At 69.0% G+C, this 55,344-nt stretch carries 58 protein-coding genes and 1 pseudogene (2 of these 59 cut by a window edge); 26 read left to right on the forward strand and 33 right to left on the reverse strand.

Translation table 11 applies throughout. From position 1 onward, the window contains the following. The 3 genes in view from sdhA to sdhC are tightly spaced (at most 11 nt apart) and all read right to left on the reverse strand, a layout consistent with a single transcriptional unit that may run on beyond the window. A protein-coding gene (gene sdhA, locus FXO18_RS08810) for a succinate dehydrogenase flavoprotein subunit (RefSeq protein WP_149360678.1) crosses the window boundary here: on the reverse strand, positions 1 to 620 show its start. 1,147 nt of this gene lie to the left of the window's left edge; the window shows 620 of its 1,767 coding nt (coding positions 1-620); its start codon is at positions 618 to 620; its stop codon lies beyond the left edge, outside the window. An 11-nt stretch (positions 621 to 631) separates the two neighbouring features. Next, complete coding sequence (locus FXO18_RS08815; protein ID WP_149360679.1) at positions 632 to 1,084, reverse strand: succinate dehydrogenase hydrophobic membrane anchor subunit; 453 nt, start codon at positions 1,082 to 1,084, stop codon at positions 632 to 634. Next, positions 1,084 to 1,488 (reverse strand): succinate dehydrogenase, cytochrome b556 subunit, encoded by a 405-nt coding sequence (gene sdhC, locus FXO18_RS08820; protein ID WP_149360680.1) that lies wholly within the window; start codon positions 1,486 to 1,488, stop codon positions 1,084 to 1,086. The genes FXO18_RS08815 and sdhC overlap by 1 nt, the downstream gene beginning before the upstream one ends. A 277-nt stretch (positions 1,489 to 1,765) precedes the next feature. Here sdhC and FXO18_RS08825 point away from each other — a divergent pair, with 277 nt between their 5' ends. The 5 genes and pseudogenes from FXO18_RS08825 to FXO18_RS08840 all read left to right on the forward strand — a co-directional run bounded on the left by FXO18_RS08825 (position 1,766) and on the right by FXO18_RS08840 (position 6,210). Further along, on the forward strand, positions 1,766 to 2,164 hold the full coding sequence (locus tag FXO18_RS08825; RefSeq protein WP_407936456.1) for a cytidine deaminase: 399 nt from the start codon (positions 1,766 to 1,768) through the stop codon (positions 2,162 to 2,164). A 76-nt stretch (positions 2,165 to 2,240) separates the two neighbouring features. After that, the gene (locus FXO18_RS08830) at positions 2,241 to 3,521 is read left to right on the forward strand and encodes a thymidine phosphorylase (RefSeq protein ID WP_149360681.1); all 1,281 of its coding nucleotides are present in this window, start codon (positions 2,241 to 2,243) and stop codon (positions 3,519 to 3,521) included. A 377-nt stretch (positions 3,522 to 3,898) separates the two neighbouring features. After that, positions 3,899 to 4,024, forward strand: a pseudogene (locus tag FXO18_RS16250) (type IV toxin-antitoxin system AbiEi family antitoxin domain-containing protein); the annotation flags it as partial. Positions 4,025 to 4,336: 312 nt separating this feature from the next. Continuing rightward, positions 4,337 to 4,942: a hypothetical protein gene (locus FXO18_RS16070; protein WP_235900540.1), complete on the forward strand. Its 606-nt coding sequence runs from the start codon at positions 4,337 to 4,339 to the stop codon at positions 4,940 to 4,942. Positions 4,943 to 5,115: 173 nt separating this feature from the next. After that, positions 5,116 to 6,210, forward strand: coding sequence for an adenosine deaminase (locus tag FXO18_RS08840; protein ID WP_149360683.1), 1,095 nt, complete (start codon positions 5,116 to 5,118; stop codon positions 6,208 to 6,210). A 159-nt stretch (positions 6,211 to 6,369) separates the two neighbouring features. Here the strand turns inward: FXO18_RS08840 and FXO18_RS08845 are convergent, their stop codons facing one another. The 5 genes from FXO18_RS08845 to FXO18_RS08860 are packed head-to-tail and all read right to left on the reverse strand — an operon-like array spanning position 6,370 to position 9,549. Next, positions 6,370 to 7,614 (reverse strand): primosomal protein, encoded by a 1,245-nt coding sequence (locus FXO18_RS08845; protein WP_149360684.1) that lies wholly within the window; start codon positions 7,612 to 7,614, stop codon positions 6,370 to 6,372. A 9-nt stretch (positions 7,615 to 7,623) separates the two neighbouring features. Beyond that, complete coding sequence (locus FXO18_RS15920; RefSeq protein ID WP_187774262.1) at positions 7,624 to 7,929, reverse strand: YbaB/EbfC family nucleoid-associated protein; 306 nt, start codon at positions 7,927 to 7,929, stop codon at positions 7,624 to 7,626. Then, the gene (locus FXO18_RS15925; protein WP_187774263.1) at positions 7,926 to 8,213 is read right to left on the reverse strand and encodes a hypothetical protein; all 288 of its coding nucleotides are present in this window, start codon (positions 8,211 to 8,213) and stop codon (positions 7,926 to 7,928) included. Before FXO18_RS15925 ends, FXO18_RS15920 begins: the two co-directional genes overlap by 4 nt. Beyond that, positions 8,210 to 9,232 carry a C40 family peptidase gene (locus FXO18_RS08855; protein WP_149360686.1) on the reverse strand — a complete coding sequence of 341 codons (1,023 nt, stop codon included), beginning with the start codon at positions 9,230 to 9,232 and terminating at the stop codon, positions 8,210 to 8,212. Before FXO18_RS08855 ends, FXO18_RS15925 begins: the two co-directional genes overlap by 4 nt. Beyond that, positions 9,232 to 9,549 (reverse strand): type VII secretion target, encoded by a 318-nt coding sequence (locus FXO18_RS08860; protein WP_149360687.1) that lies wholly within the window; start codon positions 9,547 to 9,549, stop codon positions 9,232 to 9,234. The genes FXO18_RS08855 and FXO18_RS08860 overlap by 1 nt, the downstream gene beginning before the upstream one ends. Positions 9,550 to 9,728: 179 nt before the next feature. Between FXO18_RS08860 and upp the strand changes: the two genes are divergently transcribed. Then, positions 9,729 to 10,358 carry a uracil phosphoribosyltransferase gene (gene upp / locus FXO18_RS08865; RefSeq protein WP_149360688.1) on the forward strand — a complete coding sequence of 210 codons (630 nt, stop codon included), beginning with the start codon at positions 9,729 to 9,731 and terminating at the stop codon, positions 10,356 to 10,358. A gap of 26 nt (positions 10,359 to 10,384) precedes the next feature. Here upp and FXO18_RS08870 read toward each other — a convergent pair whose 3' ends face one another. From FXO18_RS08870 to FXO18_RS08890, 5 genes are all read right to left on the reverse strand, one after another. Then, positions 10,385 to 11,971 carry a phospho-sugar mutase gene (locus FXO18_RS08870; protein ID WP_149360689.1) on the reverse strand — a complete coding sequence of 529 codons (1,587 nt, stop codon included), beginning with the start codon at positions 11,969 to 11,971 and terminating at the stop codon, positions 10,385 to 10,387. A 44-nt stretch (positions 11,972 to 12,015) separates the two neighbouring features. Further along, positions 12,016 to 12,819, reverse strand: coding sequence for a purine-nucleoside phosphorylase (locus tag FXO18_RS08875; RefSeq protein WP_235900541.1), 804 nt, complete (start codon positions 12,817 to 12,819; stop codon positions 12,016 to 12,018). A 39-nt stretch (positions 12,820 to 12,858) separates the two neighbouring features. Further along, on the reverse strand, positions 12,859 to 13,740 hold the full coding sequence (locus tag FXO18_RS08880; protein ID WP_149360690.1) for a universal stress protein: 882 nt from the start codon (positions 13,738 to 13,740) through the stop codon (positions 12,859 to 12,861). 127 nt (positions 13,741 to 13,867) lie between these two features. Continuing rightward, positions 13,868 to 15,577 carry a sensor histidine kinase gene (locus tag FXO18_RS08885; RefSeq protein WP_149360691.1) on the reverse strand — a complete coding sequence of 570 codons (1,710 nt, stop codon included), beginning with the start codon at positions 15,575 to 15,577 and terminating at the stop codon, positions 13,868 to 13,870. A gap of 31 nt (positions 15,578 to 15,608) precedes the next feature. Beyond that, positions 15,609 to 16,250: a response regulator transcription factor gene (locus FXO18_RS08890; RefSeq protein ID WP_149360692.1), complete on the reverse strand. Its 642-nt coding sequence runs from the start codon at positions 16,248 to 16,250 to the stop codon at positions 15,609 to 15,611. 137 nt (positions 16,251 to 16,387) lie between these two features. Here FXO18_RS08890 and FXO18_RS08895 point away from each other — a divergent pair, with 137 nt between their 5' ends. Next, positions 16,388 to 17,272 carry a universal stress protein gene (locus tag FXO18_RS08895; protein ID WP_187774264.1) on the forward strand — a complete coding sequence of 295 codons (885 nt, stop codon included), beginning with the start codon at positions 16,388 to 16,390 and terminating at the stop codon, positions 17,270 to 17,272. A gap of 5 nt (positions 17,273 to 17,277) precedes the next feature. Continuing rightward, positions 17,278 to 18,012, forward strand: coding sequence for an SDR family oxidoreductase (locus FXO18_RS08900; protein WP_149360694.1), 735 nt, complete (start codon positions 17,278 to 17,280; stop codon positions 18,010 to 18,012). Positions 18,013 to 18,024: 12 nt separating this feature from the next. On the opposite strand, the gene FXO18_RS08905 is transcribed toward FXO18_RS08900, so the two are convergent. Further along, positions 18,025 to 19,002 (reverse strand): Acg family FMN-binding oxidoreductase, encoded by a 978-nt coding sequence (locus tag FXO18_RS08905; RefSeq protein WP_187774265.1) that lies wholly within the window; start codon positions 19,000 to 19,002, stop codon positions 18,025 to 18,027. Between the two features lie 201 nt (positions 19,003 to 19,203). On the opposite strand from FXO18_RS08905, the gene FXO18_RS08910 reads away from it, so the two are divergent. The 5 genes from FXO18_RS08910 (at position 19,204) to FXO18_RS08930 (ending at position 24,892) form a co-directional block, all read left to right on the forward strand. Further along, complete coding sequence (locus FXO18_RS08910) at positions 19,204 to 19,905, forward strand: enoyl-CoA hydratase/isomerase family protein (RefSeq protein ID WP_149360696.1); 702 nt, start codon at positions 19,204 to 19,206, stop codon at positions 19,903 to 19,905. A gap of 51 nt (positions 19,906 to 19,956) precedes the next feature. Next, positions 19,957 to 21,129 (forward strand): amidohydrolase, encoded by a 1,173-nt coding sequence (locus FXO18_RS08915; protein ID WP_149360697.1) that lies wholly within the window; start codon positions 19,957 to 19,959, stop codon positions 21,127 to 21,129. Positions 21,130 to 21,174: 45 nt separating this feature from the next. Further along, positions 21,175 to 22,224, forward strand: coding sequence for an iron ABC transporter substrate-binding protein (locus FXO18_RS08920; protein ID WP_149360698.1), 1,050 nt, complete (start codon positions 21,175 to 21,177; stop codon positions 22,222 to 22,224). 98 nt (positions 22,225 to 22,322) lie between these two features. Further along, positions 22,323 to 23,840: an ABC transporter permease gene (locus FXO18_RS08925; RefSeq protein WP_235900542.1), complete on the forward strand. Its 1,518-nt coding sequence runs from the start codon at positions 22,323 to 22,325 to the stop codon at positions 23,838 to 23,840. Beyond that, complete coding sequence (locus tag FXO18_RS08930) at positions 23,837 to 24,892, forward strand: ABC transporter ATP-binding protein (protein WP_149360700.1); 1,056 nt, start codon at positions 23,837 to 23,839, stop codon at positions 24,890 to 24,892. Before FXO18_RS08925 ends, FXO18_RS08930 begins: the two co-directional genes overlap by 4 nt. A 12-nt stretch (positions 24,893 to 24,904) precedes the next feature. Here the strand turns inward: FXO18_RS08930 and FXO18_RS08935 are convergent, their stop codons facing one another. After that, complete coding sequence (locus FXO18_RS08935) at positions 24,905 to 25,375, reverse strand: gamma-glutamylcyclotransferase (RefSeq protein ID WP_149360701.1); 471 nt, start codon at positions 25,373 to 25,375, stop codon at positions 24,905 to 24,907. A 150-nt stretch (positions 25,376 to 25,525) separates the two neighbouring features. Between FXO18_RS08935 and FXO18_RS08940 the strand changes: the two genes are divergently transcribed. Beyond that, positions 25,526 to 26,929, forward strand: a complete 1,404-nt coding sequence (locus FXO18_RS08940; RefSeq protein WP_149360702.1) for an NAD(P)H-quinone dehydrogenase — start codon at positions 25,526 to 25,528, stop codon at positions 26,927 to 26,929. Positions 26,930 to 27,080: 151 nt separating this feature from the next. On the opposite strand, the gene glpK is transcribed toward FXO18_RS08940, so the two are convergent. Continuing rightward, positions 27,081 to 28,619 carry a glycerol kinase GlpK gene (glpK, locus tag FXO18_RS08945; protein ID WP_235900543.1) on the reverse strand — a complete coding sequence of 513 codons (1,539 nt, stop codon included), beginning with the start codon at positions 28,617 to 28,619 and terminating at the stop codon, positions 27,081 to 27,083. Between the two features lie 247 nt (positions 28,620 to 28,866). On the opposite strand from glpK, the gene glpD reads away from it, so the two are divergent. The 3 genes from glpD (at position 28,867) to FXO18_RS08960 (ending at position 31,624) form a co-directional block, all read left to right on the forward strand. Next, positions 28,867 to 30,615 (forward strand): glycerol-3-phosphate dehydrogenase, encoded by a 1,749-nt coding sequence (gene glpD / locus FXO18_RS08950; protein ID WP_149360704.1) that lies wholly within the window; start codon positions 28,867 to 28,869, stop codon positions 30,613 to 30,615. A gap of 224 nt (positions 30,616 to 30,839) precedes the next feature. Continuing rightward, positions 30,840 to 31,121, forward strand: coding sequence for a type II toxin-antitoxin system TacA family antitoxin (locus tag FXO18_RS08955; protein WP_149360828.1), 282 nt, complete (start codon positions 30,840 to 30,842; stop codon positions 31,119 to 31,121). Further along, positions 31,118 to 31,624: a GNAT family N-acetyltransferase gene (locus tag FXO18_RS08960; RefSeq protein WP_235900544.1), complete on the forward strand. Its 507-nt coding sequence runs from the start codon at positions 31,118 to 31,120 to the stop codon at positions 31,622 to 31,624. The genes FXO18_RS08955 and FXO18_RS08960 overlap by 4 nt, the downstream gene beginning before the upstream one ends. Before the next feature lie 7 nt (positions 31,625 to 31,631). Here the strand turns inward: FXO18_RS08960 and FXO18_RS08965 are convergent, their stop codons facing one another. Together FXO18_RS08965 and FXO18_RS08970 are read right to left on the reverse strand one after the other, a co-directional pair. Next, entirely contained in the window at positions 31,632 to 32,459 is an 828-nt protein-coding gene (locus FXO18_RS08965) for a DUF6226 family protein (protein WP_187774266.1), read from the reverse strand. A gap of 451 nt (positions 32,460 to 32,910) precedes the next feature. After that, complete coding sequence (locus FXO18_RS08970; protein ID WP_328593401.1) at positions 32,911 to 33,447, reverse strand: glycine cleavage system protein R; 537 nt, start codon at positions 33,445 to 33,447, stop codon at positions 32,911 to 32,913. A 178-nt stretch (positions 33,448 to 33,625) separates the two neighbouring features. On the opposite strand from FXO18_RS08970, the gene FXO18_RS08975 reads away from it, so the two are divergent. Further along, entirely contained in the window at positions 33,626 to 34,132 is a 507-nt protein-coding gene (locus FXO18_RS08975; protein ID WP_149360705.1) for a protein-tyrosine phosphatase family protein, read from the forward strand. Between the two features lie 12 nt (positions 34,133 to 34,144). On the opposite strand, the gene FXO18_RS08980 is transcribed toward FXO18_RS08975, so the two are convergent. From FXO18_RS08980 to FXO18_RS09040, 13 genes are all read right to left on the reverse strand, one after another. After that, entirely contained in the window at positions 34,145 to 35,437 is a 1,293-nt protein-coding gene (locus FXO18_RS08980; protein ID WP_149360706.1) for an alpha/beta fold hydrolase, read from the reverse strand. A gap of 52 nt (positions 35,438 to 35,489) precedes the next feature. Next, positions 35,490 to 36,101, reverse strand: a complete 612-nt coding sequence (locus FXO18_RS08985; protein WP_149360707.1) for a hypothetical protein — start codon at positions 36,099 to 36,101, stop codon at positions 35,490 to 35,492. A 92-nt stretch (positions 36,102 to 36,193) separates the two neighbouring features. Further along, on the reverse strand, positions 36,194 to 36,541 hold the full coding sequence (locus FXO18_RS08990) for a VanZ family protein (RefSeq protein WP_235900545.1): 348 nt from the start codon (positions 36,539 to 36,541) through the stop codon (positions 36,194 to 36,196). Then, the gene (locus tag FXO18_RS08995; RefSeq protein WP_149360708.1) at positions 36,538 to 37,536 is read right to left on the reverse strand and encodes a malate dehydrogenase; all 999 of its coding nucleotides are present in this window, start codon (positions 37,534 to 37,536) and stop codon (positions 36,538 to 36,540) included. Before FXO18_RS08995 ends, FXO18_RS08990 begins: the two co-directional genes overlap by 4 nt. A 75-nt stretch (positions 37,537 to 37,611) precedes the next feature. Then, on the reverse strand, positions 37,612 to 37,977 hold the full coding sequence (locus FXO18_RS09000) for a GNAT family N-acetyltransferase (protein WP_149360709.1): 366 nt from the start codon (positions 37,975 to 37,977) through the stop codon (positions 37,612 to 37,614). A 5-nt stretch (positions 37,978 to 37,982) separates the two neighbouring features. Beyond that, positions 37,983 to 38,405, reverse strand: coding sequence for a DUF1707 SHOCT-like domain-containing protein (locus tag FXO18_RS09005; protein WP_149360710.1), 423 nt, complete (start codon positions 38,403 to 38,405; stop codon positions 37,983 to 37,985). A 55-nt stretch (positions 38,406 to 38,460) separates the two neighbouring features. Beyond that, on the reverse strand, positions 38,461 to 40,242 hold the full coding sequence (locus tag FXO18_RS09010; protein ID WP_149360711.1) for an acetyl/propionyl/methylcrotonyl-CoA carboxylase subunit alpha: 1,782 nt from the start codon (positions 40,240 to 40,242) through the stop codon (positions 38,461 to 38,463). A gap of 248 nt (positions 40,243 to 40,490) precedes the next feature. Continuing rightward, complete coding sequence (locus FXO18_RS09015; RefSeq protein ID WP_149360712.1) at positions 40,491 to 40,916, reverse strand: SufE family protein; 426 nt, start codon at positions 40,914 to 40,916, stop codon at positions 40,491 to 40,493. Beyond that, positions 40,913 to 41,809: a sulfurtransferase gene (locus tag FXO18_RS09020; RefSeq protein WP_149360713.1), complete on the reverse strand. Its 897-nt coding sequence runs from the start codon at positions 41,807 to 41,809 to the stop codon at positions 40,913 to 40,915. Before FXO18_RS09020 ends, FXO18_RS09015 begins: the two co-directional genes overlap by 4 nt. 134 nt (positions 41,810 to 41,943) lie before the next feature. Next, positions 41,944 to 42,849 carry an ABC transporter substrate-binding protein gene (locus FXO18_RS09025; protein ID WP_149360714.1) on the reverse strand — a complete coding sequence of 302 codons (906 nt, stop codon included), beginning with the start codon at positions 42,847 to 42,849 and terminating at the stop codon, positions 41,944 to 41,946. A 4-nt stretch (positions 42,850 to 42,853) separates the two neighbouring features. Continuing rightward, a complete protein-coding gene (locus tag FXO18_RS09030) occupies positions 42,854 to 43,513 on the reverse strand; it encodes a Maf family protein (RefSeq protein ID WP_235900571.1) in 660 nt (219 codons plus the stop codon). Further along, positions 43,510 to 43,788, reverse strand: coding sequence for an acyl-CoA carboxylase epsilon subunit (locus FXO18_RS09035; protein WP_149360716.1), 279 nt, complete (start codon positions 43,786 to 43,788; stop codon positions 43,510 to 43,512). Before FXO18_RS09035 ends, FXO18_RS09030 begins: the two co-directional genes overlap by 4 nt. Further along, complete coding sequence (locus FXO18_RS09040) at positions 43,785 to 45,446, reverse strand: acyl-CoA carboxylase subunit beta (protein WP_149360717.1); 1,662 nt, start codon at positions 45,444 to 45,446, stop codon at positions 43,785 to 43,787. Before FXO18_RS09040 ends, FXO18_RS09035 begins: the two co-directional genes overlap by 4 nt. Before the next feature lie 158 nt (positions 45,447 to 45,604). Between FXO18_RS09040 and FXO18_RS09045 the strand changes: the two genes are divergently transcribed. The 4 genes from FXO18_RS09045 to FXO18_RS09060 all read left to right on the forward strand — a co-directional run bounded on the left by FXO18_RS09045 (position 45,605) and on the right by FXO18_RS09060 (position 49,153). Beyond that, on the forward strand, positions 45,605 to 46,435 hold the full coding sequence (locus tag FXO18_RS09045; protein ID WP_149360718.1) for a biotin--[acetyl-CoA-carboxylase] ligase: 831 nt from the start codon (positions 45,605 to 45,607) through the stop codon (positions 46,433 to 46,435). A gap of 5 nt (positions 46,436 to 46,440) precedes the next feature. Next, a complete protein-coding gene (locus FXO18_RS09050; RefSeq protein WP_149360719.1) occupies positions 46,441 to 46,974 on the forward strand; it encodes a PH domain-containing protein in 534 nt (177 codons plus the stop codon). A 106-nt stretch (positions 46,975 to 47,080) separates the two neighbouring features. Continuing rightward, positions 47,081 to 47,767, forward strand: coding sequence for a response regulator transcription factor (locus tag FXO18_RS09055; protein WP_149360720.1), 687 nt, complete (start codon positions 47,081 to 47,083; stop codon positions 47,765 to 47,767). Positions 47,768 to 47,821: 54 nt separating this feature from the next. Next, entirely contained in the window at positions 47,822 to 49,153 is a 1,332-nt protein-coding gene (locus FXO18_RS09060) for a sensor histidine kinase (protein ID WP_149360721.1), read from the forward strand. 190 nt (positions 49,154 to 49,343) lie between these two features. Here the strand turns inward: FXO18_RS09060 and FXO18_RS09065 are convergent, their stop codons facing one another. Further along, the gene (locus FXO18_RS09065; RefSeq protein WP_149360722.1) at positions 49,344 to 49,907 is read right to left on the reverse strand and encodes a GtrA family protein; all 564 of its coding nucleotides are present in this window, start codon (positions 49,905 to 49,907) and stop codon (positions 49,344 to 49,346) included. 191 nt (positions 49,908 to 50,098) lie between these two features. Here FXO18_RS09065 and FXO18_RS09070 point away from each other — a divergent pair, with 191 nt between their 5' ends. The 4 genes from FXO18_RS09070 (at position 50,099) to FXO18_RS09085 (ending at position 54,433) form a co-directional block, all read left to right on the forward strand. Beyond that, the gene (locus FXO18_RS09070) at positions 50,099 to 51,289 is read left to right on the forward strand and encodes a 5-(carboxyamino)imidazole ribonucleotide synthase (RefSeq protein ID WP_407936457.1); all 1,191 of its coding nucleotides are present in this window, start codon (positions 50,099 to 50,101) and stop codon (positions 51,287 to 51,289) included. A gap of 75 nt (positions 51,290 to 51,364) precedes the next feature. After that, positions 51,365 to 51,865: a 5-(carboxyamino)imidazole ribonucleotide mutase gene (gene purE / locus FXO18_RS09075; protein ID WP_187774267.1), complete on the forward strand. Its 501-nt coding sequence runs from the start codon at positions 51,365 to 51,367 to the stop codon at positions 51,863 to 51,865. 169 nt (positions 51,866 to 52,034) lie between these two features. Continuing rightward, positions 52,035 to 53,195 carry an acyl-CoA dehydrogenase gene (locus FXO18_RS09080; protein WP_149360725.1) on the forward strand — a complete coding sequence of 387 codons (1,161 nt, stop codon included), beginning with the start codon at positions 52,035 to 52,037 and terminating at the stop codon, positions 53,193 to 53,195. 14 nt (positions 53,196 to 53,209) lie between these two features. Further along, complete coding sequence (locus FXO18_RS09085; protein WP_149360726.1) at positions 53,210 to 54,433, forward strand: sensor histidine kinase; 1,224 nt, start codon at positions 53,210 to 53,212, stop codon at positions 54,431 to 54,433. Here the strand turns inward: FXO18_RS09085 and FXO18_RS09090 are convergent. Then, positions 54,430 to 55,344, reverse strand: partial view of a YdcF family protein gene (locus tag FXO18_RS09090; protein ID WP_149360727.1) — the 3' portion only. The gene runs 87 nt beyond the window's last position; the window shows 915 of its 1,002 coding nt (coding positions 88-1,002); the start codon falls outside the window, past its right edge; its stop codon occupies positions 54,430 to 54,432. The genes FXO18_RS09085 and FXO18_RS09090 overlap by 4 nt on opposite strands.

Raw genomic sequence — 55,344 nt, forward strand, 5'->3', positions numbered from 1 at the left:
CGGCCCGAGCCGCCGGTGGCGAACACGATCGACTTCGCATGGAAGACGTGGATCTCGCCGGTGGCGAGCTCGTAGGCCACCACGCCGGTGGCAACGGTGCCCTCGTCGGTCTCGCTCAGGCACAGGTCGAGCACGTAGAACTCGTTGAAGAACTCCACGCCATGCTTGACGCAGTTCTGGTAGAGGGTCTGCAGGATCATGTGGCCGGTGCGGTCCGCGGCGTAGCAAGCCCGGCGCACCGGAGCCTTGCCGTGGTCGCGGGTGTGGCCACCGAAGCGCCGCTGGTCGATCTTGCCCTCGGGCGTGCGGTTGAACGGCAGGCCCATCTTCTCGAGATCGAGGACCGCGTCGATGGCCTCCTTGGCCATGATCTCCGCGGCGTCCTGGTCAACGAGGTAGTCGCCACCCTTGACGGTGTCGAAGGTGTGCCACTCCCAGTTATCCTCCTCGACGTTCGCCAGCGCGGCGCACATGCCGCCCTGGGCCGCGCCGGTATGCGAACGGGTGGGATAGAGCTTTGTCAGCACGGCGGTGCGGGCGCGCGGACCAGCCTCGATGGCGGCGCGCATTCCGGCGCCGCCAGCGCCGACGATGATCACGTCGTAACGGTGTTCTTGCATGTGTGCCTCGCTCAGCCTGTGATGTTCGGGTCGAACGTGAAGATTACGTACGTGCCCAGCACGGTGATGAGCACGATCGAGATGGCCAGCAGCGTCTGCAGCCAGAAGCGGGTCGAGTCCTTGCGCGCGTAGTCATTGATGACCGTGCGCAGGCCGTTGCCCCCGTGCAGCTGCGCGAGCCACAGCATGGACAAGTCCCAGAACTGCCAGAACGGGCTCGCCCAGCGGCCAGCGACGAACGCGAAGTTGATGCGGTGCACGCCGTCGTCGAGCAGCAGCATGATCGAGATATGGCCGATGACCAGGAAGATCAGTAGCAGCCCCGAGATGCGCATGAACAGCCATGCCCACATCTCGAAGTTGTTGGTGTTGCGCCGCCGCGGGGTGCGGGGCAGCGACAACGCGGCGGGGCGATCGAACGACGTGGCCACTGTCTTGGCGGCGGGGTTCTCCGGAGAAGTCATCACAAGCTCCCGAACAGCAAGTAGAAGATGCGGCCAGAGGCGGGGATCATGATCGCGACGGAGATGGCGAGCACGATCCAGAACATGATCCGCTGGTACTTCGGCCCCTTGGACCAGAAGTCGATGAGGATCACCCGGAGGCCATTGAACGCGTGATAGACGACGGCGCCGAGCAGACCGAGCTCGAGCGTGCCGACGATAGGGTTCTTGTACGTCTCGATGACCGCGTCATACATCTCGGGGCTGACCCGGACGAGCGCGGTGTCGAGGACATGCACGAACAAGAAGAAGAAGAGTGTGACGCCTGTGATCCGATGCAGGACCCAGGACCACATGCCGGGATCGCCCCGGTATATCGATCGTGTGCGCACCACCTGCCCAGTGGCGTCTTGTGTGCTGGTCATTGAGAGCTCTGCCTCCAGTGTCATCGGTGGGCGCCGCAGGTCCCGTCAGGCGCGTCCCTGTGTTGTGTGTGTCAGCAGGGCGCTTCGCGACAGAGGTCCGGCGTGAACCTAAGCTGACACAGAGAACTGTAGTCCCTCCAGATCCGTGAGTTGCAGCCGGATATAAGGTTTTGACCTGCGGGTATTATTTAGGGTTGCCTTGCCATATTTAGTTGCATGGCCGTGGTGCACCCCGTCCCACTAACAGAAAACCCGACACGAAACCACGGTGATACCTATGGTAGCCGACTGGAAAACCCTGCGTAGCGCAGCAATCGAAACCATGCGCAACGCCTACGCCCCCTACTCGCGATTTCCCGTCGGAGCTGCGGCTACCACAACCGACGGCCGGATCATCACAGGCTGCAATGTGGAAAACATCTCATTCGGGCTCACCCTCTGCGCCGAATGCAGCGTCGTTTCCCAGCTCCACACCACTGGCGGCGGGCGCCTTGCCGCGCTCGCCTGCGTGGACAGCCGCGGCGAGTACCTCATGCCGTGCGGCCGCTGCCGCCAGCTCCTCCACGAGCACGGCGGCCCCACCATGCTCATCGGCGCCCCGGGCGGTCCCATCCCGCTCGGTGAGCTCCTCCCGCACGCCTTCGGCCCCGACGACTACGCCGCCGGGCAGCAATAGCACGCTCGCGGCCCTCTGGCTGGCCGCAGCAGCCAGCCACGCCTCCGAACCTGTCGAGAGCAAGGAACAGCAATCCATGAGCATCCACCACGACGCCGTCACCATCATCCGGGCCAAGCGCGACGGACACGCACTCACCGCCGGACAGATCGACTGGATCATCGACGCCTACACCAGCGGCGACGTCCACGACGAGCAGATGTCCGCCCTAGCCATGGCCATCCTCCTGCGCGGCATGGACCGCACCGAGATCGCCCAATGGACCCACGCCATGATCGACTCCGGCGAGCGCATGGACTTCCGGCATCTCGGCGCGCCCACCGTGGACAAGCACTCCACCGGCGGCGTCGGAGACAAGATCACCCTGCCCCTCGCGCCGCTGGTCGCCGCGTGCGGCGCGGCCGTGCCCCAGCTCAGCGGAAGGGGGCTCGGCCACACCGGCGGCACCCTCGACAAGCTCGAATCCATCCCCGGCTGGCGCGCATCCCTGTCCAATGACGAGATGATGGCCCAGCTCCGTGGCACCGGAGCCGTCATCTGCGCCGCCGGAAGCGGTCTCGCCCCCGCCGACAAGAAGCTCTACGCGCTGCGCGACGTCACCGGCACCGTCGAGTCCATCGCGCTCATCGCGAGCTCCATCATGAGCAAGAAGATCGCCGAGGGAACCAGCGCCCTCGTCCTCGACGTCAAGGCCGGTGCTGGCGCCTTCATGAAGAACCGCGACGACGCCCACGAGCTCGCCCGCACCATGGTCGACCTCGGCAACGACTCCGGCGTGCGCACCACCGCGCTGCTCACCGACATGAGCACCCCACTCGGACTCACTGCCGGCAACGCCCTCGAAGTACGCGAATCCGTGGAGGTCCTGCAAGGCGGCGGGCCCGCCGACGTCATCGAGCTCACCCTCGCACTCGCCCGCGAGATGCTCGACGCCGCAGGCATCACCGGAACCGACCCCGCCGACGCCCTCGCCGACGGCCGCGCCATGGACACCTGGAAGAAGATGATCCGGGCCCAGGGCGGCGACCCTGATGCCGAGTTGCCCACCGCTCGCGCCACCGAGACCATTGCCGCTCCCCGCAGTGGTGTCCTCACCCACCTCGACGCGATGGGAGTGGGCGTCGCAGCCTGGCGGCTCGGCGCAGGACGCCAGAAGCTCGGCGACCCTGTGCAAGCAGCCGCCGGTGTCCAATGGCATGCCCAGGTCGGCGACACCATCACCGCCGGACAACCCCTCATCACGCTGCACACCGACACCCCCGAGCGCATCCCCGCCGCGCTCGCGGCGCTCGACGGCGCATGGAGCATCGGGGAATCCGCGCCCCGACGGGTGCTCGTGCACGAGCGCATCGCCTAGGCGGGTTGGTTGGCTGCTGGGTGGTGGGGCTGGCTGCTGGCTGCTGGCTGCTGGCGCGGGTCTGCTGGAAATCTGCTGGCTAATGTCACGCGACACGCCGCGACACGACCGCGGAAACGTGACATTAGCCAGCAAATCCTGTGCGGCGCCCGGCGGCCGGTGCGAGGCGCCCGGTGCGAGGCGCGCCGGATGTCCCGGAGGTCCCAGGCGCGCAGGATTTCCCGGGCACTCGCCGTAATGCTTGGCCGTCGGCGGACCAGCCAGGCCCTAGCACCTGGGCTGACCAATCCAGGCTGCTTGTGGACAAACAATGAACCATCCACAGATCACGGCTGGAAGCCCGGTGAGGTCGGCGAGAAGCGGCACGATTGGCCTCCGTGCCAGCCATTCCAGCAGATATCCGCTACCTCCTGCACCGCCATCGTGGCGTCATCCACGCAACGGAGGCCCGTGAATCCGGGATCAGCAGACAACGCCTCGCGCGACTCGTCGCATCTGGGAAGCTGCTGCGACCCATGCCCACGATGTATGCAGACGTCGAGTCGCGGCCGAGGCTGCCACCGTGGGAGATGTTCGCCCTGTGCATGGCTGCGTTCGCGCGCAATGCGCCAGCAGGACTGCATCTCTCGGGCTGGTCCGCCGCGTGCGTGTGGGGATTGCCATCGCGAGGCTCGCCGCCCCAGCGGGTGGACGCCATCGCGCCGTCATTCGGCAGTGCTGGCGGATGGTCCTCAGGCGTGGCGCGGGTGCGCCGGGCGACGCTAACGGAACACCATCGTGACGTGGCACAAGGGGCTCGCGTAGTCAGCCTAGGTATGGCGGCGGCCACAGTGGCGCTTGATGCCCCGTTGCCGACAGCATTGATGGTGGCCGACGCGGCGGCCCGCCGGGGCGCGGATCTCACCGAGTCGGCCTCCCACCTGGCGGGCTGGAAGGGGGCGGTCCGCGCACGATGGGTCGCCGCGCACGCATCGCCTGCCGCGGAGTCTCCGCTCGAGAGCCTCGGAAGGTTCGCTGGTATCCAGGCTGGTTTGCCCGGAATGGTGCCGAATGCCTGGGTTGGCCCAGGCCATCCGCAGTTTCGCGTCGACGGCTTGTGGCCGCATCACTGGGCGGCCGTCGAGGCAGATGGTGCCGTGAAGTACAACGACCGTCCGGATGCGAATAGCATTGTCATGCGGCAGGCCGAGCGTGAGTGGATTCTTCGGAACCAGTGTGGCCTGGACCTTCTGCGGTTTGGATACCAGCACACCCAGGACCTTGATGACCTGGGCGCGCGCATGGCCGGGCTCCTCGTGCGGAATCCGGCGCGAAGGGTTCCGATGCAGTGGTGGAAGCACGAGCCGGGGAAGGGGCCGGTCGAACCGGCGCCAGAGGACTGGCCCTCTGCGGTGCCGGGTGGTGCGACGTTGCCGAGATGAGGGTTCAGGCTTGGAGGGCCGCACGCCCTTGCCGGAAATCTGCTGGCCAATGTCACGCGCCACGCCGCGACACGACCGCGGAAACGTGACATTAGCTAGCAGATGCTGGGCGGCGCCCGCCCCCGGCCCGCGATGGCCTGCTAGCGCTGGGGCGTTCCGCTACCGTCGGTGGCATGACTGCTGCACCGCTTGATCTGGCTTCGATCCGCCTGGCGCCGAAGGTGTTGCTGCATGATCATCTCGATGGTGGGCTGCGGCCGCGCACAGTGATCGAGCTGGCTGATGAGGTCGGCTACGAGGGGCTGCCGTCGCGCGATGAGGCCGAGCTCGGCGTGTGGTTCCGGGACGCTGCTGATAGCGGCTCGCTGGAGCTGTACCTGGAGACATTCGCGCACACGGTCGCGGTGATGCAGACGGCCGGCGCGCTGCGGCGGGTAGCGCGCGAATGCGTGGAGGACCTGGCTGCGGACGGAGTGGTGTACGCGGAGGTGCGGTTCGCGCCGGAGCAGCACCTCGACGGAGGCTTGTCGCTCGATGAGGTTATGGAGCAGACAATCGCCGGCTTCGAGGAGGGGATCCGCGCGGTCCGGGAGGAGCGGGGGCGCGTGATCGTCGTGCGGTGCCTGGTGACGGCCATGCGGCATGCGGCGCGGTCGCGGGAGATCGCGGAGCTGATGGTGCGGTTCCGGGACCGGGGCGCGTGCGGGTTCGACATCGCGGGCGCGGAGGCAGGGTTTCCGCCGTCGCGGCATCTCGATGCGTTCGAGTTCCTGCAGCGGGAGAACGCGCATTTCACCATTCACGCGGGGGAGGCGTTCGGCTTGCCGTCGATCCATGAGGCGGTGGCGTACTGCGGATGCGATCGGCTGGGTCACGGGGTGCGGATCATGGATGACATCGCGGTGGGCGCGGATGGCTCAGCGAAGCTGGGCCTGCTGGCGAACTATGTGCGGGACAAGCGGATCCCGCTGGAACTGTGCCCGAGCTCGAACGTGCAAACGGGCGCGGCGTCGAGCATCGCGGAGCATCCGTTCGATGCCTTGGCGCGCTTGCGGTTCCGGGTCACGGTGAACACGGACAACCGGTTGATGAGTCACACCTCGATGAGCGAGGAGATGCTGAAGCTCGTCGAGGCGTTCGGTTATGGCTGGAGCGATCTGGAGCGGTTCACGATCAACGCGATGAAGTCGGCGTTCTACCAGTTCGACAAGCGGCTGGCGTTGATCGATGACGTCATCAAGCCGGGCTACGCGGTGCTGGTCGGCTAGGTGCGGGGCGTGGTCGCCGCGAGTGTGCGAATGCCGCACGAGTGTGCGAAGAACGACAACATTTCGCGATGAAGCTGTCGTAATTCGCACACTCGCGCCCGCGCCCGAGCCCGAGCCCAAGCGCGAGTCCAAGCCCAAGCGCCAGCCACAGGACTGGCATCACATGATGCGGAGGCGGCCCTCGAGCTCGTGGATGAGGTCGCGGAACGCGGTGGCCTCGGCATCGTGGGGCGCGGAGGGGGCGAGGCGGTTCGGATCAGGATTGAGCAGGTAGGAGACGTACCAGCCGAGGGGAGTGGTCTTGGCGAGGGCGTTCTCCACCGAGTCATCGTCGGCGAAGTCGGCAGCGTCGTTGAGCAGTTCGACGGCGAGGTCGAGTTGCTCGGAGTCGACGTGCTTGGGCCCGGAGGCGAGGTCTTCGACGAGCCCGGTGAGCAGGTAGGTGTTGTCGTCGATGACGGTGATGTCGAGGGATCCGTCGGTGGCGGCAGTGGCGATCTCGGGGTAGGTGCTGATCTCGGCGAGCTCGTGGTCGTGGGGGTCGGCGAGGTAGCGGGCGAGCGCGCGGGCGGTGCGGAAGGCGTAGATGGTGCCGTCCTTGCCGAGGAAGATCGGTACGTCGTCGAGGTAGCAGCGCAGGGTGTAGAACTCATCCCGCCCATTAATGATCTTGATGGGGTCGATCCCGACGTGGGTCCAGAAGTCGTCCTCGTCCTCGCTGTCGTCTTCCTCGTCGTCGTCCTCGTCCAGCGGGTCCACGTCGTCGCTGTCGTCGGCGGCATCGTCGGCCTCGACATCGTTCTCGTCGGCAGCGAGCAGCTCGGCCTCGGCGAGCGCCACGGCCGACTCGTCGACATCAGGAGTGGTCACTGCCTCGTCGATGGCATCGAGCACGGCATCCCAGCCGTCAACGATGGCCTTGCCGATCTCGGTCCATGTCTTGGCGCCGCTCGATCCGGTGAAGGCAGCGTGACCGAGTGAGAGCTTGCCCAGCTCGGGATGCGAGTCGAAGAAATCGATCACGACGTCGAGCTCGCAGGCATCGCCGAGGTTGCGAGCCATGGACAGGACGTCATCGAGCTCCGCGACGGTCAACGCATCGGGAGTGCCTGCGGCCAGCTCCGGCACGCCCACGAGGTCGAAGAGGTGCTCGTCGTCGGGCTCGAGCTCGGCGGCGGACAATGCCTTGACGACATGCCAGGCCGGATGCTCGACAAGGTCATGGTCGTCGTCGTTGCGGATGAACGCGGCGAGCTCAGCGACTCCGTCGAACACGAAGAAGTCCTCGTCGCGCCCGAGGAAGGCCTGCCACTCGTCGTCGCCCTCGCGCCACTGCGGTACCCACAGCGTCACGACGTCGCCGTCGGTCAGGCCAAGCTCGATGGGGACGATGTCTCCTGCCATGCGCACAGCCTAACCATCGGTCGCGCCGAAAGCACGGCCCAGCTCGGCGTAGCGCGCGAGCCGTGATTCCGCGGCGGCCGCGGCGGCCCGGTTGGTGGCCTCGAGGATCAGTTCCGACACCTCGCGCGCGGGGAGGCGCGTCACGGCATCGGCGATCTCGAGGGCGACGAGCTTGCCCTGTGCTGATACCTCGGCGACGATCTGGCCATCGGCGCTCTCGCCGCGCCCGCGCAGGGTGGCGAGCCCGGACAGGGCATCGTCGAGGGCATCACGCTGGGCCTGGGCCCGCTGGAGCGTCTCCGCGAAATCGATCACCGGGTGATTCCCATCTTGTCGAGCATGGTCGCGGCGGACGCTGGTCCCTGGAGCTTGGCAAGCTCCGCGGCGGTGGGCAGCCCTACTGCATCGAGGGTGCGGCGGTCGATGCCGAGGGCTGCGAGCTCCTGGCGCGACCGGACCCCGCCGGCCACCGCGGCCCCGTGGCATTGCCGCAGGATCTCTGCGGCGAGCTGCTTCCCACCGAGTCGCAATGCCGTGTGCGACAGCTCGATGCGCGTGGGCAGGCCATTGTCGTCCGCGCTCACCGTGACCCCGTTCATGCGGTCGGCCTATAGACGCCGTAGAACGCTTGCCCCAGGTTGTCCGTGCGGATGGGGGACACGCTCACCGGGTTCCCTGCTTCCACCATCTGTCCGTTGCCGAGGGCCATCGCGACATGGCCGTCCCACACGACGAGATCACCGGCCATCGCTTGGTCGACGGCCACGGGGGTGCCGACGCTCTGCTCCTGGGCGAGCCGGGGGATCTCGACGCCGCTCTCTCCGTAGGCCCACTGGGTGAGGCCGCTGCAATCGAACCCGGAGCCCGGCGAGGTGCCGCCCCACACATAGGGAACGCCCTGCTGGCTGAGCGCGTTGCGCACCGCAGCGGCGGCCTCGGGCGTCGGCGCTACCGTGGTGCTTCCGTCCGGCAGCTGAACGGTGGTGCCGCCAGTGAAGTCGCTGCTGCCACCGTCGGAGGCGAGCGAGACGGAGGCACCGTCGGAGCCCATCGACGGACCGAAGGCACTCATCGCCGACATGGCCGACTGCCCAGCGCCGCTCCCGGGCAGCGCGGGCATGCCGCTGCCGATCGCGTCGAGGTTCCCGGAAGCCTCGCTGAGCTCGGTGCTCAGCCGGATCACCACATCGATAGCGCGCGAGAGGTGATCGAGGGCCTCCTTGAGCAGGACGAGCTGCCCGATGGGATTGCTCAGCAATGCCTTGGAGTTCTGCAGCACGGCGACGAACGAGGCGCCGATCAGGGCGAGATCACCCACCCCGCGCAGGATCGCCTCGAGCGCGGCGAGCCAGTTGACGCTGAGCTCCTGCCCATCCTGGGCGAGCACATCGGTGGCGGTGGTGATGTCGCGCGAGGCGTTCGCGGCGGCCTCCGCGGCGATGCCTTGCCAGGCAGGCTCGATCTGCTTGACCGCGCTCATGCCCGCGTCGCCCACCTGCTGCAGCGTGGTGGAGACCCGCGAGAACTCCGCCACCGGGTCGGCGCCCGGGACGATCCCCGTGCCGAGGGTGGCGGCGAGATCGTCGAGCGGCTTCTTCAGCAGCATCACGTCGATCATCAGGCCAGCCCTCCTGCCTGGGCGAGGCGGGCAGCGCTATCGGCATCGCCACGCCGGTACAGATCGGCAGCGTGGTGCGCGGCATCGGCATTGTGGGCGCATGCCGCGCTCGTGGCGGCGACATTGTGCCGGTAGCGCTCCTGCGCGGCGGCATAGGCAGCGAGGAAGCCTGCTCCGATCGGTCCGAGGGCGTTCGTCGCGATCTCTGGCCGCAAGGCAGCGACGGTATCGGCGAGCCCGGCGATCTCCTGTGATTGCTGCGCGAGCCGCCGGCCGAACTCGTCGATGCCAGCGGGGTCCGCGGTAATCCCGGTCATGGCGCATCACCTTTCTCTATCCGCGCCGCAGTGGCGCGCTGATCGCAAATTGGTCGCTACAAGAAACATGGACGCATCGCGGTACCCGTTTGGTTCCCGAGGGGCCGAAAAAAGTTCGAATGTCTCATCCGGCGGCCGCGACCGGTGCGCGGAGGGCGGAACCGATAGGCTCGTTTCTCATGGAGACACGGGTCGTTGATCATCCGCTCGCTGCTGTCCGGCTCACGACGCTGCGCGATGCCCGCAGCGACCGAGCGGTGTTCCGATCAGCCTTGCGCGAGCTCACCCAGATGCTGATCTATGAAGCGATGCGCGATGCCCGCACCGAGGCATTCGATGTGGCGACCCCGGTAGCGACCGCCCAGGGGGAGCGGCTGGCCACGCCTCCGCTGCTGGTTCCGGTCCTGCGGGCCGGGCTGGGCATGGTCGACCAGGCGAGCTTGATGGTCCCCGAGTCGCAGACCGGCTTCGTGGGCATGGCGCGCGATGAGCACACCCACGAGCCGCGCCCCTACCTCGAGGCACTGCCGGCGGATCTCGCTGGCCTGCCCGTGTTCGTGCTCGACCCGATGCTGGCGACTGGTGGCTCGCTGCTGCACACGCTGGAACTGCTCGTCCAGCGGGGGGCCACCGATATCACTGCGGTGTGCGTGGTGTGCGCGCCAGAAGGGCTACAGGCCCTGGAGAAGTCGGGCTTCCCGGTGCGCGTGGTCACTGCTGCCGTCGATGACCGGCTCAATGACGACGCGTTCATCGTGCCCGGCCTCGGTGATGCTGGTGATCGCCAGTTCGGGCCGCGCTACATCTAGCCAGCCCAGCCATCCAGCCAGCCCCGCTAGAGCTCGCGGGCAAACCCGCGCCCGTGCTCGAGGGTTTCCTCTGCCCGTGCGCGAGCCGCATCGAGGTTGCCGCCGACGACGTCAGCGACGGCCTGCAGATAGCACTTGAGCTTCGGCTCGGTGCCCGAGGGACGTACGACGATGCGCAGGTGATCGGTGCGCAGGATCACCGCATCGGTGCGGCGCTGCCCGCGCGCGGCGTGCAGGTCCTCGACGGTCACTGGCTCCCCGCCTAGCTGTGTGGGCAGCGCCTCGCGCAGTCGTTGCATGGCCGCGGTGATCTCGTCGAGATCCTCGAAGCGGCGCGATACCTGGTCGGTGACGTGCACGCCATGCTCGGCGGCGAGCCGGTCGAGCTCGTCGAGGAGGGTGCGTTGGTCGTGCTTGAGCCGGGCCACGAGGTCGCACATGGCGATGGTGGCGGAGATGCCGTCCTTGTCGCGGACGTGCGCGGGGTCCACGCACAGGCCGATCGCTTCCTCGTAGGCGAACACGAGCCCCTGCCCTGCGCGGACGAGCCACTTGAACCCGGTGAGGGTCTCGGCGTAGCGGGCGCCATGCGGGGCGGCGATGCGGCCGAGCATGCTCGAGGAGACGATGGTCGTGGCGACGAGGCGATCGCCGCTGGTCGCGGAGAGGATGTCGTCGCCGAGCAGTACTCCGGCCTCGTCCCCGCGCAGCATCCGCCAGCCAGTGGGGCCGGGCACGCCCACCGCGCACCGGTCGGCGTCCGGGTCCAGCGCGATGGCGACGTCCGCGCCGATGGAGCGGGCGAGATCGAGCAGCAGATCGGTGGCTCCCGGCTCCTCGGGGTTGGGGAACGCCACGGTGGGGAAGGCAGGGTCGGGGGTGAACTGCTGCTCAACGACGTGCACATCGGTGAATCCCGCGCGGCGCAGTGCTTCCACGGCGATCTCGCCGCCTACGCCGTGCAGGGGGGTCAGCGCGATGCGCGTGTCCCGGGCGGTGCCACGCGGCAAGGCGGCGACCGTCGCGAGGTACTGCTCGACGAGCTCGGCGCCCGATGGCTCGACGGGGGCGCGCGGGATCGAGCGGGCCGGGCCCACGCGCGCGATGGCGGCCTCGATCTCCCGGTCGGCGGGGGAGACGAGCTGCGCGCCACCGTCGAGGTAGAGCTTGTAGCCGTTATCGGCGGGAGGATTGTGCGATGCGGTGATCTGCACGGCCGCGGCGGCGCCGGTGGCGCGGCAGGCATGCGCGAGCACTGGCGTGGGCAGCGCGCTGGGCAGCAGCGTCACGGCGAACCCCGCGGCGGCGAGCACCTCGGCGGCGGCGCGGGCGAACTCCGCGGAGCCGTGGCGGGCGTCGCGGCCGACGATGATGCGGGAACCACCGAGGCAGCGGTCGTGCAGCCAGGCGGCGACGCCCGCAGTGGTGCGGGTAACGACGGCGACGTTCATCCCGTTGGGCCCGGCCCGGACGGGACCGCGCAGGCCGGCGGTGCCGAACGCGAGGGGAGCGGAGAACCGGTCCGCGAGCTCGGCGGCGGGCAGGCCAGTGAGCTCGGCGCGGGTCGCTGGGTCGGGGTCGTCGTCGATCCAGCGGGCCACGGCGTCCTGCAAGGCCGGCGGCGCTATCCCAGCGGGGGGTGTCCCAGCGCTCGAGGTCACAGCCGCGCGACGAGCTTGTGCAGGAGAGTGCCCATGCACTGGGCGGAGGCGCGGCCAGCGTCGAGGACTTCCTGGTGATCGAGCGGCTCGCCGGTGATCCCGGCGGCGAGGTTGGTCACCAGCGAGATCCCGAGCACCTCGGCGCCCTCGGCGCGCGCGGCAATGGTCTCGTGGACGGTGGACATGCCAACGAGGTCCGCGCCCATCGTGCGCAGCATTCGGATCTCGGCGGGCGTCTCGAAGTGCGGGCCGGGCATCCCGGCGTAGACGCCTTCCTCGAGGCCAGGCTCGATCTCCTGCGCGATCGCCCGCAATCGGGGGGAATAGGCATCGACGAGGTCGATGAACGTGGATCCGACGAGCGGCGAGCGGCCGGTGAGGTTGATGTGGTCGCTGATCAGAACGGGCTGGCCGACCTCCATCCCATCGCGCAGCCCCCCGGCCGCATTGGTGAGGATGAGTGTGCGGGCCCCGGCCGCGCAGGCGGTGCGCACGGCATGGACGACGGTGGCGAGCGGATGTGCCTCGTAGGCATGCGCGCGGCCGAGCATCGCCAGCACATGGGTGCCCTCGACATCGAACGAGCGGATCTCGCCGCCATGCCCGGCCGCGGTGGGCGCGGCGAACCCCGGCAGCTCCGGCATGGGGATCGTCGCGGTGGGGGCGCCCAGCACGGAGACCGCGGGCGCCCATCCCGAGCCGAGCACGACCGCGATGGGGTGCTCGGCGATGCCGGTGCGCGCCGCTATGGAGTTGGCGGCGGATCGGGCGACGACGTGGGGGCTGTCGATGTTTCGCACGCCCACCACCCTAGCGGCGATCAACCCGTGCTGTGGTGCCTACCGGGCGAGGGGCACGATCATCAGGGGGCATTGCACGCTGTGGGTGAGCGCGCGGGAGGTGGAGCCGAGCATCATGCTCGCGAACCCGCCCCGGCCGCGGCTGCCGACGACGACCAGCCCGGCGGCGGCCGAGAGGTCGGTGAGGTAGCGGACGGGCCGGTCCTTGACGACGAGGCGGCGCACCTCGACGTCGGGATACTGCTCGCCGAGGCCAGCGAGGGACTCGGCGAGGCGTGCCTCCTCCTCGCTGATGAGGTCCTCCCAGGGCAGGCCCTGGTGCAGGGAGAGGGCCTTGGGCAGGGCGGTGTCGCTCCAGGCGTGGACGGCGATGAGCTCGGCGCCGCGCAGCGATGCCTCGTGGAACGCGGTCTCCACGGCGGGGCGGTTCTGCTCGGAGCCGTCCACGCCGACGACGACGGGGGCGGCGGGCGTGGTGTCCCATCCGGCGGGGAGCTCCTGGATGATGACCATGGTCGAGTGCACATGCTGGATCACGGATTGGGTGACCGACCCGATGAGGCTGGCGCGGAACGCGGAGATGCCGCGGGAGCCCATGACGAGCATGTGGGCATTCTTGGACTCGGTGATGAGGTCGACGTGCGCGAACCCGGTGAGGACCTCGCTGTCGACGTCGGTGCAGCCGCTCTCCTTGGCGGTGCGCACCGCGTCGGCGAGCCGTGCCTCGGCGTGGCGGGTGGATTCGGCGATGTAGGTGGAGGGGATGGCGAAGTCGCCCCAGTACTGCGGGGGTCCATCGAGGGCGGTGACGATGCGCAGGGGCAGCTTGCGGAGGCGGGACTCGCGAGCTGCCCAGCGGACGGCGTTGGTGGCGCTGGTGGATCCGTCGATGCCGACGATGATGGGCTGGGGAACAGGCATGGCCGTGGTCCTTTCCGTGCGGTTGCCGGGGGTGCTCCTACCAGCTTCCCGCTAGCAGGTGCCGCGCGGTAGGGCCACAGGTCACTGGCGCGCGAGTGACTTATGGCACCGCGCGGCAGCCTGCCCGTCAGTCGGGGAGCGGGGCGGACCAGTGGATCGTGGTGCCGCGGCCCGGCGCGGAGTCGATGGTGCAGGTACCGCTGCATTCGGTGGCGCGTGCCTCGAGGTTGGTTAGTCCGCTTCGGCGTCCCGTGCTGCTGATGCCGGTGCCATCGTCGCTGATGGTGAGATCGAGATCGTCGGCCACGGAGACCTTGATGCTCACGCTCGACGCGCCGGAGTGCCGCACGACATTGGTGACGGCCTCGCGGATCACCGCGATCGCATGATTGGCGAGGTTCTCCCCGACGACCGAGGTAGGACCGGAGACGTTGAGGGCGTGGGTTATCTCGGAGGCATGGGTGACCTCGGAGACGACCTCGTGGATGCGATGGCGCAGCGTGGTGGTGGGGGTGCCGGCGCGGGAATGCAGGTCGAAGATCGCGGTGCGGATGTCCAGGATGATGTCGTGCAGGTCGTCGACGAGCACGTTGAGGCGGTCGCGCACCTCGGGGCTCTTGGTCCGTGGGAGGGTGCCTTGCAGGCTCAGCCCGGCGGCGAAGAGCCGCTGGATGACGTTGTCGTGCAGGTCCCTGGCGATCCGATCCCGGTCAGACAGCACGGACAGCTCGCGCCGTTCCTTCTGCGCGACAGCGAGGGTCAGCGCGAGGGCGGCGTGGTCAGCGAACGACGCCATCATGGTGATGTGGCGTTCCTCGAAGGAGGTCTTGTCATCACCGCGCATCATCACGAGCACGCCGCTGACGTTGCCTCCGGTGCGCAGCGGCACGACGATCGCCGGACCGGGCCGCGCACCCGGCGTCTCGAGGGCGGGGTGGGCGAAGTGGTCGCTGCTCAGTGGGCTCTGCTCGACGAATGCTCGCGCGGGCAGCGAGCCATCGAGGGAGATGGACCGCTGCAGCGCGCCCGTCGACCCAGCACCGGAGGCGACCGCCACGATCAACGAGTCCGTGTCCTCGAGCGGGAGGTCCGGGTCGTCGGGGATGGCGAGGAAGGCGTGGTCGGCGTAGGTGAGGTCCCGCGCGAGGTCGGCGACGAGCTGCAGGGTGTGGGAGGGGTCCGAGCCGCCGAGGAGGTCGTTGCTGATCTCGTTGAGCGCCTCGAGCCAGCGCAGCCGGTCGCGGGATTCCTCGTAGAGACGGGCGTTCTCGATGGCGATGCCCGCCGCGGACGCGAGGAGCTGCACGATGATCTCGTCATCGTGGGAGAACTGCGCGCCGTCCTCCTTCTCGGTGAGGTAGAGGTTGCCGAAGACACGGTCGCGGATGCGGATGGGCACCCCGAGGAAGGACCGCATCGGCGGATGGTCCACGGGGAACCCGACCGAGGCCGGATGCTCCGAGAGGTCCGCGAGGCGGATCACTTGCGGCTCGTCGAACAGCAGGCCAAGAATGCCCAGGCCCTCGGGCAGGTGGCCGATCCGTGCGGCCTCGGTGTCGCTGATGCCCTCGTAGATGAATCGGGACAGCTTGGTCCCCGAGCCACGGATGCCGAGCGCCCCGTAGCGCGCCCCGGTCAGCCGGATTCCTACGCTCACCACCCTGTGCAGCGTGTCCTCGAGCCGGAGGCCGGTGGAAACCTCGAGCATCGCCTCGAGCAGCCCCTCGAGGTGGTCGCGGGCCCGGCTCAGGTTGTCGAGCTGGTTGCGCAGATCGCTGATCACCCCATCGGCGGGAGGGATCCTGCTGCGGCCTGGGTTCGGTGGCGGCTGGTTCACGGTGCGTGGATTCCGCTTCCTTGTCGGTCGGTTATGGCTGCTTGGGCTTCTTCAGGCGCGTGGCGAGCACCGCCGCCTGTGTCCGGCGCTCGACACCGAGCTTCGCGAGCAGGCGCGACACATAATTCTTGACGGTCTTCTCCGCGAGGAACATCCGCGCAGCGATCTGCCGGTTCGTCAGGCCCTCCCCGAGCAGCTCGAGCAGGGTCAGCTCCTGGTCGGTCAGGGTCGGGAACGGGCTCGCGTCCTGCGCGCCGTCCCGCAACCGGGCCATCAGTGCCGCTGCCGCGCGGTTGTCGAGCAGCGACTTGCCCTCGGCCACATCGGTGATCGCCTTGGTCAGGTCCATGCCCCGGATGTCCTTGATGACGTAGCCAGCTGCCCCGGCGAGGATCGCATCGACCATCGCCTGCTCGTCGGTGAACGACGTCAGGATCAAGCACTTCAAGGAAGGATCGGCCGATTTGAGATCGCGGCACAGCTCGATGCCGTTGCCGTCCGGCAGCCGCACATCGAGCACCACCACGTCCGGCCGGGCCGCGGGGATCCGCGCGAGGGCCTGCGCGCACGACCCTGCCTCGCCCACGACATCGAGGCCCGGGTCCGAGCTGATCAGGTCGACAAGCCCGCGCCGGACGACCTCATGGTCATCGACCAGGAACACTGTATGCATCGTGGCTCCTCACACCCTGTGTCTCTCATCGTAACGTGGGACCATTGGCCGATAATGAGGGTTCCAAAGCCCCTCGGAATTCACTCATGGATGCAGTGTCATGGAGATATGGCTGCTGCGGGAACGAAAGGCACACGATGAACCAGCCCGACCCGAAGGCGCGCACCTCCAGCGGAGGAGCCGCCCGCCGTCGCGCGCCCATCGCGGTTGTCGTCGATGGCAGCGCGGAATGCCATGCCGCGATCGCCTGGTCCGCCCGGGAGGCCGCCATGCACGGCACCAGCATCCAGCTGGTCCACTCGCGCGGCTCGGTGCGCAACCGTTCCGGCAAGGCGGTATTCGCCGATGCACGCGCTGCGCTGGGCAGCACCCCGGGCATCGCGGGTGTCGAGATCACCGAGATCGCGACAGGAGGGCTGCTGGGCTCGGGATTCGTCCCCATCACTGCCCGCGCGCACATGCTCGTGATCGCCGCGGGCTCCGTCCAGGGCCAGCGCACCAGGCTCGGTGCCCCCTACCCGGCGCTGCTCGCGGCCAAGGCCAAGTGCCCCGTGGTGGTCATCCCGCGCGACATGACCGATGAGGGCCATGTCGTGGTGGGGGTTGATGGCGCCGGGAGCAGCGAGGATGCGATCGCGGTCGCCTTCGAGGAGGCCGCGGGCCGGGGCGTGGCGCTCAAGGCCGTGCACACGTGGAACGACTTCCAGCTCAGCACTGCCATCGCCGACGACACCGACCTGCCCTGGGACGCGGTGGAGACCGGCGAGAAGGTCGTGCTCTCCGAGCGCCTCGCGGGCTGGCGGGCCCGCTTCCCCGATGTGCCGGTCATCGAGATCGTCACGAAGGACAGCCCCGCCCGGCAGCTCGCCCACCAGTCGCGCGGCGCGGCGCTCCTCGTCATCGGCAGCCATGGCCGCGGTCCTATCTCGGGGCTTGTATTCCGTTCCACCAGTGAATCACTCATGTATGCGTCCCGCTGCCCGCTCGTGGTGGTGCGGAAGGGATTGCGCGAGGAAAGGTAGGCATCATGTCCGCGACAACACGTGCAGCGATCATCACGGGGGCAGCCCGGGGGATAGGCGCAGCGACAGCGGAAGCCCTGCACGCGGCAGGCATGCACGTGATCATCGCGGACGTTCTCGATGAGGAGGCCAGGGCGCTCGCGGAGCAGCTCGGTGACCGGGCCGAGCACATCCACCTCGACGTGCGGGACGAGCACCAGTGGCAGGAGGCTGCTCGTCTCGCGGAGAGCCGCGGACCGCTCGGCGCGCTCGTCAACAACGCGGGCATCCTGCGGTTCGGCACCATCGAGGAGCAATCCGTCGAGGATTTCCGCCTCGTTCTCGATGTGAACCTCATCGGTGCGTGGCTGGGCATCCGTGCCTGCGCGGCGCAGCTGCGCGCCAGCAAGGGCGTCATCGTCAACATCTCCTCCACCGCGGGCCTCGCTGGTTATTCCGGCATCGGCGCGTACGTAGCCAGCAAGTGGGCGTTGCGCGGGCTCACCAAGACCGCCGCGCTCGAGCTCGCCGAGAGCGGAGTGCGGGCGTGCAGCATCCACCCCGGGCCCATCCGCACTCCCATGACCGCGGGTTTCGACGATGCGGTGGTCGCGGGGCAGCCCATCCCGCGGTTCGGCGAGCCCCGCGAGGTCGCCGACATGGTGGACTTCCTCGTCCATCGGGCCACCTACTCCACGGGCACGGAGTTCGTCGTCGACGGCGGAGCGCTCACCGGCACGGTGCTTGATCTGCCGGAATAGGAGCCGCCTGGCTCAGCCCCGCAGGATCTCGTCGAGAGGGCGGCGACCGGTCTCGGGCGGCATGGCGGGGTCGAGGCGCTCGCCGATGCGGATGACGACCTGCGGGTAGCGATACATCTCGTCCGCGCTCTCCGTGGCTTCCCGGACGATCGCGCGGCTCTCCTCGAGCTCGGTGACATGCGTTACTGGGCAGGCGCCCAGCCGCTCGGTCGTGGCGGCGAGCAGCATCGCGGACATGGCCTCGCCGCAGCGCAGCCAGTCCTCGGCCGCGTCGCCGCTGGTGCTCAGCACGAACAACGTGGCCTGGTCGTCATGCCCGTGATCGCTGGTGAGGGTGCCCGCGGGGAAGTCCCGGCCCGAGGGCACGGTCGGCTTGGTGCCGCTCGAGACGAGCGAGGAGCGCGGCACGCCCTCGAACAGGCGGTAGTGGCCGCTCCACCAGGAAAGCTCGCGCTGGTACGGCTCGTCGTGGAGGCGCTGGGCGAGCGCGACCTCCGAGGCGCGGCGGAACGCGTCCCGGCCGCTGCCAGTGATCGCCACTGCGGAGACCTCATCGTCGTGGTACGAGGCGCGGATCTGCTCGATCGCCTCGGTGCTCAGCGCGCCGAGGGGGCGGCGGTCGCTGCGCCGCTCGAGGATCGCCTTGGCCAGTGCCCGGTTCCGCTCGTCGACATAGCGCGCGCGGGCAACGGTGACCGTGGCGAGGTGCTGCGGGTCCTCGGGGTCCGGCATGCGGTCGATCGTGGCGTCGTAGCCGGAATCGTGCAGGTTGACGCACAGGTGGTGGAGCATCGCGCCGCAGCTGATGATCATCTGCCGGCCCGTGGGATCGGCCACCTGCATCTGCCGATCGGGGTCGGCGAACAGCTCGAGGCGGTCGCCGTTCAGCGTCCATGACCACGGTTGCGTGTTGTGGACGGACGGCGCGCGGGAGGCTGCCGCGACTGCGTTGCGCAGGATCCGTTCCTGCATGGACTGCTCATCGGTCATGGCCCGACCTCGCTCATTGCTCGTGGTGCCAGTGCTGGTGATGCCAGCAATCGTGTTGCCACGGTGTGCATGGCTCTCCACCATCATCGCGCTGCGCGCGTGCCTCTGATAGTGCCACTTGGCGCGTGGCGCCGGGGCCGGAAGTCCCAAAAGCACGGTGACCGGTGCGCCGCTCCAGCGCGGGCGGTTTAAGCTCAGGGAATGCCATATCTGTCACGCGAGGGTGAAGTGTTCGTGCTGTACCTCGGCAACGAGGGCGAGGACGACAACGAGAACCGGTTCCATCCGGACTGGATGGACGCCGTGCACGCGCGGCTCGACGAGGTCGAGGCGTCCGAGGGGCCGGCCGCGCTGGTGATCACCGCGACCGGCAAGTTCTTCAGCAACGGCCTCGATGTGCAGTGGATCTTCGGCAACCTCGACGGCTTGCCCGAGTACCTGGACCGCTCGCACACCATCTTCTCCCGGCTGCTCTCCTTCCCCCTGCCCACCGTCGCCGCCATCGGGGGCCACGCCTTCGGTGCCGGGGCGATGATGGCGATCTCCGCCGACTTCCAGGTGATGCGCTCGGATCGCGGCTTCTTCTGCCTTCCCGAGGTGGACCTGGGCATGCCGTTCACCGTGGGCATGGCTGCCTTGATCAACAGTCGCCTGCCCAAGCAGACCGCTATCGAGGCAATGACCACCGGGCGCCGCTATGGTGGCCCTGACGCGCTGGGTGCCGGGATCATCCAGACCGCAGTGCCGGGCGAGGATGTGCTTCCCACCGCGATCAAGCACGCAGCGAGCCTCGTCGCGAAGCGCGGCCCGAACCTGGCGGGGATCAAGCGCAGCATCCACGGCGCGCTGCTCGACGATCTCGCGATCGAGACGCGCGGCACCGGTCTCACGTTCGGCCAGTAGCAGCGCCGCACGGCACGGAAGGAACCAGCAAGCAAGCGAGGGAGACCAGGGATGCCCGCGTGGGGCCATATCGAGCAGTGGCTGGCGAGCCACCGGGCGCAGATCGTCGAGTGGCGCCGCCACCTGCACCGGCATCCCGAGCTTGCCCGCGCCGAGCATCGCACCACGGCGTTCCTCGAGGAGAAGCTCCAGGCAGCGGGCCTCGCTCCGGTTCGGTTCCCCGGTGGCACGGGCCTGCTGCTCGACATGGGGCCCGCCGATGCGGATGGGCGCCGGCTGACGATCCGCGCGGACATCGATGCGTTGCCGATGCAGGAGCGCACCAATGCCGAGTACGCGTCGGCGATCCCCGGGGTCTCCCACATGTGCGGCCATGACGCGCACGCGACGATCCTGCTGGCCACCGCGCTGGCTCTCGCCTCGGTGCCCGAGCTGCCCCAGGGCGTGCGGATGATCTTCCAGCCCGCGGAGGAGGTCATGCCCGGCGGGGCGCTCGATGTGATCGCCTCCGGCGCGATGGAAGGGGTATCGCGGATCTTCGCGCTGCACTGCGATCCCCGGCTCGAGGTCGGCCGCATCGGCATCCGCACGGGCGCCATCACCTCCGCGGCGGACTTCGTGGAGATCGGCTTCTCCTCGGCGGGCGGGCATACCTCGCGCCCGCACCTGACCACGGATCTCGTCTATGCCATGGGGCTGGTCATCACCAGCGTTCCCGCGCTGCTCACCCGGCGGGTCGATCCCCGCACGTCCACGGTCATGGCCTGGGGGGCCGCCCACGCGGGGGACGCCGCCAACGCGCTGCCCCGCGAAGGCGTGCTGCGGGGCACGATCCGCACCGGGGACCACGCCACCTGGGCGCTGCTCGAGCCGCTGGTGCGGGAGATCGTCACCTCGATCATCGCGCCCACCGGGGTGGAGCTCGAGATCCGGTACCGGCGCGGCGTTCCGCCTGTCGTCAACGATGCCGCGTCCACGGCGATGCTGCGCCGCGCCACCGAGCGCATCGGACCCGGCGCGGCCGCTCCCACCGAGCAATCCGGTGGGGGAGAGGACTTCTCCTGGTACCTCGAGCATGCGCCGGGCGCCATGGCCCGGCTCGGCGTGTGGTCGGGCGCGGGACCGCAGTCCGACCTGCACCAGCCGACTTTCGACATCGACGAGCGGGCGCTCGAGCATGGAGTGCGGGTACTCGCGGGCCTCGTGCTTGATACCAGCGGTTAGGATAGCCTAGTCGCAATTGTTCGTATCGAAGCACGAGGAGCACTGGTGATCACTCGCAAGCGCATGCTCGCAGCCCTGGCCGCGATCGCGGTCGCCGCACCGCTCGCGGCCTGCGGCTCCGATGAGACCACGACGGCGGACGAGGGTGCTAGCCTCGACGCTGCCACGCTCGTGATGTATTCCGGGCGTGGCGAGGGGCTCGTCGGCGACCTCATCCCCACGCTCGAGGATCTCGCCGATGTCTCCATCGACGTGCGCTACGGCAGCACTTCCGAGCTGGCCGCGCAGATCCTGGAGGAGGGCGACCGCTCGCCCGCCGACATCTTCTTCGCCCAGGATGCTGGCGCGCTCGGCGCCGTCGCGAGCGCCGGACTGCTCGCTCCGCTCGACGCCGAGACCCTCGATCTCGTGCCCGACGCGTACCAGGCATCCGACGGCACCTGGGTCGCTACCTCCGGCCGGGCCCGGGTCATCGTCCATGACACCGAGGCCGTCGACGCCGCCGAGGTTCCGGACACCATCGATGCGGTCGTCGATCCGCGCTGGCGCGGCAAGGTCGGCTTCGCGCCCACCAACGCGTCCTGGCAAGCATTCGTCACCGCGCTGCGCGTCTCGCGCGGCGAGGACGGGGCGCGGGAATGGCTCGAGGCATTCCGCGACAACGAGCCCGTCCGCTATGACAACAACGTCGCCGTCCTCAACGCCGTCGAGGAGGGCCAGGTGGAGCTCGGCCTGATCAACCACTACTACTGGTACCGGCTCGCGCGGGACACCGGCGCGGAGAACATGCGTTCCGCGGTGAACTACCTCGCGCCCGGCGACGAGGGCGCCCTCGTCAACATCGCCGGAGCGGGCATCCTCGTCAGCTCCGACCAGCAGGAGGCCGCCGAGCGCGTCATCCGCGCCATGCTCTCGGTGGACGCGCAGCAGTACTTCCTCGACGAGACCGCGGAGTACCCCGTGGTCCCCGCGCTCGAGGTGGACGAGGAAGGCCGCCCCCAGCTCGATGAGCTACAGGGACCTGACATCGACCTCTCCGAGCTCGAGTCCCTCGAGCAGACCCAGCAGCTCCTCACCGAGGTTGGCCTGCTCTGACACGGAACACCAGCACGAGCCAGCGCGGTCGGCCCATCCTCGGGGCGACCGCGCTGGCCATCGCGGCCCTCGCCACCACGCCGCTGCTCTACCTCATCGTGCGAGCCCTCGAGCGCGGGCCCGCCGTCGTGCGGGAGGTCCTCGAGCGGCCCCGCACGCTCGACCTGTTCTGGCGCAGCAGCATCCTCGCCCTGACCGTCACGGTCGCCTGCATCATCCTCGGTTCCGTGCTGGCGTGGATCGTGGTCCGCACCGATCTCCCCGGGCGCCGGATCCTCGGCGTGCTCTTCACCCTCCCGCTGGCCATACCGTCCTACGTGCTTGGCTTCCTCTGGGTGGCCGAGCTGCCACAGCTCACCGGCTTCATCGGTGCCGCCACGGTCCTGACGATCGCGAGCTACCCGTATGTGTTCCTGCCCGTGGCAGCGGCCCTCGCCGCCGCCGACCCCGCGGGCGAGGAAGTGGCCCAGACCCTCGGCAGCTCCCGCATCCGCGCGATCCTCTCCATCACCACCCGGCAGGTCTGGCCCGCCGCCACCGCCGGTGGCCTCCTCGTCGCGCTCTACACGCTCAGCGACTTCGGCGCTGTCGCGCTCATGCGGTACGAGGCCTTCACCGTCGCGATCTTCATGAGCTACCAGGGATCCTTCGACCGCACCCCCGCCGCCATCCTCGGGCTCATCCTCGCCGCGGCAGCCATCCTCCTCACCATCGCCGAGCGTCGCGCCCGCCGCGGCTTCGCCGCCCGCATCGCCACCGGAGCCCCGCGCGCGACACGCCCCTTCGTGCTCGGGCCGCTCGGCGTTCCCGTCTACCTGCTTGCCGGCCTCGTGGTCGCGATGGGCGTCCTCCTGCCGTTCGCCGCCCTCGGGCGGTGGATGCTCCGCAGCCAGCGGGTATCCATCGACTGGAGCGAGATCTGGGCCGCCACCGCCTCGACCATCCAGGTGGCTGGCCTCGCGGCGCTCGCCACCACCCTCGCCGCCATCCCCATCGGGCTGCTCGCCGCGCGCTCCCGCTCGCTCGCCGCCCGCGCCGCCGAATCCGTCTCCTACATCGGCTTCGCACTGCCGGGAATCACCGTCGGGCTCGCAGTGGTCTTCCTCGGCATCCGCGCGCTGCCCCAGCTCTACCAGCAGATCCCCATGCTGATCATCGCCTACATGGTGCTGTTCCTGCCGCTGGCGGTCGGCGCCATCCGATCCGCCATCGAGGCCATCCCCGAATCGCTCGAGGACGTCTCCGCCACGCTCGGGGAACCACGCTGGCGCACCAGCCTGCGTGTCATCCTCCCGCTCGCGCTGCCCGGCACCGCGGCCGGCGCGGCACTCGTGTTCCTCGCCGCGGCCAAGGAACTGCCCGCCACGCTCATGCTCCGCCCCACCACTGTCGACACCCTCGCCACCGGGCTGTGGTCGCGCACCGCCGAGCTCTCCTACGGAGCCGCGGCCCCCTACGCCGTCGCGCTCATCCTCGTCGCGGCGCTGCCCGCGCTGCTGCTCGGCAACGTCATGGGCTGGCGCTCCACCACGCCACGCCTGCCCCTCGCGCACGAGGCCGACGGTCCCGACGAGGCCGTGCCACCCGCCGCCACGAAGGAGCGCGCCACCGCATGAACGCACGCCCCAGCGCGCTCGGCATCCACGGCCTCTCCGCGGGCTACGGCCGGCGCCAGGTCCTCGACGACATCACCCTCGCCATCCATCCCGGCGAGCTGCTCGCCGTGCTCGGTCCATCAGGGTGCGGCAAGACCACCCTGCTCCGGTCCATCGCCGGGCTGCACCGCATCAGCGCGGGCAGCATCACCATTGGCGAGCACACCGTCGCGCGCGACTCCACGTTGCACATCGCGCCCGAGCGGCGCCGCGTTGGCCTCGTCCCGCAGGAAGGCGCGCTGTTCCCGCACCTCACGGTCGCCGCCAACGTCGGCTACGGGCTGCGCCGCAGCACCACCCGCGCCCAGCGTGCCGCCGCCACCGACACCCTCCTCGACCTCGTGGGCCTGCCCGGCTACGGCAAGGCCCGGCCCGCGCAGCTCTCTGGTGGCCAGCAGCAGCGCATCGCGCTCGCCCGCGCTCTCGCCCCCACCCCTGCGATCGTGTTGCTCGATGAGCCGTTCAGCGCGCTCGACGCCGGACTGCGCGCCACCCTGCGCGCGGATGTGCGGTCCCTGCTGCACGAGCGCCGTATCACCTCGGTGCTCGTCACCCACGACCAGGACGAGGCGCTGGGAATGGCGGACCGCGTGGTCGTCATGCTCGGTGGCAAGATCGCGCAGATCGGCACGCCCGAGGAGATCTACCACACGCCCGCCACGCTCGAGGTCGGCCAGTTCGTCGGCGATTCCATCACCGTTCCCGCTGACCCCAGCGAGGCGCCGGAGGGATGGGCCAGCACCACGCTTGGCCCGGTACCGATCCTCGATGGCGCTACCGGACCGGGACTCGCGCTGATCCGGCCCGAGCAGATCGACATCGCTCCCGCAGTGGATGCCAGCGACTATCGCGTCACGGACGTGCGCTTCACCGGACCCGCCACCATCATCACCGCCACTAGCACGGACGGTGCCACCCGCGTGCGCTCCTTCACCCCTGGCGACAAGCGCCTGCGCCTCGGCGACCTCGTGGACATCCACGTCACCGCCGCGGTCCCGGTGTTCCCGGACTAGGGGAGCGGGCTGCTAGTCGAAGGTCGGCCCCGGCCCGACGTTGCGGCTCGCGCGCAGGCGCAACGAGTGAACGTAATCCTCGGGAGCGCCCGCCTTCTCCGCGGCATCGGCCATCACACCGATATACCGCGCCGACGGCAAGCCGCCCTCATAGGCGTCGAGCACATACAGCCACGCCAGCGCCGAGCCGCCGCTGATGAGATCCACCCGCACCCGCAGCTTGCGATGGATGCCCATCTCGGTGCCCTCCCACCGGTCTAGGTTCACCTCGTCCTCGGCAGTGACGTCGTAGAGCACCACGAACACCCGTGATCCTGGCTCCTCCACGACCGTCGCGAGCGCGCCCTCCCAGCCGATATCGTCACCGCCGAAGGTCAGTCGCCACCCCTCGAGCCATCCCGTGCCAGACATCGGCGAATGGGGAGCGCGGGCAAGCATCTGTTCCGGATCCATGTTCGACCCGTAAGCGGCATACAAAGGCACAGCAGAACCCCACGTCTTTCTCGTCGCACGGCTATATCACTAGCTACCATCTTCCCCGATACAACCACCCATGCGCACGTGATCCACGCCGACGCTATAGCGTTGGACACCGGAACGACGCTCACCCATGGCGGACGGAGGATCCCACCAATGACCCGGATAGTCATTATCGGCGGCGGACCAGCGGGCTACGAGGCCGCTCTTGTCGCAGCACAGCACGGAGGCGACGTCACCGTCGTCGATGCTGACGGAATCGGCGGGGCCTGCGTCCTCTACGACTGCGTGCCGTCCAAGACCTTCATCGCCTCCACCGGCATCCGCACGGACCTGCGCCGCGCCTCCGCCCTCGGCATCGAGTTCGACCCGAAGAACGTCGGCATCTCCGTCCCGCTCGTCCACGAACGCGTCAAGAGCCTCGCCCAGGCCCAGTCCGCGGACATCCGCGCGCGCCTCCAGCGCGAGGGCGTCACCCTGCTCAACGGCGTCGGCAAGCTCGTCGACTCCGCCCGGGGGCTCGCCACCCACACCGTGCAGGCAGACCTGTTCAACGGCGAGCAACACACCCTCGACGCCGAGGTCGTCCTCATCGCTACCGGCTCCGCGCCCCGCGTGCTCCCCGACGCGAAGCCCGACGGCAAGCGCATCCTCACGTGGCGGCACCTCTACGACCTCGAGGAACTGCCCGAGCATCTCATCGTCGTGGGATCCGGCGTCACCGGCGTCGAGTTCGTCAACGCCTACACCGAGATGGGCGTCAAGGTCACCGTCGTCACCAGCCGGGATCGCGTCCTGCCCGCAGAGGATGCCGACGCCGCCATCGTGCTCGAGGAATCCTTCGCCGAGCGCGGCGTCACCCTCATCAAGCATGCCCGAGCCGATGCCGTCACGACCACCGACAACGGTGTGCTTGTCACGATCCACGACGGCCGCACCGTCGAGGGCAGCCACGCCCTCATGACCGTCGGCTCGGTCCCCAACACCGGCACCCTTGGCCTCGACAGCGTCGGCATCGAGACCAACAAGGGCGGCTACATCCAGGTCGACCGCGTTTCCCGCACCACCGTCCCCGGCGTCTATGCCGCAGGTGACTGCACCGGGCTGCTGCCCCTCGCCTCGGTCGCCGCGATGCAGGGCCGCATCGCCATGTACCACGCCCTCGGCGAGGGCGTGAACCCGATCAAGCTCAAGACCGTCGCCTCCGCGATCTTCACCCGCCCCGAGATCGCCACCGTCGGCGTCGCGCAGAGCGCCATCGACGAGGGACACATCCCCGCCCGCACCGTCATGCTGCCGCTCAACACCAACCCGCGCGCCAAGATGATGGGACTGCGCCGCGGCTTCGTCAAGATCTTCTGCCGCCCCGCCACCGGCGTGGTCATCGGCGGCGTCATCGTTGCCCCCGACGCCTCCGAGCTCATCCTGCCCATCGCCATGGCCGTGCAGAACCACCTCAGCGTGAACGACCTCGCCTCGACCTTCTCCGTCTACCCCTCGCTCTCGGGATCGATCAACGAGGCTGCCCGGCAGCTCATGCGCCACGACGACCTCGACTAGTCGCGGCTCTAGCTCGGCTCCAGCCGCAAACGCGATAGAAACTCCCTGGTATCCCGGGAATTTTCTATCGCGTTTGGCCGTTTCCGGTGCTTTTGGGCCGTGGCCAGACGCCCGACGCCCGAGCCAGCTTGCGCGAGGCCGGAGCCGACAGCTATGCCCAGTCGTAGGTCCGCTCGACGGCCTTGTTCCATTGCGCGTAGAGGTGCTCGCGCTCGGCCGGCTCCATGCTCGGCTCCCAGACGTTGTCCTCGGCCCAGTTAGCGCGGATCTCGTCCTCGCTGGACCAGTAGCCGACGGCGAGCCCGGCAGCGTATGCCGCTCCGAGAGCGGTGGTCTCGGAGACGACGGGCCGGATTACCGGGACACCGAGGATGTCGGCCTGGAACTGCATGAGCAGCTCGTTGGCGACCATGCCTCCATCGACCTTGAGAGCAGAGAGCTGCACGCCGGAATCGGCCTGGGCAGCCTCGAGGACCTCGCGGGTCTGGTAGGCGGTGGCCTCGAGCGCGGCGCGGGCGATGTGGTGCTTGGTGTGGAAGCGGGTGAGCCCGACGAGGGCACCGCGGGCATCGGGCCGCCAGCGGGGCGCGAACAGGCCGGAGAACGCGGGCACGAAGTAGACGTCCCCATTGTCGGAGACCTCGCGGGCGAGGGTCTCGATCTCGGGAGCGTCGCGGATGATGCCGAGGTTGTCGCGGAGCCATTGCACGAGCGAGCCAGTGACGGCGATGGAACCTTCGAGCGCGTAGACGGCGGGCGCATCGCCGATCTTGTACGCGACCGTGGTGAGCAGGCCGTGGGTGCTGGTGACCGGCTCGGTACCGGTGTTGAGGAGCAGGAAGTTGCCGGTGCCGTAGGTGTTCTTGGCCTCGCCGGGGGAGAGGCAGGCCTGCCCGAACGTGGCGGCCTGCTGGTCGCCGAGGATGCCCGCGATCGGGACGCCATCGAGGCCCCGGCGCGGACGAATGGTGCCGTAGTGCTCGGAGGAGCTGCGGATCTCGGGCAGCATGGACATGGGGATGCCGATCGCCGCGCACAGCTCGGGGTCCCAGTCGAGGGTGCGCAGGTCCATCATGAGGGTGCGCGAGGCGTTGGTGACATCGGTGACGTGCACGCCCTCCGGCTCGCCATTGCGCCCGGGCCCGCCCGTGGCGTTCCACAGCACCCAGGTATCCATGGTCCCGAACATCAGCTCGCCGTTCTCGGCACGCTTGCGGGCACCATCGACATTGTCGAGGATCCAGCGGATCTTCGGCCCCGCGAAGTAGGTAGAGATGGGCAGGCCCGTGCGGTCCCGGAACCGATCGGGGCCGTGCTCGGCGGCAAGCTCCTGGCAGATCGACTCGGTACGGGTGTCCTGCCAGACGATGGCGTTGTACAGGGGCTTGCCGGTGGCGCGGTCCCACACGACGGTGGTCTCGCGCTGGTTGGTGATGCCCATCGCCGCGATGGCGTCCTTGGGCAGGTCAGCCTTGGCGATAGCACCGCCGACGACCTCGCGGACGTTGGTCCAGATCTCGACGGGGTCATGCTCGACCCATCCCGCGTGGGGGAAGATCTGCCGGTGCTCCTTCTGCACCGTCGTGATGATGCGACCAGCATGGTCGAAGATGATGCAGCGGCTCGAGGTGGTGCCCTGGTCGATCGCGGCGATGAACTTCGAGGGATCTGCGGCGGGGGTCGCGGTCACGTCTGCTCCTGCGGATGGGGCGCGGCGGATGGGGCGTGCATGTGGTGCCCAAGCTACTAGGCGCAGCGAGCATGTGGCGGGCATTCCACGGTGGTTTCGCGGCTTGTGCCGGCCGGGACGCGTCACGGTCGTGTGTCGCTGTTGGTGAGGCGTGTGCGGGATCGCGCGGGTGCCTCTAGCCTGGGCCTTGAGGCGACAATGCACCGCGGGCCTGGACAGGGGCTCGCGGGACGATGCCGAGGGAGACATGGTGGCACACCGTTCGGATAACCATGTGCTGGGGCCGCGCCAGCGGGACGAGGCGTGGAAAGCACTGACGACCGAGATGTTCGACGTGATTGTCATCGGTGGTGGCATCGTCGGCTGCGGGGCAGCGCTCGACGCCGCGACCCGCGGCCTGCGCGTGGGCCTCGTGGAGGCCCGCGACCTCGCATCGGGCACGTCGAGCCGCTCGTCGAAGATGTTCCACGGTGGCCTGCGCTACCTCGAGCAGCTCGAGTTCGGCCTGGTGCGCGAGGCCCTGCACGAGCGGGAGCTGGCGATGAGCCGACTCGCGCCGCACCTCGTCAAGCCGCTCGAGTTCCTCTTCCCCCTCACCAAGCGCTACTGGGAACGGCCCTACATCTCCGCGGGCATCTTCCTGTATGACCGCCTGGGCGGCGCGAAATCCGTACCGGCGCAGAAGCAACTGACACGGGCCGGGGCGCTGCGGATGGCTCCCGCGCTCAAGCGACGCTCCCTGATCGGCGGGATCCGCTACTTCGACACCGTCGTCGACGACGCCCGCCACACCATGACCGTCGCCCGTACAGCCGCGAACTACGGGGCGATAGTGCGCCCGTCCACGCAGGTAGTCGGGTTCCTCAAGGAAGCAGACCGCGTCGCCGGGGTGCGCGTGCGGGACTGCGAGACCGGGGAGATCGGGCAGGTGCGCGCGCATGCCGTCGTCAACTGCGCCGGGGTGTGGACCGACGAGTTGCAGGAGCTCTCGGGGCAGCGCGGCCGCTTCCGCGTGCGCGCTTCCAAGGGCGTGCACATCGTGGTGCCGCGCGATCGCATCATCAGCGAGTCCGCGATCATCCTGCGCACCGAGAAGTCCGTGCTGTTCGTCATCCCGTGGGGCCGGCACTGGATCATCGGCACCACCGACACCGACTGGCACCTTGATCTCGCGCATCCCGCCGCGACGCACGCCGACATCGAGTACATCCTCGCCCACGTCAACAAGGTGCTCGTCACCCCGCTGCGCCCCGAGGACATCACTGGCGTGTACGCCGGGCTGCGGCCCCTTCTCGCTGGCGAGAGCGACAGCACCTCCAAGCTCTCCCGCGAGCATGCCGTCGCCGAGGTAGCGCCCGGGCTCATCGCCATCGCCGGCGGCAAGTACACCACCTACCGGGTGATGGCCGCCGACGCAATCGAGGCCGCGGTCCAGTACGTTCCCGTGCGGGTCGCGCCGTCGATCACCGAGCAAGTGCCACTGCTCGGCGCGGACGGCTACCACGCGCTCGTCAACCAGGCCGACCACCTCGGCGCGCAGCACGGCGTGCACCCCTACCGCGTGCGGCACCTCCTCGACCGCTACGGATCCCTCATCGGAGATGTGCTCGCCCTCGCCGAGGACGATCCGACGCTCCTCGAGCCGCTCACCGACGCTCCCGACTACCTCAAGGTCGAGATCGTGTACGCCGTCGCCGCGGAAGGCGCCCTGCACCTCGAGGACATCCTCGCCCGGCGCACCCGCATCGCCATCGAGTACTCCCACCGGGGCGTCGACTGCGCCGAGGAGGTCGCCTCCCTCGTCGCGCCCGTGCTCGGCTGGAACGACGAGGAGCGCCGCCGCGAGGTCGAGCTGTTCGACGCGCGCGTCAAGGCCGAGATCGACTCCCAGCAGCAGCCCGACGACGCCTCCGCCGACGCCCTGCGCGCCGCCGCCCCTGAATCACGCGAGTACCTCCTCGAGCCCGTCACCGAGGTGGTCGAGGCGCGGCGGTAGCGGGGGCGGCTGGTCCTCGCTCAGCCTCGCCAGTGTGCGAATTCCGCGCCAGTGTGCGAAGAACGACAGCAAATCGCGCTGGACCTGTCGTTTTTCGCACACTCGCGGTCGAATGCCACGGGCCTTCTGGCCTGGCTCGGGGCACCCTCTTGCCCACTGTAGGACAAACGCCGTACAGTGGAGGGGCGATGAAAGCGTCGATCAGACATTCGGATGGGAAAGACATGCCAGCCAGGGAATCCACCAAGAGTTCGCGAATCGAGGTGCGGATCGAGTACGAACGACTTGACTACATCCACCGCGCCGCCGCTGCGATGCACGAGAAGCCCTCGGACTTCGTCCGCAAGGCTGCGTTCGATCGCGCTTCCGAAGTGCTCGCCCGGGATCTGGTCACCTTGATGCCCGCCGCGCAGTTCGACGAGCTCCTTTCCGCGCTTGATGTGGCAGAGGAAGCCCCGCGACTGGCGGCTGCCGCAGCGAAGAACTCAGCGTTCATTCGGAAATGATCTACGAGTCGACGCGGCTCGGTTCCTCCCACGACCTTTCCGGGTTCTCGTGCGGCAAGGACTCGCTCGATGGCTGGCTGAGGTCCACCGCCGTGCGCGCCTGCGAAAACGATCTCGCGCGAGTGTTCGTATGGACCGAGCCAGGCGACACGACGGTGCTGGCATACTTCTCCCTCAACCCCACGCAGGTAGAGCGCCACGAAGACGGCGGCTACCCGCAGTCGGCCCACAAGGGATTCAGGGTGATCCCTGGATATCTGATCGGCAAGCTGGCGCTTGACCGAGCCCTGCACGGTCGGGGGCTGGGGGAGCAACTGCTCCTGGATGCGGTCGGCAGGGCTGTGGGAGTGGCCGATTCGGGCGGTGGCCGACTGATAGTGGTCGACGCGATCGACGATGCCGCAGCCGCGTTCTACCAGCAGTACGGCTTCAAGAGCGTCAAAGGCCGACCCAGCAGGCTTTTCATCACGATGGCTACAGCAAGACAAGCCCTCGCGCTCTAGCGGTCGCCTACCCCCGGCGCCGATAGGTCGCCGACAATCCTTCATCCCGACGCGGCCACCAGAATGGCCGAGGCAGCGCGCTGGGGCCAAGGTTCCAAAACATCCTCAGCCGCTCGATTGCTGCTGGCGCCGACCACGCCTGCTGCTTCTTCCCCGCGAAATCGGGCACCAACGATCTGGCCGACCATCCTGGGGGCCACGGGGCAGCGACGAATGCGGTGGATTCGGTGCAGAACTGCACCGGAGATCTTCCTTCGCTACCGAAAGAGGTTCGCACCGAATAGCGCTTGGCCGTCACTGCCAGGTCCAGGGAACCATCGACCACCGAGAGTACCCACTGGTCTATCTCCTCGAGCAACGCGGCCGGCCCAGGGTCGCAGTCCTCGCAGAAGCAGTCGGGGATGCTCGTGAGAATGACAGCCGGGTCGCCCGCTGCGATGCAGACGGCTGGAACGCGGTCGGCAGTTGCCGGTGCGTGGATCGTCAGCACTAGTGGCACCGCCCCCTTGGCGGCCGGCACCAGGACATTCTCCTCGCCACCTTCGTGGAATGAGCGCGCCGCCCAGCGAGCTGGCTCGCCCGGGCGTGCCCAGCCACGTCGCAGGAGCACCGCCGCCCAGGCCTGCGCCCGGTCGATGACGATGCGATACTTCCCCTGGCGAAGTGTGCTCGCGCCGCTAGCTCCCCGTGATCCGGCTCGTGCGCATTCAGCGTCGACGTCCTCGAGCAAAGCGCACACGTCGGGTGAGAGCGCCGACAGGTTCTCCGCCCATCCGGACTCCTGGAGCTCGCGCACGCCATCGTTGTAGGCCTCCCACCAGGACGTTTCGCGCATGGTCAGAGCGTAGCGTGGTTCGCGCTGGCTCTTGTTGCCCTGTGGTGCTTCCCATCGAGCGGTAGGCGCCAGGCCGTGGTCTCATTGGACGAGGGAGGCGAGGCCAATGATGGAGCCGATGAGCGAGGTTGATGCAGCCGACCAAGGAGCTGGCGGCCAACCGTTGTGGTGGCGGGTGTCGAGCTCTGTGTTCCTGGTTGGTGCGGGTGTGCTGGCGGGCTTATGGTCGCCGAGCGTGTGGGTAACCGCCGCGGTGCTGCTGGTCGAGGCGCGGTGCTGCTGGTCGAGGCACGGCGGTAGCGGGGGCGGGCGGTCCCCGCCCAGCCTCGCCAGTGTGCGAATTCCGCGCCAGTGTGCGAAGAACGACAGCAAATCGCGCTGGACCTGTCGTTTTTCGCACACTCGCGGTCGAGGCTGGCCCAAGCCGCGAGCCAGCCGGAACCCGCCCCGGCTACCCGACCGAGTCGTGCAACTCGTCGATCTCGAGGTCGACGAGCAATTCCGCGGCGATGCGCTCTAGGTCGCCCCGGATGGCGGATGCTTCGATCTCGCGGGGCAGCCGCACCTCGAGGTGTGCCTCGAAGAGCATGCCGCCGGCCATGGGTGCCTCACGGGTGAGGGTGGTGATCTTGTCGATGCTCAGGCCACGGGAGCCAAGGGCGGAGGAGAGCTCGTGGACAATGCCTGGATGGTCGTTTCCGAGCACGCTGATCGCGAGATGCTGTGGCTTCTCCGCGGTGGTGGTGGGCGCGGCACCCTCGTGGACGGAGACATCGAGAAACCCGTCGAGCGCTCGTGTCGCGGCGATGAGTGCTTCGACCTGCTCGGAGGGGACGGTGACCACGAGGATCCCGGCGAACTTTCCCGCGAGCTCAGTCATCTGGCTGCGTTCCCAGTTGCCGCCGTGGGCGGTGATGACGTTCGCGAGCGCGGAGACGAGGCCGGGGCGGTCATCGCCGATGATGGTCATGACGAGGTTTCGCTGCACCCGCGAATGCTAGCAACAATGCGCGGTGGTTCGAGCGCTTCTCGGCGCATGCCCGAGCTCCGAGGGTGGCATGCGGCCCGAGGAGCCAGGCCCGAGAAGAGCACGCATAGGCCTGGCAGCCGAGGCCTGCGCCCGGCGGTGCCACCCAGCAGCGGGCACTGTTGCCTGCGATCCAGGGGTGGGTGACACTGGTCGGGTGCTGGGCGGAGACACGGGCGAGCTATCGCTGGTCAGGCGGGGCCTGTGGATCGGTTGCGCTCCCGAGCATGTGGACCCGGGCATGCCGAGGGAACTCCTCGGAGCTTATGCGCGCCACGGCATCCGTTCGGTCGTGGACCTGCGCGCCAACGCTGATGACAGCGCGTTCTGGGGTGCCGCGGGGATCGAGTACTTCAGCCATGGCATCGAGGACTCGGGCGCGCCCATTCCGTTCGATTGGTTCAGTACCGGCGTCGAGCACATCCTCGATCGCTGGGTCGGCCAGCGCCGGCATCTGTTGGTGCACTGCGAGCATGGTGCGCACCGCAGTCCCTCGCTGGTGTATGCGGTGCTTCTGGTGCTTGGCCATCGCCCGGCAGTGGCGGAGCACATCGTCCTGCGGGCGCGGCCCGGTGCGTTCCTGCGGTATTCCGATGATGCCGAGCGGTGGTTCGAGCGCTTCTCCGGCACGCGACCGCTGAGGTGACCGTCGAGGCGGCTAGCAGTTGCCGGTCACGGGGCGGTCGGCGATCCGGTCGTTGATGAAGGTGATGGATTCGGCGATGCCGGCGACGTAGGGGAGGGCGTGGTTGACGGCGAGGCCGGGGAGGATGGGCGGCAGCGGGTTATCGGTGAGCTGCACGGTGGCGCCGCGTGAGCACCAGTCGGCGGCGAGCTGGCGGACCTGCCCGGCGGGGATGATGTCGTCGGCGGTGCCGATCTGCAGGAGCACGGGGGCGCTGGGCGTGAGGCTGCCGAGCTTCTGGTCCTCGAGGATCCCAGTGACAAGGCCGTAGCGGTCGAGGACGGCGGAGAGGGGTTCTCCGCTGCGGGTGAAGCTGCTGGTCTGCTGGAACCCGTAGGTCAGCGCGGTCTCGGCGACGCATTGGCCGGCCACGTCGCGGAGCATGGTGGTGCCGCGCTCGTTGAGCTCGGTCTCGAGGATGGGGGTGACGTCGGGGTAGGTCTCGGTGATGCCGTTGATGGCGTAGCCGATGGCTCCGGTGAGGATGGTGCCGTCGATGCCTTGGAGGACGGCGGCGAGGTCCGAGGGTGGTGCTCCGGCGTAGGTGCCCTTGAGGTCGAGCTCGGGAGCGTAGGTGGTATGCAGCTCGGCGGCCGAGGCGGCGGCGGATCCGCCCTGGGAGTAGCCCCACAGCGCGACGGGGCCGTTGTTGGTGATGCGGGTGCCGGGGAGCTGCTGGGCCGCTCGGGCCGCGTCGAGTACGGCGTGGCCCTGGGCGAGGCGGTTGACATAGGTGTGGTGGCCGGGCGTGCCGAGTCCTTGGTAGTCAGTGACGACGACGGCGATGCCCTGGGCGAGCATGGCGGTGATGAAGGGGATCTCGTACTCGCCGCGCAGGTCGAGCGGCGGGGTGTACTGGATGAGCTGGCTGGCGAGCTTGGAGGGCGCGCATTGGTCGCCCTGTCCCTGGGTGCCGGGGGCGAGGCTGACGAGGGGGCGCTGGCCCGGGCCGTTCCAGGGCACGGCGGGGTCGAGGTAGGTGCCCGTGACGGCGGTGGGTTGCCCGTTGCCGTCGGTGCTGCTGTACATGATGCGGGTGCCCGCGGCGGGCAGGATGCCGTCGGGCGTGGGGATCTCGAGCAGGAGGGTGAGCGGCTCGGCCTTGAGGATGGCGCCGGGGCTGGTGGAGCTGGTCTCGGCAGGTGGTGCGTAGAACTCTGGCGACTGGGCCTGCGCGGTGGTGGCGACGCTAATAGTCGTCGCGATGGTGGTGAGCGCGGTGAGCGCGATGGCGCCCCAAAGCTTCGATGTGGTGATCCCCGGCATTAACGCAGTGTAGGCGACGGGGGTCGTTGCCGTATCGAGACCTTTGATCTTGCTAGATCTTGCTGATGGCGAACTTCATGTAGCCGGGGTACCGCAAGGGGTGCAGGGGATTGCGCCGACGCTGCAGCTCCACGGCCCGCACATGCTGCAGGCGCGCGAGCGAATCACGATTGCGGGAAAGCCGTGGCACCAGGCCGGAGGACTTGGTCTCCTTGCCCACCTCGTTGAGGCATTCGCGGGCGGCGTGGAGGCGACGGCGGATGCGGCGGTCCCGGACGGTGCGCGCGAGGATCTGCAGCTCCTGCTGCACGGCGCGGAGGATCTCCGCATCGCTCGCGGTGAGCACGGGCGGCTCGGGCTCGGGAGCGGGGCGGGGCGTCAATGTGTGCGAGGCATGCGCGATGGCGTTGCGCGCCGGGGTGAGCGCGCCCTTCGCGGTCTTGCCGAGGTGCCCGGGAACCGAGGCCACCGACCTCAGTGCATCGGGAACCCGACCGCCGCTGGCTGCCGGATCGTCGACGCTGGCCGCGAGCGGCTCGGGCTGGGCGGCGGTGTGGTGGTTGCTCCCGCCGAGAGCGAGGGGAAGCGGCAGCCGCAGCCGCACGCGCGATGTTCTCGCTACCGGCTGGTCCGGTGCGGAGTCCTTGTCGCGCTCGTTGCTCACGATCGCTACTCTACCGCTTCCGGCACGCGGGGATGGGTGCCCTGGACGAGCTGACTGGGTAATCGTTCGCCTCGTGAACGGTACTTGCACGGTCACGCTGGTTCCTCGCTTCGTACGTCAAATATCTTGTTGTGCAACAAGATTCCCATTATCGCACCAATCGCGTCGGCGAGGGCATCCATCGGATCGGGCGACCGATCGAGGGGCAGCGCACCTTGCAGCACCTCGGATGCCACCGCGAAGACCAGCAGCCATGCGAGGCTCGCCACGACAGGAATGCGGGCGAAGCGCGACGCCACGGCGAGCGCGACGAACATGCCCGCATGGATCGCCTTGTCGAGATGCGGTATCGCGCTGCTGGTCTCGGGCGCGGGGGAGAACAGCATCACGCACACCACCATGAACGTGAGGAGCAGCGGCAGCGCGCGCACCACGATCACTCCGGCAGCAACCCCAGGGCCTCGACCGCCGCGCGCTCCTCCTCGAGCTCCGCCACCGATGCCGCGATCCGGCGCCTCGACAGCGCACCATGCTCGAGGCCCTCGACGATCTCCCACTCACCGCCCCGCGAGCTGACCGGGAACGAGGACACCAGGCCCGCGGGCACCCCGTACGAGCCGGGGGATGGCATCGCTACCGAGGTCCAGCTGCCCTCGGGCGTGCCGAGCACCCAGTCCCGCACATGGTCGATCGTCGCGTTCGCCGCGGACGCCGCGGATGAGGTGCCCCGCGCTGCGATGATCGCGGAACCGCGCTGCGCCACCGTGGGGATGAACTCCTCGGTGAGCCACGCTTCATCGCGGGCGAGCCGCGCGCCGGGCGTTCCCGCGACGTCAGCATGGAAGATGTCGGGATACTGGGTCGCGGAGTGATTGCCCCAGATGGTCACGTTCCGCACCTGCCCCACCGGAACGCTGGCCCGCATGGCGAGCTGCGCGAGTGCTCGATTGTGGTCGAGCCGCGTCAGCGCGGTGAACCGTGACGCCGGAACGTCCGGGGCGTGCGCCCGCGCGATCGCGGCGTTGGTGTTAGCGGGGTTGCCGACCACCACGACGCGCACATCGCTTGCCGCGACGTCATTGATCGCGCGCCCCTGGGGGCCGAAGATCGCCCCATTGACCTCGAGCAGGTCCTTGCGCTCCATATCGGCGGTGCGCGGGCGGGCCCCCACGAGCAGGGCTACCGAAGCACCGTCGAACGCTTCCCGCGGATCATCGGTGATGTCTACTCCCGCGAGCAAGGGGAACGCGGAGTCGGCGAGCTCCATCGCGACGCCCTCGGCGGCGCGCAGCCCCTGCGGGATCTCCAGCAGGCTCAGCCGTACCGGGACATCCGAGCCGAGCATGGCCCCTGAGGCGATGCGGAACAGCATCGAGTAGCCGATCGTTCCTGCCGCGCCCGTGACGGCGACCCGGATGGGTGAGCGAGTGGACATGAGCACCTCCCTGCGCCTGGTCTCCCGTTCACGCTACCCGCGGCATGGGCCGCGCGGCCTGCTCGGCCGCCAAGATCACATCGGTTCCGCGAGCTCGAGGCCGAGCCCGCCGCGCGCGAAGCGCAGCACCGATGCGCGCGCGGTAGCGATGGCCTCCTCGGTGCCGTCGGAGCCCCATGACTCGAGGCGTGCCGCGCCGCCCTCGCGCACGGGCGGGTCCACCGGCTCGACGATGATCTCGCCCAGCATCTCGCCCGTGGTGGGCTCGCAGACGGCCCAGGTGAGCCGCTGCTCGGTGGCCCAGTCGCTGGTGCAGCGGGCGACATAGGCGGCGGGGTCGGCGATTCCGTGGCCGAGCAGGGCGGCGGAATCGTTGACGCGCTCGTCGTGGCGCAGGGCGCGCAAGTACCACTGGCCGGCGTTGATCTCGACAGGTTCCATGGCCCCTAGTCTCCCTTGTCCTTGTCGTCGTCCTCGTCACCGGCGTACAGGACGATGCCCATCACCGGGATCAGCAGGAACAGCAGCCAGTCGTTGGGGAAGTCGACGATGATGAACAGGGCGAGCGTCACGAACGGCGTGAGCGCCATGATGGTGTCGCGGGGGAGCCGCTGCCGCAGCGGCGTGCCTTCCTGCTGCTGGCCAGGCACCGCGGGCGCGGTGGATGCGGTGCCGAGCGCGGGCAGGTCCTGGAACAGGGGCTCGAGCTCGGCCCGGGTGATGGCCGCGATGGCACGTGCGGTCCGCTCGTCGAACTCGTGCAGCGTGAGCCTGCCCGCGCTGAAATGCTCGTTGAGCGCATCGAGGGCAGCTTGCCGCTCGGCATGCCCGATGCGCACGTCTGGACGCCTATCCGGAGAATCCCCCATGCCGCCGAGTGTATCGGTGGGATGGGGGATCCGTGGACCGTGGGGCTGGCTCGTGCTACTTGAGCTCGAACAAGACGGTGCCCTGCGTGACCGCGGTGCCGGGGCTGACCTCGAGGCCGGTGACGGTGCCGCTCTTGTGCGCGGTGACCGGGTTCTCCATCTTCATCGCCTCGAGAACCACCACGAGCTCGCCCTCCGCGATCTCCTGGCCTTCCTCGACCGCGACCTTCACCACGGTGCCCTGCATGGGGGCGACGACGGCATCGCCGGATGCTCCAGCGCCACCGGCCGCGCCGCGCGCGCGTGCCTTCGGCTTCTTGCGGGCGCCGCCATTGCTGCTCGCGGCGACGGAGAAGTCACCGGGCAGCGAGACCTCGAGGCGCTTGCCGCCGACCTCGACGACCAGCTTCTGCCGTGGCAGAGCCTCCTCCTCGGCGGCCAGCCCGCCGGCGAATGGCTCGACGTTGTTGTCCCACTCGGTCTCGATCCAGCGGGTGTGCACATCGAAGCCGTTGGCGTCACCGATGAAAGCGGGATCCTCGATGACGGCGCGGTGGAACGGGATCACCGTGGCCATGCCGTCGACGATGAACTCGGCGAGGGCGCGTCGGGACCGCTCGAGAGCCTCCTGGCGGGTGGCACCGGTGACGATGAGCTTGGCGAGCATCGAGTCGAACTGCCCGCCGATGATGCTGCCTGCCTCCACGCCCGAGTCGACGCGCACGCCGGGGCCGGACGGCACCTGGTAGGTGGTGATCGCGCCGGGGGCGGGCAGGAAGTTGCGGGCGGCGTCCTCGCCGTTGATGCGGAACTCGAACGAGTGGCCGCGCGGCTTGGGATCCTCTTTGAGGTCGAGGACCTGGCCCTCGGCGATGCGGAACTGCTCGCGCACGAGGTCGATGCCGGAGGTCTCCTCGGTGACCGGGTGCTCCACCTGCAGGCGCGTGTTGACCTCGAGGAACGAGATCAGCCCGTCCTGGCCGACGAGGTACTCGACGGTGCCCGCGCCGTGGTAGTGCGCCTCCCGGCAGATGGCCTTCGCGGAGCTGTGGATCTCATCGCGCTGGGCATCGGAGAGGAACGGGGCGGGTGCTTCCTCGACGAGCTTCTGGAAGCGGCGCTGCAGCGAGCAATCACGCGTGCCAACGACCACGACGTTGCCGTGCTTGTCGGCGATCACCTGCGCCTCGACGTGGCGGGGCTTGTCGAGGTAGCGCTCCACGAAGCACTCGCCGCGGCCGAACGCCGAGACGGCCTCGCGGGTGGCGGAGTCGAACAGCTCGGGGATCTCCTCCATGGTGCGGGCGACCTTCATCCCGCGGCCGCCACCACCGAATGCTGCCTTGATCGCGATGGGCAGGCCGTGCTCCTTGGCGAAGTCCACGACCTCGTCCGCGTTCGCGGCGGGGTCGGCGGTGCCGGGCACGAGCGGGGCACCGGCGCGCATCGCGATGTGGCGAGCGGTGACCTTGTCGCCGAGGTCGCGGATGGACTGCGGGTCCGGGCCGATCCAGATCAGCCCGGCGTCGATCACGGCCTGCGCGAAATCACCGTTCTCGGAGAGGAACCCGTAGCCGGGGTGGATCGCGTTCGCGCCGGACTGGCGGGCGGCGTCGATCACCTTGTCGAAGACGAGGTAGGACTCCGCGGAGGTCTGGCCGCCAAGGGCGTAGGCCTCATCGGCGAGCCGCACGAATGGAGCGTTGGCATCGGGCTCGGCGTACACGGCGACGCTCGCGATGCCCGCGTCCCGGGCTCCACGGATCACCCGCACCGCAATCTCGCCACGGTTGGCAACGAGGACCTTGGTGATGCGTGCAGTCGTCTCGCTGGGCACTGACCCTCCTGGGTTCAACAAGGTTGCTCACCGGGGGCCGGCACGGTCGTGCGACACCCCCCGGGAACAACGGATCGAGGTTGCGTCGGTGATGAGTCTAGGCAGTCGGTGCCGGTATGTGTGAGCCGGCTGCCGATCTGGGGATAACTCGTTACCCCCGACTCTCGCAGAACCAGGGGCGCAACGGAGTGACCGACGCGACAGAATATCCGTGGAAATCCTGTGCGCGCCGGTCTGGACCTGCTGCGTCAGCTCTCGCGGACGCGACGCTTCACTCGCGTGAGCATGGCTGACATGCCGCGCAGCCGCAGCGGGCTGACGATCGACTCGAGACCGAGCTGGAGATAGAAATCATCGGGCACGCCGAGGATCTCGTCGGCGCTCAGCCCATCGAGCCCCTGATGGAGGATCGATGCGAACCCGCGCGTGGTGGGTGCCTCGCGCGGCGCGCTGAAGTGCAGCACCACCGCGGACCTATCGGTGGCATCGACGGACAGGAACAGCGGCGACTGGCACTCCGGCACCGGTTCCATCGCCGCCTCCTCCAGCTCGGGCGGCAGCGGCGGCAGCTCGCGGCTGAACTCGAGCAGCAGCTGCACCCGCTCCTCGCCCTCCATGGCCTGGAAGTCGTCGATGATCTCCTGCAACGACTCGGGAACCGCAGCGCTGGTCATGATGCAGCGGGGACCGCACCGGGCTGCTCGCCCTTGGCGATGGGAACGCGCACCGTGTTGCCCCACTCGGTCCACGAGCCGTCATAGTTGCGCACGCGGGTGAATCCGAGGAGATAGGTGAGGACGAACCACGTGTGGCTCGAGCGCTCGCCGATGCGGCAGTACACGATGGTGTCATCGGCGGGGTCCATGCCGCCGTAGACCTCCTCGAGCTGGGCGCGCGGCTTGAAGCGGCTGTCGCTCGCCGCGGCCTTCGCCCACGGGATGCTCACCGCGGTGGGGATGTGCCCGCCGCGCAGCGCGCCCTCCTCTGGATAGTCGGGCATGTGGGTGCGCTCGCCGGTGTACTCCTGCGGCGACCGGACATCCACCAGCGGGCCATCGCCGAGGTGCTCGAGCACCTGCTCGCGGAAGGCCCGGATCACGGTGTCATCGCGCTCTACCACGGGGTAGTCGGTCGGTGGGAGACGTGGCACGTCGAAGCTCGTGTCGCGCTCCTCGGAGATCCATGCATCGCGGCCGCCGTCGAGGAGCCGCACATCGGGATGCCCGAACAGGGTGAAGACCCACATCGCGTAGGCCGCCCACCAGTTGGACTTGTCGCCGTAGATCACGACAGTGTCGTCGCGGCTGATGCCCTTGCGGCGCATCAGCGCGGCGAACTGCTCGCCGTTGATGTAGTCACGCGTCACGGGATCGTTGAGGTCCAGGTGCCAGTCGATCTTGATCGCGCCGGGGACATGGCCGATGTCGTAGACCAGGACGTCCTCGTCGGACTCCACGACTTTCAGCCCGGGCCTGCCCAGGTTCGAGGACAGCCACTCGGTGGACACCAGGCGCTCGGGGTGGGCGTACTCGGCAAACGCTGGGTTGTTCTCAGGAGGTACAGGCACGGTGTCAGCTCCTTTTGAATGCCCGTGGAAATGTTGTCACCTCAACGGTAGCTGTTTCCGCGCGCGGCGACGATCACCTCATCCGCATCGCTGCCTGCCTAGCAGTGAGGAGCGTCACACTTTCGGTGGTGATGCTAGAGCCGCAGCAACCGGTCCATCTCGATGAGGATCTCCAGGGCCGTGTACACCGAGCCGTAGGTTACATCCCCGGTGATGACGAGACGTCCATCACGGACAGCGGGCACCATGCCGAGCACCTCATCGCCGGCCAGGGCCGTCGCATCCAGGCCAGGCTCATTGGTGATCACTAGCAGCCGGGCCGCGTCCCCGAGCAGCCTGCCAGCCTCGGGCCCGAGCTGCTCTCCCGCCGCGGACGTGAAGCGCAGCACCGGCACGTCCAGATCAGCGAGCACGGTGGACGGCACGCCCGGCGGATGACTGAGATCGCCGACCTGGCCTGGAACGCGAAGGTCGAGGACGGCCACCGGCTCCGTCATCTCCGCCGTCCCGTGCCGCTCCCGGACTCGTTGCAGCCGTTCCTCGTACCGGTCCAGCGCATCGCGCGCGGCCTGCTCGGCGCCCAGCCACCCCGCGACGGCCCGCAGGTTCTCCGGCCACGGGGCGGCGGGGTCGATCGGCAGCACCGGCGCCACATCGGTCAGTCCCGGCGCGAGCCAGTACTGGTCCTCGACGCTCGTCGACAGGATGAGATCAGGCCCGAGCTCCCGGATCTCCGCCACGTCCACCGGCGATGCCAGCCGCTTTACCCCGCCACCGAGCGGCACCCACGGCTGCACCGACCGCGACGTGTAGCCCACGAGGGGGAGACCGAGCGCGAGCGCGATCTCGAGATCCTGGCGCGCATCGATCGCCACGACGCGCTGCGGCGCGGCCGGCACCTCCACCTCGCCAAGGGGCGTGGATACTGTCCGGCCAGGTGCGGTCGCGTCCCCGGCGGTGCCGTCATCGCCGTTGCCCGAGCATCCCGCGAGCAGGACCGAGGTAGCGGCGAGGGCGAGGAAATCACGGCGCGTGGGCATGCGGCTAGCCCCACAGGTCCGAGACGGTGACCCCGACCTTGCCGAGCAGCTCCCGCACCAGGGGGAGACCGATGCCGATGACCGACGAGGGATCGCCCTCGATGCGGTCGATGAACCAGCCGCCGAGCCCATCGAGGGTGAACGCCCCCGCCACCTCCAGGGGCTCGCCGGTAGCGAGGTACGCCTCGAGATCCTGCTCGGATGGGGTGCCGAAGTGCACGCGCGTGGTCGAGCACCCCGTCGCCTCATCGACGATGGCGCCATCGCGGACGCGCACCACGCAATGACCGGTCAGCAGATCGCCCGTGGTTCCCATCATCGTCTTCCACCGCTCCCGCGCCACCTCCGGAGACAGTGGCTTGCCCTGCAGCTCCCCGGCGATGTGCAGCATGGAGTCGCAGCCGATCACCACGCAATCGAGAACGTCCGCGGCTCCCGCCCAGCACACTCCATCAAGGTCGGGGACGATGTCGTTGGCCACCGAGTGCGCCTTGGCCTGGGCGAGGCGGATCACCGTCTCCTCGGGGCCCGCTCCCGGCCCGAGGCTGTCGATGATCGACTCCTCGTCCACGCCGGAGACCTGGACGAGCGGCTCGACGCCGGCGGACCGCAGCACCGCGAGCCGCGCGGGGGACGCGGAGCCGAGCACGAGGCGGGTGGTCACCGCCACGCGCGCCCGTTGACGTACGCGCGCGGCGGCAGCGGCGGGTTGTGCCGCAGGTTGTCGACGAGGTCGCCCCATAGCTCGCGGGGGCGCGGGTCCTGGACCCCGGCCGCGGCGCTCGCGGCGGCAGCACCGGCGAGGACTGCTACCACGGCGGCGAGCTCCTCGGCGGTGGGCTGGCCCCGCTCGACCCGCAGGAACGCAGGACCGATTGCTTCTGCGTCGCTTGTCTCAGTGCCGCTTGCTTCTGGCGTGCTTTCTCCTGGAGTGCTCACAGCGGAATGTTCCCATGCTTCTTCGCCGGAACATTGACCACCTTGCGCTCGAGCAGGCGCAGCGCGGTCGAGACCTGCCAGCGGGTGTGCGAGGGCGGAATCACCGCGTCGAGGTAGCCACGCTCGGCCGCCATGTACGGGTTGACCAGCGTGTCCTCGTACTCCTGCTGGAGCTGCAGGCGCAGCGCGTCGACGTCCTCGCCGTTCTTCGCCGCCTCGAGCAGCTTGCGGCGGTAGACGAAGCCCACGGCGCCGGATGCGCCCATCACCGCGATCTGGGCGGTGGGCCAGGCGAGGTTGACGTCCGCGCCCATGTGCTTGGAACCCATCACGTCATAGGCGCCGCCATACGCCTTGCGGGTGATGACGGTGATCTTGCCGACGGTGGCCTCGCCATAGGCGTACAGCAGCTTCGCGCCGCGGCGGATGATGCCGTTGAACTCCTGGTCGGTTCCCGGCAGGAAGCCAGGAACATCGACGAGCGTGAGGATCGGCACGTTGAACGCGTCGCAGGTGCGCACGAAGCGGGCTGCCTTCTCCGACGCGGCGATGTCGAGCGTTCCGGCGAACTGGGTGGGCTGGTTGGCGACGATGCCGACGCTGCGGCCCTCCACCCGCGCGAAGCCGCACAGGATGTTCATCGCCCGCTGCGCCTGCACCTCGAGGAACTCGCCATCATCGACGATGCGGGCGATCACATCGTGCATGTCGTACGGCTGGTTGGGGGAGTCGGGGATGATCGTGTCGAGCTCGAGATCCTCGGCGGTCAGGGAATCCTCGGCGCTGCCGGAGATCGGGGACTCCGCGGGGAGGCGGGGCGCCTCGCCACGGTTGTTGCTAGGCAGGAAGCCCAGCAGCTCCCGCACGTAGTCGAGGGCATCGGTCTCGTCATTGGCGACATAGTGCGCCACGCCCGACTTCACCATGTGCGTGTGGGCGCCACCGAGCTCCTCCATGGTGACTTCCTCGCCGGTGACGGTCTTGATGACGTCGGGACCGGTGACGAACATCTGGGACTTCTTGTCCACCATGATCACGAAGTCCGTCAGCGCGGGCGAGTAGACGTGCCCGCCGGCCGCGGCACCCATGATCAGCGAGATCTGCGGGATCACGCCGGAGGCGAGCACGTTGCGGTGGAAGATCTCGCCGTACAGGCCGAGGGAGACGACACCCTCCTGGATGCGCGCGCCGGCGCCTTCGTTGATGCCGATCAGGGGGCGGCCCGTCTTGATGGCGAGATCCATCACCTTGACGATCTTCTCGCCGTACACCTCGCCGAGGCTGCCGCCGAACACCGCGGCATCCTGGCTGAACACGCACACCTCGCGGCCGTCGATCGTGCCGTACCCGGTGACCACGCCATCGCCGAGCGGCCGGTTGTCGGCGAGCCCGAAGTTGGTCGACCGGTGCCGGGCGAGGGCATCGAGCTCGACGAACGAGCCGTCGTCGAGGAGCAGGTTGATGCGTTCCCGCGCGGTGAACTTGCCCTTCTCGTGGACCTTCTGCACCGCGGCCTCGCCCACCGGATGCTTGGCCTCCTCGAGGCGGCGCTGCAGATCGGCGAGCTTGCCCGCTGTCGTGTGGATGTCCGCCTTCGCCGCCTCCGTGCCGGGGGACGCGTCGGGCGAGGTTCGCTCTGGCTCGGTCACACTGGTCATGGCGGCGAGTGTATCGAGAAACCCCGGCCCCTCGCGGACAGTGGTCTCCAAAACCTGGGACGTATACCTAAGCGATACCGCCAAAAACCTGCCCCGGCGCGTGCCTCGAGCCCCAGGAACGCCCAACAGGACGGGCGCCCGCGCGTAGCGTCAGCACCATGACCGAGAACCCGCTCAGTGCTCACCCGCCCAGCGCCCATCCGCCGCTGGACGCTGCCGCGCTTGCCCCCCGGCTCGCCGAGGCTGGCTGGAACAGCGTGCGCGTCGTTGGCTCCACCGGCTCGACCAACGCCGACCTGCTCGCTAGCGCCCGCACCGCCACCGATCGCACCGTCCTCCTCGCCGAGCAGCAGACCGCTGGGCGCGGTCGCCACTCGCGCACGTGGGAGACCACCCCCGGCACGTCCCTCATCGCCTCGGTGCTGCTGCGCGCCGCGGGCGTGCCGCCGGCGCGGCTCGGCTGGCTCCCGCTGCTCACCGGCGTGGCGCTCGCCTCGGCCATCCGCGAGGAGACCGGCGTGCATGCCACTCTCAAGTGGCCCAACGATGTGCATGTCGACGGCAGGAAGGTAGCGGGCATCCTCGCCGAGGTCGCGCCCGTCGCGGGCCCCGCGACCGTCGTCATTGGATTCGGCATCAACACCGCTACCGAGCGTGATGATCTCCCCGTGACCGATGCCACATCGCTGTACCTCGAGTCCGGCAGCCTCCCCGACCGCCCCGGGCTCGCTGTGGCCGTGCTCGCCCGGCTCGCGCGCGCGGTGGACGTGTGGATCGCCAGCGGCGGGGCGCCAGGCCCGTTGCGGGACCAGTACGTCGCGCTCTCCTCGACCCTCGGGGCAGAGGTGTCCGTGGCGCTGCCGGGTGGAACGGTCACCGGGCTGGCCGAGCGTATCGACGACTCCGGCTGCCTGGTGCTCTCGGTGCCCGGGGAGGGGGAGCGCGTGGTCTCCGCGGGTGACGTCACGCACCTGCGCAAGGCACAATAGCGCTCATGGAGAATCCGGGTGGAGCGCTGGGGGAGCGCGTGCTGCTGCGGCGCCACCCGCATTGGAAGATGATGCTGGGCCCCGCCATCCTGGCGATCGTGCTCACCGGGATCGCGGGCCTGCTCGTGGGATTCGTCGAGGCCAATGCGCCAGCCGGGGTGCAGGGCATCGTGATTCTCGTCGTGCTCGCGATCTGGGCGCTGATCCTCGCGCGGCGCTTCGTCAAGCCCTTCATCGGCTGGTGGCGGACCGCGCTGATCGTCACCTCGCACCGCATCGCGGTCCGCGAGGGCCTGCTGCGCACCCGCGGGTTCGACATCCCCCTGCAACGGGTGGCGGGGATCCGGTACCGCCGCGGCATGCTCGACCGCCTCGCGGGGACCGGCACGCTGCTCATCGCGCCCATCGGCGAGCCGCCGTTCGAGTTCGCCCACGTGCCCGAGGCCCGCCTCACCCATGCGGTGATCTACCACCAGGTGTTCGGAAACCAGCCCGCGGCGCGCCCCCGGCGGATCCTCGATGCCTTCCGCCCCCGCTGACGACAAGCCGGATTGTGATGGCCGCCACCATCAATCGCCAGGGTGGCGCTGCGCATTGTCATCCAGGATGCGAGCCATCTCCTCGCAATCTCACTAGGCTATTGCTGTGAGGACCGTTCTGCTCGCCGAAGATGACGACGCCATCGCTGCCCCGCTCGCGCGGGCGCTCGAGCGAGAGGGCTATGAGGTGCGCATCGCGCCCACCGGTGATGAGGCATACGCGCTGGTCGTCGAAGCGCCACCGCACCTGTTGCTCCTCGACCTCGGCCTGCCGGGCATGGATGGGCTCGAGGTGTGCCGCAAGATCCGTTCCCAGGGCATCGACGTGCCGGTGCTGATGCTGACCGCCCGCACCGATGAGGTCGATTTCGTGGTGGGCCTCGATGCCGGCGCCGATGACTACGTCGGCAAGCCGTTCCGCCTCGCGGAGCTCCTCGCTCGGGTGCGGGCCCTCATGCGCCGCCGCGGCAGCAGCGCCGATGATGCCGTCATCGAGATCGGTGACATCATCCTCGACAAGCCTGCCCGCCGCGTCACCCGCGACGGCCGGGAGCTGACGCTGGCGAACAAGGAGTACGAGCTGCTGAAGTTCCTCATGGAGCATGCCGGCGAGGTCGTCGAGCGCGACGAGATCCAGCGCGAGGTATGGGGCGATGTGGACCTGCGCGGCTCGAAGACCCTGGACATGCACATGTCCTGGCTGCGCCGCAAGATCGGCGACGAGGGCAAGGAGCTCGGGCGCCGCATCGCCACCGTCCGGGGCGTAGGATTCCGCTTCAATGCGGACCAGTAGCGCGCCCGGCCCAATCAAGCCAGGCCCCAGCAAGCCAGCCCTGGGCGACCCACGGTGAAGCGACGGCTCCTGCTGTCCACGATCGCCGTGGTCGTGGTGGTCGTGCTCATGCTTGGCCTCCCGCTGCTCCTCGCGTCCTGGCGTCTCGTGGAGGACTTCACCCGCGCTGACCTCAAGCTCAGGCTCGATCAGATGGCCGCGGAGGTCCGGGACCAGCAAGGCCAGGAAGGGCTTGTGCCCGGCCGTCTCAACACCGAGCCGCTACGGCTCGTGGTCCCGCCAGGCGGACGGCTCGAGGTCATCTATCCGAGCCCGCTCGACAGTGCCTCCCGCGCATCCGTAGGTGCCCCCTACGTGGAGAACGCGATCATCGAGTCCCTGTCGCTCGGAGTCTCGGGATCGCTGCGCCTCGAGGTTCCCCCAGGGGAGATGCGCGCCTCGCAGTGGAGATCCGCGGCCATCGTGACCGCCCTCGTGGTGGCCTCCGTCATCGCCGGCACCGTGGTGGCGATCGTCACGGCGCGCCGCCTGTCCGACCCGCTGCGCGATGTGGCCGCCCGCGCGGCACGCCTCGGTGCCGGTGACTTCCGTCCCGACCCGAAGCGCTACGGCATCGTCGAGCTCGACCGCGTCTCCGATGTGCTCGATGCCGCGAGCGTGGAGATCTCCGAGCGCCTGCAGCGCGAGCGCAGCCTCGTCGGTGACGTATCGCACCAGCTGCGCAGCCGCTTGACCGCCGTGCGGCTGCGCCTCGATGAGCTTTCCTTCCATCAGGACCCCGACGTCGTGGAGGAATCGACAGCTGCACTATCCCAGGTGGACCGGCTCACCCAGGCCGTCAACGATCTCGTGCGCGCCTCGCGCGACCAGAACCGGTCCGACGTCGCTGCCATAGAAGTCATGCAGGAGCTTCGCGTGGCGGTCAAGGACTGGGAGAAGCAGTTCACCGAGGCGGGACGGCATATCAAGCTCTACGGCCACGACGGCACCCTCGCGCACGCCACCGCGACCAGGCTGCGCGAGGCCGTGGCCGTTCTCGTCGACAACTCGCTCGCCCACGGCGACGGCACGTGCACTCTTTCCGTGCGCCACGTCAGCAGCGATGACCGTCGTCCCATGGTGTGCGTCGAGGTCAGCGACGAGGGGCCCGGCGTGCCCGACGACATCGCGCCGCGGATCTTCGAGCGAGGCTTCTCCGGCCGTGGATCGTCCGGGGTGGGGCTCGCGCTCGCTCGCGCGCTCGTCGAGGCCGACGGCGGACGCATGGAGCTCCAGGCGCGCAGCCCCGCGCGGTTCGCGATCTTCGTGCCAGCCCGCGACCCGCATCTGCCGCTCGGAGCCGGAGGGGCCAGCATCCTCCCCGTGTCGCCGCCCGAGCCGCGCTAGGCCGTCGTCGCCGGGTGGTGGCGCGGGTGGTGGCGCCTCCGCTCGGCCGGGGGATGCCGTCGCTCGGCCAGAAGCACCGGAAATTGCCAAACGCGATAGAAACTGACCTGGGATTCGCGCAGCTTCTATCGCGTTTGCGGAAGGGCGACCCGCACGCCCGCACTCCCGCAGCGGCAGCCGAGATCCCGGCTCAGCTATGCCCGAGCTGCTCCTCGTACAGGTCCACCGGGGTGGGCAGCACGATCGTCGATCCAGCGGCAGCGCCGCGCACGTCCTCGTCGGGGAAGACCCATCTGCGCATCGCCCAGAACCGGAACGCCATCTGGAGGAGGTTGCCGATCAAGTAAGCACTGATGAAGTCGGCGATGTTCTCCACCGTCAGCGACACGTTCGGCTCCCGGAACCCGAGCACGTATGACGAGATCCACAACGGGATGAACGCGAGCACCACGCCACCGGCGCTGACCAGGAAGAACAGGAACGCTTCGTGGTGGCGCTCGCGGCCGCCCCGGTTCTTGAACGACCACTCCCGGTTGAGCACGTACGACAGGATCACGGCCATGACGCCAGCGATGATCTTGGCGGTGACGGGGTTGCTGTCGAGGATGGTCAGCTTGAGGGTGTAGAAGATCGCGAGGTCGAAGATGAACGTGGTCCCGCCGACGATGGCGAACTTGATGAACTCACGATGCTTCAGCGCGATCGCCCGGTAGGGCTGCGGAATGCGCGTGATGACGCTGTCGGCCAGGGACACAAGACCGGAGTCTACTGAACGCGTGCTGCGCTGTACGGTCATCGGTGGTGTTCGGCGTGGGCAGGGACGCGTTTTCCATCCCGGCGCATCGTCTGCCAACATAGATGCTTGTGGAATCAGACCAGTTCACGCCTGCTGCCGGGACGGCGCCCCGCTATCACCGCGAAGCCTCCGGTGTGCCCACCGTCACCATGATCGGTGGCGGCCAGCTCGCCCGCATGACCCACCAGGCCGCGATCGCGCTCGGCCAGTCCGTGCGCGTGCTCGCAGCATCTCCTGGGGAGTCCGCCGCCCAGGTGGCGCGCGATGTGGTTCTCGGCCGCCATGATGACCTCGACGCTCTGCGCGAGGCGGCACAGGGCAGCGATGCGCTGACGTTCGATCATGAGCATGTGCCGCCGCAGCACCTCGAGACGCTGATCGGCGAGGGCGTGAACGTGCAGCCGCCGCCCACTGCGCTGATCCACGCCCAGGACAAGCTCGTCATGCGCGAGCGCCTCGCCGCGATGGGCGCGCCGGTGCCCCCGTTCGCGCCGGTCCGGGCGATCAGCGATGCCCTCGCGTTCGGCGCCGAGCATGGGTATCCGTTCGTCCTCAAGGCCACTCGCGGTGGCTACGACGGCAAGGGCGTGTGGATGATCGACACCCCCGAGCAGGCCGAGGAGCGTGTCGCCGAGCAGCTCGAAGCGGGCGTCCTGCTGCTCGCCGAGGAGAAGGTCGCGATGCGCCGCGAGCTCTCCGCGATGGTGGCGCGATCCCCGTTCGGGCAGGGCGCCACCTGGCCGGTGGTCGAGACCATCCAGCGCGACGGCGTGTGCGCTGTCGTCATCGCTCCCGCGCCGGGGCTCGATGAGCACACCGCGGCCGAGGCGCAGGCATTGGCACTGCGCATCGCCACCGAGCTCGGGGTGACGGGGTGCCTCGCGGTGGAGCTGTTCGAGACCACCGACGGGGTCATCCTGGTCAACGAGCTGGCGATGCGCCCGCACAACTCGGGGCACTGGACGATGGATGGCGCCGTGACCTCGCAGTTCGAGCAGCACCTGCGCGCGGTCCTTGACTACCCCCTCGGCAGCACCGCGACCACGGCGCCGGTGACGGTGATGGCGAACGTGCTGGGCGCGGCCGAGCCGCCCGCGATGAGCATGGACGAGCGCGTGCACCACCTGTGCGCGCGCATGCCGGACGCCCGCATCCATCTCTACGGCAAGGGCGAGCGGCCCGGCCGCAAGCTCGGTCACGTCAACATCGTCGGCCCGCCCGGCGGCAGCAGCGACGACCCCGATTATGTCGAGGCCGTGCGGCAGCGCGCGGAGCTCGCCGCGCAGTGGCTCATCCACGCCACCTGGGCCGATGGGTGGGACCCGCACTCGGGCGGCTAGCCTGCCTTACGCTCCACAACGACAGCACGCATGCTCCCGCGCCACGGCGCGCGTCCCACGGAACGAGGAGGCAGGATGACCCCCGAGGTTGGCTTGATCATGGGCAGCGACTCCGACTGGCCCGTCATGCAGGCCGCAGCCGAGGCGCTCGCCGAGTTCGAGGTGCCATTCGAGGTGGGGGTGATCTCCGCGCACCGCACTCCGCAGCGGATGCTCGACTACGCCACGGGTGCCGCGGAGGCGGGGATCAAGGTGATCATCGCTGGTGCCGGGGGAGCGGCTCACCTTCCCGGCATGGTCGCCTCGGCGACGCCGCTGCCGGTGATCGGCGTGCCGGTCCCGCTCAAGCACCTCGATGGCATGGATTCGCTGCTGTCGATCGTGCAGATGCCAGCCGGTGTGCCGGTGGCCACGGTCTCGATCGGTGGTGCCCGCAACGCGGGCTTGCTCGCGGTGCGCATCCTCGCCGCGCAGGATCCGGCGCTGCGCGCGCGCATGGAGGAGTTCCAGCAGCAGCTGCACCAGATGGTGCTCGGCAAGGACGAGGCGCTGCGCCGCTCGCTGCTCGGCGGCTAGCCCGGCAGCCGGATCGGGGGCGGCCAACCGGTGCTGCCTTCGTGCTCCGCGCGCCCCGCCGGTATTGTCAGCACCAGGGCATGCTCCCGCACGATGAGGGAAGCGTGGCCGCTGCGTACGCAACCCCGTACTTGATAATCGCACTATCGCACGCGAAGGAGTCGCACGAATGGCCGGCAACCCCGATTTTGATCTCTTCCAGCTCGCTGACGAGCACAACGAGCTGCGGGCCGCCATCCGGGGCCTGTGCGAGAAGGAGATCGCGCCCTACGCCGCCGATGTCGACGAGAACGAGCGCTTCCCGCAGGAAGCCCTCGATGCGCTCATCGCCTCCGGCTTCAACGCGATCCACGTGCCCGAGGAGTTCGACGGCCAGGGCGCCGATTCCGTCGCCACCTGCATCGTCATCGAGGAGGTCGCGCGCGTGTGTGGCTCCTCGTCGCTCATCCCCGCGGTAAACAAGCTCGGCACCATGGGCCTGATCCTCAACGGCTCCGACGAGCTCAAGGCGCAGGTCCTTCCCTCCATCGCATCGGGCGAGGCCATGGCTTCCTACGCGCTGTCCGAGCGGGAAGCCGGCTCTGATGCCGCGGCCATGCGTACCCGCGCGAAGGCCGATGGCGATGACTGGATCCTCAATGGCTCCAAGTGCTGGATCACCAACGGTGGCAAGTCCTCCTGGTACACCGTCATGGCCGTCACCGACGCCGACAAGGGCGCGAGCGGCATCTCCGCGTTCATGGTCCACAAAGACGATGAGGGGTTCGTCGTCGGGCCGAAGGAGAAGAAGCTCGGCATCAAGGGCAGCCCCACCTCCGAGCTGTACTTCGAGAATTGCCGCATCCCCGGCGACCGCATCATCGGCGCTCCCGGCACTGGTTTCAAGACCGCGCTGGAGACCCTCGACCACACCCGTCCGACCATCGGCGCGCAGGCAGTGGGCATCGCCCAGGGCGCTCTCGACGCGGCGATCGAGTACACCAAGGACCGCAAGCAGTTCAAGACCGCCATCGCGGACTTCCAGGGCGTGCAGTTCATGATCGCGGACATGGCCATGAAGCTCGAGGCGGCCCGCCTGATGGTGTACCACGCTGCCGCGCGCGCCGAGCGTGGCGAGAAGAACCTCGGGTTCATCTCCTCCGCCTCGAAGTGCTTCGCCTCCGACGTCGCCATGGAGGTCACCACCGACGCCGTGCAGCTGTTCGGCGGCGCCGGGTACACCCGTGACTTCCCGGTCGAGCGGATGATGCGCGACGCGAAGATCACCCAGATCTACGAGGGCACGAACCAGATCCAGCGTGTTGTCATGGCGCGGTCGCTGCTGCGCTGACCGGCTCCACGACCATGGCATCGGCACCAGACCCGCCGCGCGAGCAGCGGCGGGCTGGTGCCGGTCTCGTCGAGCGGTGGTTCCGGTTCACGCGGGCCTACTGGCTGGGCATCGACATCGCCATCGCGGCGATCGTCACGCTCGCCGCGCTCGGATCGCAGAGCGGCTTGTTCGCCGGCCCGCACGAGGTGCTTCTCGCCCTGCTGATGACGGTGCCGCTGGCATGGCGACGGCTGCGACCAGCCTGGTCCGGCTTCCTCATCGCCGCAGCGGCGTACCTGCACCTGCTGGTATTCCAGGACACGACGAGTGCTGGGCTCGGAGTGCTGTTCGCCGTCTACGGCCTCGCCGCCTACGCGGGCCCCTGGGCGAGCCGGATCGCGTGGCCCCTGGCCGCGCTGGGCGTGGGAATGGCCGCGTACCTCAGCGCCATCAGCTTTGATCGCGATCCACGCTCAGCATCGATCAATGTCCTGTCCATCGTCGCGCTGACCACGGTCGTCTACCTGTTCGGCCTGATCCGTCGCTTCCGGATCAACGAGGTAGCCGGGCTCACCGAGCGGGCCCGGCTGCTCGAGCTCGAGCGGGAGCAGGAGACCAAGCTCGCCGCCATCACCGAGCGCACCCGCATCGCCCGCGAGATGCACGACATAGTGGCGCACTCGCTGACCGTTGTCATCGCGCAGGCCGACGGCGGGCGCTATGCCGCGCGGGCCAGCCCGGCAGCCGCGACGGAGGCGCTGGCCCAGATCTCCGCCACGGGCCGCCAGGCGCTCACCGACATGCGGGCGCTGCTGTCGGTCCTGCGCGATGGGTCTCCCCGGGAGACTGGCAGCACGCCCGCGGCCGGGGAGATCCCCGCGCTCATCGACGACATGCGTCGCAGCGGCCTCGACATCGAGCTTGCCGTCGAGGGCGAGGCCCGCGACCTGCCCGCCGGGCCCTCGCTCACCGCGTACCGCATCGTGCAGGAATCCCTGACCAATGTGCTCAAGCACGCTGGCCCGCGCGCCCGCGTGACGGTGGCGATCGAGTGGACGGACACGGCCCTGCGGCTGAGCATCACCGACGACGGAAAGGGCATCGCCGGGATCCTCCCTAGGCCGGACACCGCGGGGCAGGGCGTGCGCGGGATGCAGGAACGGGCCAGCCTCTACGGCGGCGACGTCACCGCACGGCCGCTCGACGGTGGCGGGTACGTGGTGAATGCACGGTTGCCTCTCGCTCCCGCCAGCTAGCCCGCAACGACCAAGCCCGCCAGGACGGCGAGCCCCGCGCACCCTGTCAGTACCACCACCGTGATCCGGGCTCGCTCGACGAGGATCGCGACGAACTCCCGGAGGAACGCGCTCGGCAGGAAGTACGCGGCGGTGCGCGACCCCACCACATCGGCGTCGAGCCCCACCGCGCGCGCCGTCAGAGCCGCGCGCAGCGCGTGATAGTTGCTCGTGACCACCACCACTGGTCCGGGAATCGTGTGCGCGGCAAGCAACCGCGAGGAGTAGCGCAGGTTCTCCTCCGTATCCCGTGCCTGGTCCTCCACCAGGATGCACGCTTTCGGGATTCCGGCTGCCCGTAGGTATTCCGCCATCGCGGTGCCCTCGGCCCGTGGCTCGTCCGGGCCTTGCCCGCCGCTAGGCACCAGCATGGGTCGCGCCGTGGCCTCCGATGCCTGCCAGAGCCGGATCGCCCGGTCGAGCCGATGCCGCAGCAGTGGCGGAACGCCACCTTCGAGCAATCCCGCGCCCAGCACGACGATCGCTCCCGGTGCCGGACCGCGGACCACTAGCCCGTAGAACACCGCGTAGGCAGCAACCACGAGGAAAAGAACGGTCAGGTAGATGCCCGCGAGGAACAGGAACACCGCCACGCCAGCAAGGGCCGGTTGGCCCGTCCGCAGCAACTGCAGCGCCACCAGCGGCAGCACCAGCAGGGCCAGGCCGACGAGGAACGACAGCAGGTTTCCGAGGTTGCGACCCTCCCGCTGCATCATGACCACGCCATTGGCGAGGAGGAAACCCACCATCGCGATCGCGAGGAAGGGCAGCAGCAGGAACGCGGCGAACCACACGATCCGTACCCCGGGAACCACCGTCGCCACCAGTTCCACGAGGGCGATGGCCCCGAACCACACGGTGCCCAGGAGCAG

The organism is Lolliginicoccus suaedae, from assembly GCF_008312885.1.
GTDB lineage: Bacteria > Actinomycetota > Actinomycetes > Mycobacteriales > Mycobacteriaceae > Lolliginicoccus > Lolliginicoccus suaedae.

Bases quoted from the DNA above. Each gene is read 5' to 3' on its own strand.
- FXO18_RS09025 (WP_149360714.1), bottom strand. From the start codon at position 42,849: ATGCCCACGCGCCGTGATTTCCTCGCCCTCGCCGCTACCTCGGTCCTG.
- FXO18_RS08955 (WP_149360828.1), top strand. From the start codon at position 30,840: ATGCCAGCCAGGGAATCCACCAAGAGTTCGCGAATCGAGGTGCGGATC.
- FXO18_RS08855 (WP_149360686.1), bottom strand. From the start codon at position 9,232: ATGATCGACGTGATGCTGCTGAAGAAGCCGCTCGACGATCTCGCCGCC.
- FXO18_RS08980 (WP_149360706.1), bottom strand. From the start codon at position 35,437: ATGCCGGGGATCACCACATCGAAGCTTTGGGGCGCCATCGCGCTCACC.
- purE (WP_187774267.1), top strand. From the start codon at position 51,365: ATGACCCCCGAGGTTGGCTTGATCATGGGCAGCGACTCCGACTGGCCC.
- FXO18_RS08815 (WP_149360679.1), bottom strand. From the start codon at position 1,084: ATGACTTCTCCGGAGAACCCCGCCGCCAAGACAGTGGCCACGTCGTTC.
- FXO18_RS08880 (WP_149360690.1), bottom strand. From the start codon at position 13,740: ATGCCTGTTCCCCAGCCCATCATCGTCGGCATCGACGGATCCACCAGC.
- FXO18_RS09000 (WP_149360709.1), bottom strand. From the start codon at position 37,977: ATGGAACCTGTCGAGATCAACGCCGGCCAGTGGTACTTGCGCGCCCTG.
- FXO18_RS08900 (WP_149360694.1), top strand. From the start codon at position 17,278: ATGTCCGCGACAACACGTGCAGCGATCATCACGGGGGCAGCCCGGGGG.
- FXO18_RS16070 (WP_235900540.1), top strand. From the start codon at position 4,337: ATGGCGGCGGCCACAGTGGCGCTTGATGCCCCGTTGCCGACAGCATTG.
- FXO18_RS08960 (WP_235900544.1), top strand. From the start codon at position 31,118: ATGATCTACGAGTCGACGCGGCTCGGTTCCTCCCACGACCTTTCCGGG.
- FXO18_RS08915 (WP_149360697.1), top strand. From the start codon at position 19,957: ATGCCCGCGTGGGGCCATATCGAGCAGTGGCTGGCGAGCCACCGGGCG.
- FXO18_RS08965 (WP_187774266.1), bottom strand. From the start codon at position 32,459: ATGCGCGAAACGTCCTGGTGGGAGGCCTACAACGATGGCGTGCGCGAG.
- FXO18_RS08905 (WP_187774265.1), bottom strand. From the start codon at position 19,002: ATGACCGATGAGCAGTCCATGCAGGAACGGATCCTGCGCAACGCAGTC.
- FXO18_RS08940 (WP_149360702.1), top strand. From the start codon at position 25,526: ATGACCCGGATAGTCATTATCGGCGGCGGACCAGCGGGCTACGAGGCC.
- FXO18_RS08825 (WP_407936456.1), top strand. From the start codon at position 1,766: ATGGTAGCCGACTGGAAAACCCTGCGTAGCGCAGCAATCGAAACCATG.
- FXO18_RS08995 (WP_149360708.1), bottom strand. From the start codon at position 37,536: ATGTCCACTCGCTCACCCATCCGGGTCGCCGTCACGGGCGCGGCAGGA.
- glpD (WP_149360704.1), top strand. From the start codon at position 28,867: ATGGTGGCACACCGTTCGGATAACCATGTGCTGGGGCCGCGCCAGCGG.
- FXO18_RS09045 (WP_149360718.1), top strand. From the start codon at position 45,605: ATGACCGAGAACCCGCTCAGTGCTCACCCGCCCAGCGCCCATCCGCCG.
- sdhC (WP_149360680.1), bottom strand. From the start codon at position 1,488: ATGACCAGCACACAAGACGCCACTGGGCAGGTGGTGCGCACACGATCG.
- FXO18_RS08895 (WP_187774264.1), top strand. From the start codon at position 16,388: ATGAACCAGCCCGACCCGAAGGCGCGCACCTCCAGCGGAGGAGCCGCC.
- upp (WP_149360688.1), top strand. From the start codon at position 9,729: ATGGAGACACGGGTCGTTGATCATCCGCTCGCTGCTGTCCGGCTCACG.
- FXO18_RS08845 (WP_149360684.1), bottom strand. From the start codon at position 7,614: ATGGCAGGAGACATCGTCCCCATCGAGCTTGGCCTGACCGACGGCGAC.
- FXO18_RS08930 (WP_149360700.1), top strand. From the start codon at position 23,837: ATGAACGCACGCCCCAGCGCGCTCGGCATCCACGGCCTCTCCGCGGGC.
- FXO18_RS08860 (WP_149360687.1), bottom strand. From the start codon at position 9,549: ATGACCGGGATTACCGCGGACCCCGCTGGCATCGACGAGTTCGGCCGG.
- FXO18_RS09080 (WP_149360725.1), top strand. From the start codon at position 52,035: ATGGCCGGCAACCCCGATTTTGATCTCTTCCAGCTCGCTGACGAGCAC.
- FXO18_RS15925 (WP_187774263.1), bottom strand. From the start codon at position 8,213: ATGAACGGGGTCACGGTGAGCGCGGACGACAATGGCCTGCCCACGCGC.
- FXO18_RS08840 (WP_149360683.1), top strand. From the start codon at position 5,116: ATGACTGCTGCACCGCTTGATCTGGCTTCGATCCGCCTGGCGCCGAAG.
- FXO18_RS09070 (WP_407936457.1), top strand. From the start codon at position 50,099: ATGATCGGTGGCGGCCAGCTCGCCCGCATGACCCACCAGGCCGCGATC.
- FXO18_RS09015 (WP_149360712.1), bottom strand. From the start codon at position 40,916: ATGACCAGCGCTGCGGTTCCCGAGTCGTTGCAGGAGATCATCGACGAC.
- FXO18_RS09085 (WP_149360726.1), top strand. From the start codon at position 53,210: ATGGCATCGGCACCAGACCCGCCGCGCGAGCAGCGGCGGGCTGGTGCC.
- FXO18_RS09040 (WP_149360717.1), bottom strand. From the start codon at position 45,446: ATGACCAGTGTGACCGAGCCAGAGCGAACCTCGCCCGACGCGTCCCCC.
- FXO18_RS09050 (WP_149360719.1), top strand. From the start codon at position 46,441: ATGGAGAATCCGGGTGGAGCGCTGGGGGAGCGCGTGCTGCTGCGGCGC.
- FXO18_RS08890 (WP_149360692.1), bottom strand. From the start codon at position 16,250: ATGCATACAGTGTTCCTGGTCGATGACCATGAGGTCGTCCGGCGCGGG.
- FXO18_RS08910 (WP_149360696.1), top strand. From the start codon at position 19,204: ATGCCATATCTGTCACGCGAGGGTGAAGTGTTCGTGCTGTACCTCGGC.
- FXO18_RS08830 (WP_149360681.1), top strand. From the start codon at position 2,241: ATGAGCATCCACCACGACGCCGTCACCATCATCCGGGCCAAGCGCGAC.
- FXO18_RS09005 (WP_149360710.1), bottom strand. From the start codon at position 38,405: ATGGGGGATTCTCCGGATAGGCGTCCAGACGTGCGCATCGGGCATGCC.